Here is a 57,671-nt window from a genome sequence, read left to right on the forward strand (position 1 = left end):
TGTCTTGCTTAGACTGAGGCCACATGACCGGCTGCGCTTTCAACACCTGAAAAATGCCTGGCAGTCCATCAATGCAGATACTTTGCAACGTCTTCACAATCACCTCAGCCGACACGCTTGCCGGGGCTGTGGTAGAGATCAGCGAACATATCGGCCATCGCCTCTTCGCTGGGCTCGTCCTGCATCTGCACACTCACCGCGCGACTGACCAGTTGGTGGCGGCGCGGCAGGTGCAGATCGTCAGGAATGCGCGGCCCATCGGTAAGATAGGCCACTGGCAATTCGTGACTGATGGCCAGGCTCAGGACTTCGCCGAGGCTGGCCGTTTCATCGAGTTTGGTCAGGATGCACCCGGCCAGCCCACAGCGCTTGTAGCTGTGATAGGCGGCCGTGAGCACCTGCTTCTGGCTGGTCGTCGCCAGCACCAGGTAATTTTTCGAGGCAATGCCGCGTCCGGCCAGGGTTTCCAGCTGCATGCGCAGGGCCGGATCGCTGGCCTGCAAGCCAGCAGTATCGATCAGCACCACGCGCTTGCGCAGCAATGGCTCAAGTGCCTGGGCCAGGGACTGCCCGGGATCGACATGGGTCACCGAGACATTGAGGATCCGGCCCAGGGTCTTGAGCTGCTCCTGGGCACCAATGCGGAAACTGTCCATGCTCACCAGCGCCAGATTCTGCGCGCCATACTTGAGCACATAACGCGCCGCTAGCTTGGCCAGGGTGGTGGTCTTGCCCATGCCAGCCGGACCGACCATGGCAATCACACCGCCTTCTTCGATCGGTTCGACTTCCGGCACATCGATTCGCCGCGCCAGGTGCGCCAGCAGCATGCGCCAGGCATGGCGCGGCTCTGCGATTCCAGCAATCTGCTCAAGCAGCTCGCGCGCCAGCGGACCGGACAGACCGATACGCTGCAGGCGACGCCAGAGGTTGGCCTGCTGTGGCTGGTTGCCTTGCAACTGGCTCCAGGCCAGGGAGCCGAGCTGGACTTCCAGCAACTCGCGCAGCCCGGTGAGTTCCGAGCGCATGGCATCGAGCAGGCGCGGATCAACCGGTGCGGCAGCGGCTGCAGGCGGGGCGGCGGGCTCATCGACATGCGCTTCGACCAGTGGCTCGGAAGCCGTCAGGGGCAAGCCGGCAAACAGCTGGCGGTTGCCGTCATCGCTGTCGCTGCGGCTAGTGAGTTCGGCCTGGGCGGTAACAATGCGCGACTGGGTCTTGCGCAGCTCGTCTTCGAGCTCGACATTCGGAACCCGCGGCGCCAGGGCGGACAGCTTGTAGTCCAGCGCAGCCGTCAGCTCGACACCGCCAGCAATCCGTCGGTTGCCGATGATGGCGGCTTCAGCCCCCAGCTCATCTCGAACCAGCTTCATGGCCTGACGCATATCGGCGGCGAAAAAACGCTTAACTTGCATAACCCACTACCTCAGCCGTTGGGGCCTACTGTGGCAACGATGGTGACTTGCTTGTTGTCAGGTATTTCCTGATACGCCAAAACATGCAAATTCGGTACAGCCAGGCGACCGAAACGCGACAGCATCGCCCGTACTGGTCCTGCGACCAGCAGAATCGCCGGCTGCCCTTGCATCTCTTGACGCTGGGCAGCTTCGATCAACGAACGCTGAAGCTTTTCGGCCATGCTCGGCTCAAGAAGAACACCGTCTTCCTGACCTTGCCCGGCCCTTTGCAGACTATTGAGCAAAATCTGTTCCAACCTTGGCTCTAGGGTGATCACAGGCAGCTCGGACTCAACGCCGACAATGCTTTGCACGATAGCGCGACACAATCCGACGCGCACCACCGCCACCAACGCGGCGGTATCTTGACTCTTCACCGCGTTGTTGGCGATAGCCTCGGCAATGCTGCGAATATCACGCACCGGCACCTGCTCGGCAAGCAACGCCTGCAGGACCTTGAGCAGCCCCGACAATGAAATGACGCCCGGCACCAGTTCTTCGGCGAGCTTGGGCGAGGCCTTGGCCAGCACCTGCAGCAGTTGCTGGACTTCCTCGTGACCAATCAGTTCGTGGCAGTGCTTGTGCAGGATCTGGTTCAAGTGAGTGGCTACCACGGTACTGGCATCGACCACGGTGTAGCCCAGCGATTGCGCCTGACTGCGCTGACTGACATCGATCCACACTGCCTCAAGACCGAACGCCGGGTCGCGGGCGGCAATACCGTTGAGGGTACCAAAGACCTGCCCAGGGTTGATCGCCAGCTCGCGATCGGGATAGATCTCGGCCTCGGCCAGGATCACCCCCATCAGGGTCAGGCGATAGGCGCTGGGAGCCAAGTCCAGGTTGTCGCGGATATGCACCGTGGGCATGAGAAAGCCCAGGTCCTGGGAGAGCTTCTTGCGCACCCCCTTGATCCGCGCCAGCAACTGCCCGCCCTGGTTGCGGTCCACCAGCGGAATCAGCCGATAACCGACCTCCAGGCCGATCATGTCGATGGGTGTGACGTCGTCCCAGCCAAGCTCTTTGGTTTCCATGGCGCGTTGCGGCGAGGGCAACAGGTCCTGCTGGCGCTGAACTTCTTCCTGGGCCTTGACCTTGGCCTGATTCTGCTTGCGCCAGACCAGGTAAGCAGCGCCAGCGGCCAGCAGACCCAGGCTCAGGAAGGCAATGTGCGGCATGCCCGGCACCAGACCCATGACGATCATCACGCCCGCCGACACTGCCAGCGCTTTGGGCGAATCGAACATCTGCCGATTGATCTGCTTGCCCATGTCCTCGGAACCGGAGGCACGGGTCACCATGATGGCCGCAGCGGTGGACAACAGCAGTGATGGCAATTGCGCCACCAAACCGTCACCGATGGTCAGCAGTGCATAGACCTTGCCGGCGTCGCCGAAGGTCATGCCGTGCTGGAACATACCGACCAGCATACCGCCGATCAGGTTGATGAAGAGGATCAGCAGGCCGGCGATGGCGTCACCGCGGACGAACTTGCTGGCACCGTCCATCGAACCGTAGAACTCGGCCTCCTGGGCCACTTCGGAGCGCCGCGCCTTGGCCTGGGCCTGATCGATCAGGCCGGCGTTGAGGTCGGCGTCGATGGCCATCTGCTTGCCCGGCATGGCATCGAGGGTGAAGCGAGCACTCACCTCGGAAATACGCCCGGCCCCCTTGGTCACCACCACGAAGTTGATGATCATCAGGATCGCGAACACCACGATACCAACCACGTAGTTACCGCCGATTACCACCTCACCAAAGGCCTGAATCACCTTACCGGCGGCAGCATGACCTTCGTGACCATGGAGCATGACCACCCGCGTGGAAGCCACGTTGAGCGCCAGACGCAAGAGCGTCGCCACCAGCAGGATGGTCGGGAATGCGGCGAAATCCAGGGGGCGCAGGGCGTAGACGCAGACCAGCAGGACCACGATCGACAAGGCAATGTTGAAGGTAAAGAACACGTCGAGCAGGAACGGCGCGATCGGCAACATCATCATTGCCAACATCACTAGCAGCAACAGCGGCACACCCAGATTGCCCCGGCCTAACCCGGCCAGGTTGTTGCGGGCACTGCTGATTAACTGAGAGCGATCCACCGGTATTCCTCGTCTAGCTCAAGCAAAACTTTGACGCGTTTCTGACGCGCGCAGCGCTGCCTTTGCAAGAAGCCTTCCAACTTTGAGGAATGAGGTGTTATCGACTGTCCCGCAAGGTAAACGCAGATCAGGAATCGCGGCGCAGGTCCGGCGGAATCGGCAGATCCTTGAGTGGCTCCGGCGGCTTGCCCTTGCCTGCCCGGTACTGGCGGATCTGGAAGACATAGGCCAGCACCTGGGCCACCGCCAGGTACAACCCGGCTGGAATCTCTTCCTCAAGCTCCGTGGAGTAGTAGATCGAACGCGCCAGGGCCGGGGATTCGAGCACCTGGATCTTGTGCTCATTGCCGATCTCACGAATCTTCAAGGCGATGAAATCAGTCCCCTTGGCCAACAGCAAGGGCGCCGCACCCTTCTCCGGATCGTACTTGAGCGCCACGGCATAATGAGTCGGGTTGGTGATGATGACATCCGCCTCGGGGATCGCCGCCATCATCCGCCGCTGCGAGGCTTCGCGCTGGAGCTGGCGGATACGCTGCTTGACCTCCGGCTTACCTTCACTGTCCTTGTACTCGTCGCGCACTTCCTGCTTGGTCATCAGGAGTTTCTTGTGCGCCTGCCAGAGCTGGATGGGCACATCCGCCGCGGCAATCAGCAGCAAGCCTGCCGCCATCCACAAAGCACTCCAGCCCACCACCTGCAGGCAGTGGATGATGGCCTGATCCAACGGCTCATTGGCAATCGCCAGCAGGTCGTCACGGTCCGCCGACAGCACGGCCAGGGCAACAATCAGAATCATGAAGAACTTGGCGAATGCCTTGAGCAACTCGGACAAGGCGTTGACCGAGAACATCCGTTTAATCCCGGACAGCGGGTTCATTCGACTGAACTTGGGTTGCAACAGGCTACCGGAGAACAGAAACCCACCCAAGGCCACCGGCCCGATGATTGATGCCACCAGCAATACCAGCAACACCGGCTGGACGGTGAGCAACGCGGACTTACCGGCAGCCATGAGGAAAATGCCCATGAACCGCTCATCGGTGATCACTTCACGCGACAGAATGAAGTTACTGCGCATCAGCTCCATCAAGGCCTGAGCCATGCCACCGCCAAAAGCCAGGAGCGCGCCAGCTCCGGCCAGGGTCACCGCTACCGTATTGAGTTCCTTGGAGCGCGCGATCTCACCCTTTTCCCGCGCGTCTTTCTTGCGTTTGTCAGTGGGGTCTTCTGTTTTGTCCTGACCGCTTTCGCTCTCTGCCATGCTCAGCGCGCCCGTGCCAGTTCACGCATCCATTGCAAGGCCTCGGAGGCCAGCGCCTGGTAATGCGCAAGGATGTCAGCCAGACCGATCCAGAAGATGCCAAGCCCCAGCACCAACGTCAGCGGAAAGCCGATAGAAAAGATGTTCAGCTGTGGCGCCGCGCGGGTCATCACGCCAAAGGCGATGTTGACCACCAGCAACGCAGTGATGGCCGGCAGCACCAGCAACAGCGCCGCGCCCAACACCCAACTCAGGCGTCCGGCCAGATCCCAGAAATGATTGACCAGCAAGCCACTGCCCACCGGTAACGTCGTGAAGCTCTCGGTCAGCACCTCAAACACCACCAGATGACCGTTGATGGCCAGAAACAACAAGGTCGCCAGCATGGTCAGGAACTGGCCAATCACCGCGACGTTGACGCCGTTGGCCGGGTCGACCATGGAGGCGAACGCCATACCCATCTGGATCGCGACAATCTGCCCGGCAATCACGAACACCTGGAAAAACAGCTGTAGCGACAGGCCGAGCAGGGCACCGATGACGATCTGCTCGGCGATCAGCAGCAGTGCACTGAGGTCCAGCGCATTGACCTCAGGCATAGGTGGCAACCCGGGCACGATCACCACCGTAATCGCCAGGGCGAAATACAGACGGATGCGCGCCGGCAACAGGGTGGTGCCAAACACTGGCATGGTCATCAGCACCGCGGTCACGCGAAACAGCGGCAGGATGAAACTGGCCACCCACGTACCTATCTGCGCATCAGTCAGCTCGAGCATGGACAGATCAGCCGATCAGCTGCGGGATGCTGCCATACAACGACAGTATGTACTCCATGAACTTCTGCACCAGCCACGGCCCAGCCACGATCAGCGTCACCAGCATCACCAACAGGCGCGGCAGGAAGCTCAGGGTCTGTTCGTTGATCTGCGTGGCCGCCTGGAACATCGCCACCATCAACCCCACCAGCAGGCTCGGCACCACCAGGATGGCGACCATCAGGGTAGTCAGCCACAGCGCATCACGAAACAGGTCGACGGCAACTTCAGGGGTCATGGCGTACTTCTCCTTGAGGCGTCAGACGCCGCCGAAACTGCCGGCCAGGGTGCCCATGATCAGCGCCCAGCCATCGACCAGCACGAACAGCATGATCTTGAACGGCAACGAGATGATCAGTGGCGAAAGCATCATCATACCCATGGCCATCAGCACACTGGCCACCACCAGGTCGATGATCAGGAAGGGGATGAAGATCATGAAACCGATCTGGAAGGCGGTTTTCAGCTCCGAGGTGACGAAGGCAGGCACCAGAATGGTCAGCGGCGCCTGATCGGGGCTGGCGATGTCGGTGCGCTTGGACAGGCGCATGAACAGGTCCAGGTCACTCTGACGGGTCTGGGCCAGCATGAAGTCCTTGAGCGGCACCTGCGCCTTGGCAATAGCGTCCTGAGCCACCATCTGTTCATTCAGGTAGGGTTGCAGGGCGTCCTTGTTCACCCGGTCGAACACCGGCGCCATGATGAACATGGTCAGGAACAGCGCCATGCCGGTTAGAATCTGGTTCGACGGCGTCTGCTGCAGACCCAGCGCCTGGCGCAGGATCGAGAAGACAATAATGATGCGGGTAAAGCTGGTCATCAGGATGACGAACGCCGGAATGAAACTCAGCGCCGTCATGATCAGCAGGATCTGCAGGCTGACCGAATACTCCTGCTGGCCTTCCGCGCCACTGGACAGGGTGATGGCCGGGATCGACAACGGATCGGCGGCCAGGGCCAGCGGCGCTGCCAACAGCAACAGCAGCGTCAACATCATGCGCAACGCGCCCATTACGACCTACCCTTCTGATCCTTGCCCATCAGCTCCATCAGGCGCTGGGCGAATTCTGGTGTGGCCTGGCGCGCACCGACAGGCACTTCGACCGGCTCGGCCAGGACGTGCAGCGCCTCGATGCTGCCAGGCGAATGACCGATAAGGATTTGTTCCTTGCCGACTTGTATCAGCAACAGGCGATCCCTGGGGCCCAAGGTGCGACTGCCGAGGATTTCGATGACCTGACTCGCGCCTGGCGCGGCGTTCTGTACCCGGCGCAACAACCAGGCGAGGAAAAAGATCAGCCCCAGCACCAGCAGCAGCCCCAGCACCAACTGAGTCAGCTGGCCAACGGCGCTGCCGCCACTGCCTGGCGTCACCACCGCGGCAGCCGGCTGCACCGTGGCCAAGGCCACGTCCATGTACAGTGCGCCGAGCAACAGCAGGCCGCGGTGCAAGAGCCGACTCACTCAGCGCAGCTTCTTGATGCGTTCGCTCGGACTGATCACGTCCGTCAGGCGAATGCCGAACTTTTCGTTGACCACCACCACTTCACCGTGGGCGATCAGCGTGCCATTGACCAGCACATCAAGCGGCTCACCGGCCAGACGATCAAGCTCGATCACCGAACCCTGGTTGAGCTGCAGCAGGTTGCGGATGTTGATCTCGGTGCTGCCCACTTCCATGGAGATGCTCACCGGAATATCCAGGATCACATCCAGGTTCGGCCCGTCCAGGCTCACCGGCTCATTGCTGCGCGGCGAGCTGCCGAACTCTTCCATGGGCAAGCGATTGGAGGACGCCCCGCCGCTGCCGACGTCCGCCGCCAGCAAAGCGTCAATGTCGGCCTGGCCGGCGTCGCCAGTTTCTTCCAGGGCAGCCGCCCACTCATCGGCCAGAGCTTGCTCCTCCGGAGAGGTGATGTCGTTTTCGTTAGCCATTTTGTCCTCGACGGGCAATCAATTCGGAGTTGGAACAACCGGCGCCGCTTAGCGGCGCTCGATCGGATCGATAATCTGCAGGGCCAGGGTGCCTTTGTGCGAGCCCAGCTTGGCCTTGAACGACGGCACGCCGTTAGCCCGCAGGATCAGCTCATCAGGCAGCTCGACCGGAATCACATCACCCGGCTGCATGTGCAGGATGTCGCGCAGCTTCAACTGGCGCCGGGCAACCGTGGCGCTCAGCGGCACGCTGACATCCAGCACATCTTCGCGCAGGGCCTTGATCCAGCGCTCGTCCTGGTCGTCCAGGTCGGACTGGAAGCCGGCGTCGAGCATTTCGCGCACCGGCTCGATCATCGAGTACGGCATGGTCACGTGCAGGTCGCCGCCACCACCATCGAGCTCGATGTGGAACGTCGAGACCACCACCGCCTCACTCGGCCCGACAATGTTGGCCATGGCCGGGTTGACCTCCGAGTTGATGTACTCGAAGTTGACCGGCATGATCGCCTGCCAGGCTTCCTTGAGATCGACGAAAGCCTGGTCCAGCACCATGCGTACTACACGCAGTTCGGTCGGGGTGAACTCACGCCCTTCGATCTTGGCGTGACGACCGTCACCACCAAAGAAGTTATCCACCAGCTTGAACACCAGCTTGGCGTCGAGAATGAACAGGGAAGTACCGCGCAGCGGCTTGATCTTCACCAGGTTCAGACTGGTCGGCACATACAGCGAATGCACGTACTCACCGAACTTCATCACCTGCACACCGCCGACCGCGACGTCAGCGGAGCGACGCAACAGGTTGAACATGCTGATACGGGTGTAACGGGCGAACCGCTCGTTGATCATTTCCAGGGTCGGCATGCGTCCGCGAACGATGCGATCCTGGCTGGTCAGGTCATAGCTTTTGACGCTGCCAGGTTCGGCGTTGTTCTCGGTTTGTACCAACCCATCGTCGACACCATGCAACAGGGCATCGATTTCATCCTGGGACAGCAGGTCCTGCACGGCCATCGGTGGCTCCTACTGCAATACGAAATTGGTGAACAGCAACTGGTCGATGACCGGTTTGCCGACTTCCTTCTGGGCGACTTCCTGAATGCTGGCGGTCGCCTTCTGCCGCAACATCTCCTGGCCAACAGGGCTTGCCAAGGTGTCGAAACCCTGCCCGGAAAACAGCATCACCAGGTTGTTGCGAATCACCGGCATGTGCACTTTCAAGGCATCCAGCGCTGCCTGATCGCGCCCCTGCAGGGTGATGCTCACCTGCATGTAGCGCTGACGACCGTTCTGGTTGAAGTTGACCACGAAGGCTGGCGCCAGTGGCTCGTAGATGGCCGCAGGCTTGAGGTTGCCGACCTGCGCCGGGTCTGCCGCCGGCTTGTCCGCAGACTTGTTCAGGACGAACCAGGTGGCACCTACCGACAAGCCTATGGCCAGCAGCAATGCCAGCACCAGCAGCAGGATCAGCTTGAGTTTGCCTTTAGCGGCGGGGTCTTTCTCTGCGTCGCTCTTCGCCATGCCAATATTCCGTCATTCATCGGAGAATTCAGTCACATAGCGTGGGGAGAGCAAGTGTTATGCCAGATCCGGCAAAAGGCTGAAGCAGACTAACCTGTAGGAGCGGATTCATCCGCGAAGGGGCGCGTAGCGGCCCAAAAAAATGGGACTGCTACGCAGTCCTTCGCGGATGAATCCGCTCCTACAAGGGGTGGTCGATCAGGCGTAGTAGTCAACCGCGCTGGAGCCGATCACGGTTTGCTGCTCGACCGGCGAGGCATTCGCAATCACCTCATCCTCTTCACCCGCCGCATTGCGCCGCGCCGCCACACCGCTCAAACGCGGCGAGTCAGGATTGCCCTGCTGTTGCTGCTGGCCACGCGATTGATCAGCGACATTGACATCTGGCTGTCCGAGCCCTTGCTGGGCGAACATTTCCTTGAGGCGGTGAACCTGGTTTTCCAGCGCTTCGCGCACGCCGACATGACCACTGGTGAAGGTGATCTGCGCCTGCTGCTCAGGCGCCAGGTTGACGCGGATATCGAGGCGGCCCAATTCTGCCGGTTCCAACTGGATGTCCGCCGATTTGAGGCTCTGGCTGGACAGGTACATCACCCGGTTGACCAAGCCTTCAGTCCAGCCACCCTGGTTCATGGCCAACGGTTGGTGCAAAGGCGCCGCTGCCACCGGCACGGTATTGGCGGTTTTCGCCGTGGCCGCCTGCGTCAGGGCACTCAGGCGCTCGGCAAAGTTATCCACCCGAGTGTCGCTGGAGGCACTCTTGAGGTCCTTGAGACCATCATCGAGCAAACCGGAAAACGCTTTCTCGCCCGCCTCACCCTGCTCGGCATCAGCCCCTGGCTTGTCGAGCAGTGCCGCCAGGGTATTGACGGCTGGCTGCGCTGGCGCCGCTTCAGACTGCGCTGTCGTCGGTTTGCTGGCAGCATGGGCCGAAGTGGTTCCCTGGGCCTGCGCGCTCTGTTCCAGCGCCATGCGCAAGGCCGGCAGATCGGCCAGTGGATCGGCCAGTGGATCGGCCAGTGGATCGGCCTGCGGATCGAACTCAGGCTCTGGCGCGGGCGCAGCTGCCGGCGCGGCCTGGGCCTGCAACTGCGCAGCCTGGACCACCGGTGCCACCGCTTCGGCCTGGGCCTGGATCAATTGGGCGCCAGGCTGCGCATCGGTCACCTGACCGGCCACCAGATTGGGATCGAGTAGCGTCGGATCTGCCGATTCACTGCCAGCGGGAAGCGTACTGTCCTGATCCTCAGGCAAGGTCTTGCCGCTGTCGGCAAGCTTCGGCTGCTCGGCGGCAGCGCCCTTGCCGTCGGCAACGTCTTTCTGAGCTGGGACACTCTTGTCGCGATTCAAGGCATCGGCGGCCGTCGACGACGACTGTTGTCGGGACTGCTGCGCGTACACACTGGAAAAGCCCGAGGCCTTGTGGTTTGCCGCCTGTAGCGGCTTGTCCGGCTGGCCAGCGGCAGCGCGCGAAGGTTTTGTCGCGGCACCGACTTGCAGCATTGGATTGGAAGCGACCGGCATGTAGGAATCTCCGCGACATAGGGTCTTGAAGGTTAATTAGCGAAATTTCTGCAAGAGTCGCGCCAAGTTCAAGGACGGCCCTTCAGCCAATCGATACGCGCTGGCGCTCGTCGCCATACAGCTGCCGCACCATCGCGTACTCGTGGTCGATCTGATTGATCAGATCTTCGATCCCCTGCAGCGGCCCGTGGGCGACCCGGTCTTCCAACTGCCGGCACAACTCGGCCAACGCTACGGCGCCCATGTTGCTGCTACTGCCCTTGAAGCTGTGCGCGGCATGCGCCAGTTCATCGGCGCTCTTCGCTTCATGCAGCTGGCTAAGACGTTTTTCGGAGTCATCAAGAAAGGTATCCAGCAAGTACAGGTAGCCATCTTCCATGACCTCCTGCAAGTCACTGAGCACCTCGCGATCGATATGAATTTCGGACACTTGCTCACTCCTTGATCAAGTTGGATTATGCCAGAGCCTCCCAAGCGAACTCCACGCATACGCGGCGCCCCTCGTCAGCCCACTCGGCACGCCGACTCAGCCGGCGTACAAGGTTCAGTCCGCGCCCACACAAGCCTTGCTCGAACAGTGGACGCGCAAGCACTTTACTCACATTGAAGCCCTTGCCGCTATCTTCGACCTCAATGATCAGACGCCCACCCAGGCCTTGCGGTTCAACTCGCAGCCCTACGCGAATATAGCCGCTGCAAAGCGCCTGCAAGCGCTCGTTGCGCTGGCGGTAGTATTCGCCGAACCCGTGAGCATCTCGCTTGAGCCCGGAATCAAGCCCCAACACCCCATGCTCCAGGGCATTGGAATACAGCTCACTCAAGACGCCGTGCAACGCCCCGCTCTGGGCACGTAAAGCATGAATCTCCTGCAGCAATTGCAATAGATACGGCAATGGATTGAAGCGTTTGAGTGTTTCGGCACGAAACTCGAACTGCAACGACCAGTCCAGCGGCGTGGATTGCCCACTGTCAGAATAGATCACCGGAGGCGGCGACAATGCATCTGGCTCGACGACACGAATCTCCAGCAGACTCACATCATCACGGCAGCGCCCATGAAACGCCTCCAGCGCCTGCAGCACCTCCTCGAACAAAAGCTCCGGCTGGCGATTAGCGCTGAGCACCCGGCGCAGCCGTTCGACCCCGAACAACTGGTCGCTGTCGTCACTGGTGTCGACCACCCCGTCAGACAGCAGGAACAGGCGATCGCCCAAGGCCAGGGGCAATACCTGGGTCGAATCGTCGAACCGCTCCGGCAGCAGTACGCCCAGCGGCAAGTGTCGGGATACCAACGGCAAAGGATCACCGCCGTCAGCAGACAGCAGATATCCATCCGGCATGCCACCGTTCCAGACCTCGACCATACGCCGCTGGAAACTCAGGTTGAGCAACAGGGCGCAGCAGAACATATCCACAGGCAGGATGCGCTTGAGCTTGGCGTTCATCTCGCACAGGATCTGCGCCAGGCCATAGCCCTTGGCCGTCATCCCATAGAAAACCTCGGCCAGCGGCATCGCCCCTACGGCTGCCGGCAAGCCATGTCCGGTGAAGTCGCCCAGCAGCACATGCATATCCCCGGACGGAGTAAAAGCCGCGAGCAGCAGATCACCGTTGAACAGCGCGTAGGGCGATTGCAGGTAGCGGATATTAGGTGCGCTCAGGCAGCCGGCATGGGCCACCTTGTCGAACACCGCCTTGGCCACCCGCTGCTCATTGAGCAGATGGTGGTGATGGCGGGCGATCTGGTCACGCTGCTCCAGCACCGTGGCCTGCAAGCGGCGCAGGCGATCCATGGCCTTGATCTTGGCGGCCAGGATCACCGGACGGTAGGGTTTTGCCAGAAAATCGTCCCCCCCCCGCCTCCAGACACTTCACCAGCGCTTGCTCCTCACTCAGAGAAGTCAGGAAGATGATCGGCACCAGCGCCTCACCAGCCAGCGCCTTGATTTGCCGCGCCGCCTCGAAACCGTCCATCACCGGCATCAACGCATCGAGCAGGACCAGGTGCGGACGCCGCTGAACAAACAGCGCCACCGCCTGTTCGCCGTTTTCAGCGGTGAGCACCGCGTGGCCCTGCTTGCTGACGATCCGCGCCAGCAACAGACGGTCCGCCGCGCCATCTTCGGCGATGAGCACGGTCAAGCGAGATTCAGGCATGGCCTGGATCAACTGATGTCGAACAGCTTGTCGAAGTTGGAGATGGCGAGAATCTTGCGCACATCTGCGCTGGCGTTGACCACCCGAATGTCCGAGTCGTCACCGCCTACGTGATCGCGCAGCATCAACAGCATGCCTAGCGCCGAGCTATCGAGGTAGGTGGCCTCCTTGAGATCGACCTCCACCGAGTCCGGCTTCTTGGGCTTGCGCTCATACGCCTCGCGAAACTCCTGATGCTTGCCAAAGTCAAAACGTCCCTTGACCTTGATCGTCAGCTTCCCATCCTGGGATAACACGGATTCAACTGCCATGTAGGCGATTCCTTCGATAATGACGAATGCAGACATCAGGAAGGTTTAGCACTCCAACCGCCTAGCGGCAACCCTTCCCAACCAAAGTCTGCATCAATTGCGATCATGACGCGGCAGGCGCTGGGACAATTCGTCGAGCAGTTTCTGCTCGCGCTTGTCTTCGATCATCCGCGCCTCGTCGATATAACGCTGGACCAGCTTGCGCAGGCCTTCGACCCGGGCATAGGCCTGTTGCCAGGTGCCGCGGGCGTTGTTGAGGTTGTTCTGGTGCCAGGCCAGACTCTGACGCTGCTGAGTCATGGCGCTCTCCAGTTGCCCGAGAAAGCGCTGGTAGTTAACCAGCCAACTGCCGGACACCCCCTGCCCACCGCGGTCGATCCATTGCAGTTGGTAGTCTTCACGAAAGCGCTCGAGCTCGGCGAGCTTGACCTGCGCCATGCTCACCTGCTGCTGGAACTGCCCGAGGCGCTGAGCTGCCTGACGCTCGGCGTTTTCGGCCATTTCCACTACCGGTGTCAGACGTGCCGCACGACTGGGCTGGGCCATGGCTTATCAGCCGCCCGCGTCAGGCTTAGGCTGGGCGAACACGCTGGCCAGGTGCTCGCGACTCTGCTGCATGCCAACATTGTCGTTCAGCCCCTGGCGCAGGAAATGCACCAGCTTGGGTTGCAGGGCGATAGCCAGATCAGTCTCGGCATCACCACCGGCCACGTAGGCACCGACGCTGATCAGGTCGCGACTCTGCGACAGCCGCGACCACAACTGCTTGAACTGCTGCGCCTCGCGCATCTGCTCAGGGCTGACCACCTGGGGCATGACCCGACTGATAGACGCTTCGATATCAATAGCCGGGTAGTGTCCTTCTTCAGCCAGGCGCCGGGACAGCACGATATGCCCGTCGAGCACACCGCGCGCCGAGTCGGCAATCGGATCCTGCTGATCGTCGCCTTCGGACAGCACAGTGTAGAACGCGGTAATCGAGCCACCGCCCGCCTCACCATTACCGGCACGCTCCACCAGCTTGGGCAGCTTGGCAAACACCGATGGCGGATAGCCCTTGGTCGCTGGCGGCTCACCGATGGCCAGGGCAATCTCCCGCTGGGCCTGGGCGAAACGGGTCAGCGAATCCATCAACAACAGGACATTTTTGCCCTTGTCGCGAAAGTACTCGGCAATACGCGTGCAATACATGGCTGCGCGCAGGCGCATCAGCGGCGCATCGTCAGCCGGCGATGCCACGACCACCGAGCGCTTGAGGCCTTCGGTGCCAAGAATGTGCTCGATGAACTCCTTGACTTCACGTCCCCGTTCGCCGATCAAGCCAACCACGATGATGTCGGCCTCGGTGAAGCGGGTCATCATGCCCAGCAACACACTCTTCCCCACCCCGGTACCGGCGAACAGGCCCAGGCGCTGGCCGCGACCCACGGTCAACAGGCCGTTGATACTGCGGATGCCGACATCCAGCGGCTGGCTGATCGGGTCTCGATTGAGCGGGTTGATGGTCGGACCATCCATGGGCACCCAGTCTTCGGCCTTCATCCCGCCCTTGCCATCCAGCGCCCGCCCGGCACCGTCGAGAACACGACCGAGCATGCTCATGCCCATGGGCAGGCGACCATTGTCGGCTAGCGGTACGACCCGCGCACCTGGCGCGATCCCGGCGACACTGCCGACCGGCATGAGGAACACCTTGCTGCCAGCGAAGCCCATGACTTCCGCCTCGACCCGTACAGGATGGTAGCTGTCGTCGTTGATCACCACGCAGCGGCTACCGATCGCGGCACGCAGGCCTTCGGCCTCCAGGGTCAAACCGACCATGCGTAACAGGCGACCCTCGACTACGGGTTGGGCAGGCAGCTTTACGGTGTCGGCATAAGTGCCCAGGCGCTTAGCGAAACTGGTGCGTTCAAGGCGCATTGGCGTCGCCCAGATCGACCATCAAATCAGGCGCCGCAGGATGCAGACCCTGGTCGTGCAATTGATCGAACAGTTGCGCCAGGGCCTTCTCGATACGGGTTTCCATAGTCGCATCGATGCGGCTATGGTCCGTTTCGATGCGACAACCACCCGCCAGCAGCGCCTCGTCTTCAAGCAATTTCCAGCGTTCTTCGTGACGCTCGCGCAAGGCCTTGGCCTGCTCGAAGTCCTGCGGATTGATATGAATACGGATATTCTCGGCACCCATGGGTAGCAGTTTCAGGGCTTCGCGCAACACCTGGCCGATCTGCCTGGAATCACTGCGCAGCTCGCGACCGATGACTTCACGGGCCATATGCGCGACTAGGGTGACCAGGGCTTTCTCGATCTGGCTGTCCTGCTCGGCAATCGGCTCCAACAGGTTATCCATCAGTTGCTCAAGGCTGGCCAACTTGACAGCCAGGGCTGCTTCGGCCTCCTGACGGACCTTGAGCTGGGTGCTGTGGAAGCCTTCGCGCTCACCGGTGGCAAAGCCTTCGTTGTAGGCCTCCTGACGAATGCTTTCGAGCTCTTCGAGGGTCAGCGGCTGGACTTCTTCCAGCGGTACTTCCTCGACTTCCTCCTGAACCACTTCAGGCTCGGGTTCGGGCTCCGGTTCCGGCTCAGGATCGAAACTGGGTAGCGCCCAGCGATCGAAGCCCTCGACGTTGTTAGCGCGAATCAGCTCACTCAGGTGCTCGTTGGTCGACATGATTGCACGCACTCAAAAAATCGCGGGACAAGCCCGCTCCCACAGAGGTTTTACTGATCCTGTGGGAGCGGCTTTAGATCATCTCTTCGCCGCCTTTGCCACCGAGCACAATCTCTCCGGCTTCGGCCATGCGGCGGGCGATGGTGAGGATTTCCTTTTGCGCCGTCTCGACATCGCTGACCCGCACCGGCCCCTTGGCCTCCAGGTCGTCGCGCAGCAGTTCCGAGGCACGCTTGGACATATTCTTGAAGATCTTGTCCTTGACCTTCTCGTCAGCACCCTTGAGCGAAACCACCAGCACGTCGGAGGAGACTTCGCGCAACAGTGCCTGGATACCGCGATCGTCGACATCGGCGAGGTTGTTGAAGACGAACATCAGGTCTTCGATCTGCTCGGAGAGTTCGCCATCGATGTCGCGGATCGCGTCCATCAGCTGACCTTCCACGGAGCTGTCGAGGAAGTTCATGATGTCGGCGGCACGCTTGATACCACCCAGGGTGGTGCGTGCAGCATTGGAGTTGCCGGAGAACTGCTTCTCGAGGATCTGGTTGAGTTCCTTGAGCGCCGCCGGCTGCACGGTATTGAGCGACGAGACGCGCAGAATGATGTCCAGGCGCACCTTGTGGTCGAAGTTACCCAGCACTTCACCGGCCTGGTCGGGATCCAGGTAGGCCACCACAATCGCCTGGATCTGCGGGTGCTCGTAGCGGATGACGTCAGCCACGGCACGCGGCTCCATCCACTTGAGGCTGTCCAGGCCACTGGTGTTGCCACCGAGCAGGATGCGGTCGATCAGGCCGTTGGCCTTGTCTTCGCCCAGGGCCTGGGTAAGCATCTTGCGGATGTAGCCGTCGGAGCCGACACCCAGGCTGGTCTGATCGCCGACGATTTCGACAAACTCGCTCATCACCTGCTCGACCTGTTCGCGGTGGACATTGCCCATCTGCGCCATGGCCACGCCAACCCGCTGCACTTCCTTGGGCCCCATGTGCCGCAGCACTTGGGCGGCATCGGTTTCACCCAGGGACAAAAGCAGGATCGCAGCCTTGTCGACCCGGGTCAGTTTCGCGGTAAGGGCTCGGTTATCACTCATCGGCGTTGATCCACTCTTTCACGACCTGGGCCACACGACCCGGGTCTTCGGCCACCAGGCTCTTGATTGCATTGAGCTGTGCATCGTAGCCCTCGCTCGGGCTCGGCAGCAGAATGCTTTGCGGACCACCCAGGCTCACGCGGTCGTTGGCCAATTCGCCATCCAGACCGAGCATACCGCCCAGCTCCATGTCGCCATCGGCACCGGCGCCTTGCTTGCCATTGCCGGTGATGTTGTTGAGTACCGGGCGCAGAACACCGAACACCAGCACCAGGATGAACAGCACACCCATGACCTGTTTGATGATGTCCCAGAACCAGGGCTGCGAGTAGAACGGAATCTCGGCGATCACCTCACCGCGGTCGGCGGCGAACGGCACGTTGATCACGCTGACGCTGTCGCCACGACTGGCGTCGAAGCCCACCGCATCCTGTACCAGGCGAGTGAAGCGCGCCAGGTCTTCAGCACCCCAGGGCGCACGGGTGCTGTCACCGGTGGCCGGATCGATCTTGACCTGGTCGTCGACCACTACCGCGACCGACAGCCGGTTCAGACGACCCTGCTGCTGGCGGGTATGGCTGATGGAGCGATCCAGCTCGAAGTTCTTGGTCGACTGCAGGCGCTTGTCCGCAGGATAAGGCGCAAGCATCGGCTGGCCAGTGGCCGGGTCCATGATCTGCTGACCATTGGCATCGAGCAGCGGCTGACCTGGCTGGATCGCCGCAGTAGCAGGCTGTGCGCCACCGGTGGTTTGCGGCGCAGAAGCAGGGCCAGGCGGCTGGTTGCTCAAAGCACCCGGCACGCCTTGAGGACCCATGCTGCTGGAACGCTGTTCATTGACCGACTGCTCGCTACGCAGCGCCGGCTGATCGGGGTTGAACTGCTCGGAAGTGGATTCGACAGCACTGAAATCGACATCGGCCGACACCTCGGCCTTGTAGCGGTCGTTGCCCAGCACCGGCTGCAGGATGTTGTGCACGCGCTGGGTGAGCATGCCTTCCATGCGGCGGCTGTAGTCGAACTGTTTGCCGGCCATGGTCAGTTCAGAGTTGTTGATCTGCTCGGACAGCAGGTTGCCCTTCTGGTCTACCACAGTGACCTGAGACTTGTCCAATTCCGGCACACTGGTTGCCACCAGGTTGACAATGGCCATCACCTGACCGGCTTCCAGTGCACGCCCCGGATACAGCTCGACCAGCACCGAAGCACTCGGCCGCCGCTCGTCACGCACGAACACCGAACTCTTCGGAATCGCCAGGTGCACGCGCGCGGCCTTGACGTTGTTCAGGCTGGAAACGGTCCGCGCCAGTTCGCCTTCAAGGCCACGACGATAACGGGTGGCCTCCATGAACTGACTGGTACCCAGGCCTTGTTCCTTGTCGAGAATCTCGAAGCCGACATTGCCATCGCTCGGCGCCACACCGGCAGCGGCCAGCTTCAGGCGGGCACGGGAAAGGTCGTCGGCCTTGACCAGCAAGGCGCCCGAGTTGGGCTCGACGTTGTAGGGAATGTCAGCAGCGGCCAAAGTATCCATGACCTGTTTGGTATCCATGCCGGCCAGGCTACCGTACAGCGGCCGGTAGTCCGGTTGCTGCGACCAGAGCACCACGGCAAAGCCGATCGCCACACTCGCGGCAAGCCCCACCAACAGACCCACCTGGCGCAGCATGGGCATCTGCGAGATGTTTTCCAGGAACGACATACCGAACAACGGCGGCTTGGGCGCTGATGCGCTGCTTTTGGCGGGCACGTTATCGACGACTGCTTCGGCCATGACTCAATCTCGCCCTTATACCGGCATCTGCATGATGTCTTGATAGGCCTGGACCACCTTGTTACGCACCTGGGTCAAGGCTTGAAACGATACCGAGGCTTTCTGCGAGGCGATCATCACGTCGGTCAGATCCACGCCGCTCTTGCCGATTTCGAAGGCATTGGCCAGCTGTGTGGAGGCCTGCTGGGTGTCGCTGACCTTGTTGATGGCCTGGCCCAGCATGTCGGCAAAATTGCTCGAACCGAGCTCAGGCGCGGCTGCCGCTTTGGGCATCGACATGGCGTCCATTTGCATGGCCCGCATGTCCAACATCAATCGATTAAATTCAACACCTTGGCTCATGGACTTCTCTCTCCGACGGCCCGCATTTTTTTGACACTCACGCAGCGGATAGGCAGGACATAGCAACAAAAGTGCCAGCTCTGCGTACAAGCCAAACAAAAAAGCGAGTATTCACACCCTTCAACTGGCGTACAGGCTGGCTTCGACGTCCATCCCGGCATCACGCATCTGCGCCAGCTTGTAGCGCAGGGTCCGTGGGCTGATGCCCAGGCGCTCAGCCGCCTCCTTGCGGCGCCCGCGCTCGGAACGCAGGGTGTCGATGATCATCTGGAACTCGTGGCGGCGCACGTCATCACCCAGACCGCCCACTGCTTCGACCACAGGCTGAACCGATGGCACTTGTGCCGGGGCTGCAGTGAACATCGGCATGGCACCGGCCAGACAAAAATCCGCCGCTTCGATCACCCCACCCTGCTGAAGGATCAGCGCTCGCTGCAAGGCGTTATCCAGCTCACGCACGTTGCCCGGCCAGGCGTAACCCTGCAGGCAGGTCCTGGCCTCAGGCGACAGGCGCACCGGCGCATGTTTCATTTTATTGACGTGCCGCGCCAGCAAGCGCTCGGCCAGCGGCAGAATATCGGCGCTGCGTTCGCGCAGCGGTCGCCACGCCAAGGGGAACACCGACAGGCGATAGAACAGGTCTTCACGAAAACGCCCCGCCGCCACTTCGCCCGCCAGATCACGGTTGGTGGTCGCCACCACACGGATATCCAGGGCAATCGGCTTGCGCCCACCGACCCGCTCCACTTCCCGCTCCTGCAAGACACGCAGCAACTTGGCTTGCAGCCCCAAGGGCATTTCCGAGATCTCGTCGAGCAGCAAGGTGCCGCCGTCGGCCTGCTCGAACTTGCCGGCCTGGGCGGCAATGGCACCGGTGAAAGAGCCCTTCTCGTGACCGAACAGGGTCGCTTCGAGCATGTTGTCCGGGATCGCGGCGCAGTTGATCGCCACGAACGGCTGGCTGGCACGGGTTGATTGCTGATGGATAAACCGCGCCAGGACTTCCTTGCCAGTACCCGACTCGCCGGAGATCAACACCGTGGAGTCGCTACGCGCCACGCGCGCGGCCAGCTCCAGCAATTGCGCACTGACAGGTTCGCAAGCAACAGGGCCTTCATCCGCACCACCCGCGACCACCCCGAGGGCATGACGCGCCACCAGCTCAAGCAACGCCCGCGGCTCGAATGGCTTGACCAGATAGTCCACCGCCCCCTGGCGCATGGCTTCGACCGCGCGCTCGACAGCAGCATGGGCAGTCATCAGCAAGACCGGCAAATGCGCCTGACGAGCGCGCAACAGGGCCAGCAACTGATGCCCATCCATACCCGGCATATTGACGTCGCTGACCACCAGATTGAAGGCTCCTGCCGCCACAACCTCCAGCGCCTCTTCGGCCGAGCCGACGGCGCAATAATCAAAACCACCCAGTTCCAGGGTATCCGCCAAGGCCTGACGCAGTGCCCGATCGTCCTCGACCAGCAGCACCTTGATTGCCTTCATTGCTCATTCTCCATTTTCAGCGCATCAATCAACGGCAGCGTCACCAACGCGCACGTGCCACGCCCCGGCCGTGAACGTATCTGCAAGGTGCCCTGATGCGCCCGCGCCACCGCCTTGACCACCGCCAGGCCGAGGCCGGTACCGGTGGCTTTGGTGGTGAGGAACGGCTCCCCCAGACGCGCCAGCAAAGCGCTGTCGATCCCCGCGCCGGCGTCACTGACACACAGGCGCAGCATCTGCCCACGGCGGTACAGGTGGACCTTCAGGCGTGCAGGCGTGCTGCTGGCCTGCAGGGCATTTTCAAGCAGATTGAGCAAGGCGCCGACCAAGGTGTCGCGATTGCACAGCAACTCCCCGAGATGACTGTCGCACTGCCAGCGCACCGCCTGCCCCTGAACGTGGGCCTGAGCTGCCTGCTGCAGCGACTGAAACAGCGCCTTGGGCGTCACCCGATCGGTCAACGGCAGCTCGCCGCGGGCGAACACCAGCATGTCACGCACCTGATGCTCCAGCTCATGCAGGCGCTCCTTGAGACTGCCGGCGAAGCGCTGCTGGGTCTCCAGCGGCAGGCTCTGCTCGGCCAGGTGGCTGGCGTAAAGCAAGGCAGCCGACAAGGGCGTGCGAATCTGATGAGCCAGGGAGGCGACCATCCGGCCCAGGGACGACAAACGCTCATGGCGCGCCAACTCCCCCTGCAAGTGACGGGTTTCGGTCAGGTCATTGAGCAGCACCAACTGCCCGGGCTCGGCATCCAGCGAGCGAGTGGCAATCGACAGGAGCCGGCCATCGCGCAGCGACACCTCGTGGCCGTCGTCCTCGCGCGGGGCGAAACTGCGCGCGATCACCTGACGCCATAGTTCGCCCACCAGCGGCGCCCCGAGCAAATCGCAGGCAGCAGGATTGGCCTCGCGCACACGCCCCAGGCCATCGATGACGATGACCCCGCCCGGCAGCAGGTCAAGCAGGTTCTGCAGGCGGTTGGCCAGGCGCTCCTTCTCGGCCAGCTCGGCCATGCGCTGGGCACTGACCACCGCCAGCTCGCCCTTGAGTTCAGTGACCCGGGCCTCGAGCAGGTTATAGGACTCACTCAACTGACTGGACACCTGGTCGAACAGGCCTAGGCGGCTTTCCTGCTCGGCGGCGTTCTGCCCCTTCGAATTGGGGACACAGGAGATGGGGGCGGCCTGGGGCATCGTGCTCTCTCGCGTGACTGACCGTCATAAAACGGTATGTTGCCTGCGATATAGCAATAGCCGTGCCGGATAGCCTGAGACCTTGTGTCATACGGAACGAAACAGAGCAGCAAAGGCCGATGAGACGGGCGCTACAGCCCTTTGAAAGGTAGGGATATCAGCCATGACGGAGCATCCTTGCTCTCTACCATGGCAAGACAGGCGTCAATCCTCCGCCTGCTCATCTCCATCACGACGGCTCATGCCGTACTTGCGCATCTTTTCCACCAAGGTCGTGCGACGGATGCGCAAGCGCTCGGCGGCACGCGCCACGATACCATTGGCATCATCCAGCGCCTGCTGGATCAAACCCTGCTCCAGGCCGCCAAGGTAGTCCTTGAGATCCAGGCCTTCAGGCGGCAGCATGGCGTGGGTGGCGAAGCCCGGGGAGCTACCGTTGATTGCCACACGCTCTTCCAGGTCCGAGCGCAGGCTGTCGACCAGATGCTCGTCTTCATCATCGACGTAGCGGAATTTCTTCGGCAGCTCCGACACGCCAATAACACCGTAGGGATGCATGATCGCCATACGCTCGACCAGGTTGGCCAGCTCGCGGACGTTGCCCGGCCAGCCGTGGCGGCACAGGGACATGATCGCCGCCGAGTTGAAGCGGATCGAGCCACGCTTTTCGTGCTCCATGCGCGAAATCAGCTCGTTCATCAGCAGCGGGATGTCCTCGACGCGCTCTCGCAGCGGGGCCATCTCGATGGGGAAAACGTTGAGGCGGTAGTACAGGTCTTCGCGAAAGGTGCCCGCTTCGATCATGTTTTCGAGGTTCTTGTGGGTCGCGGCGATGATGCGCACATCGATACCCTGGGTCTTGTTGCTGCCAACCCGCTCGAAAGTCCGCTCCTGCAGCACGCGCAGCAGCTTGACCTGCATCGGCAGCGGCATGTCGCCGATCTCGTCGAGGAACAGGGTACCGCCGTTGGCCAGCTCGAAGCGCCCGGCACGACTGGTGATGGCGCCGGTAAAGGCCCCCTTCTCGTGACCGAACAGTTCGCTTTCCAGCAGCTCGGCCGGGATCGCACCACAATTGACCGGCACGAAAGGCGCCTCACGGCGTTTGGAGTGGTAATGCAGGTTACGCGCAACCACTTCCTTGCCGGTACCCGACTCGCCGAGGATCAACACGCTGGCATCGGTATCCGCCACTTGCTGCATCATCTGCCGCACATGCTGGATGGCGCGACTGGTGCCCACCAGGCTGCGAAACAGGTTCGGCTCACGCTGGCGGCCCCGCTCGCGGGCCTGGTCGTACATCTCGCGATAGACCTGGGCACGGTGCAGCGAATCGAGCAGCTTGCTGTAGCTCGGCGGCATCTCAAGACTGGAAAGAATGCGACGGCGCAGTTCTTCCGGAAGCTCAGCAGAAGAAACTTCACCTAAAAGCAGAACCGGAAGGAACTCATCCCACGCAGCCACTGTCTTAAGCAAGCCCATCAGATTTGCCGGAGCGTTCACGGTCCCGATCAGGACACAGAGTACTTCACGACTGGATGACAACGACTCAACCACCTGCTGCCAGTCATGGCTTGAGCAGGTCAGATTTTCTTCGCCAAGAAAATTCAACACCACCGCCAAGTCGCGGCGGCGGACGCTATCGTCATCGATCAGCAGAATTTTGGTTTCACGCCACATGCAATAGCAACTTCCCTAGTCATCTCGGCGCCCTATTGAGGGCAAGCTCGACATCATTCCGACTGAACGGTCAGTGTTCGGACGTCTGAAATTTGAAAACAGCTACTAGTTAAGTCAAAAAACCGCGCAGAGTCAAATTTATGGCGCTCTGTTTCTGGTTTTGCCCAGTTTCAGCTGAACAAATGGTATACCTTTGCCGCGTTTTTGGCTTGCCGGATCTGCGTCATCTCATCGACTATTGTTTGACGCTCGTCACTTGCAACCTCAATTAGTTGCCGGTAAACCCCGAGCAACTCCTCCAGACTGCTACGCAACACCTGTTCGTTGACCGATGCTTCGGCCAGCACATCATCGACGCACAACCGACAGCTGACGTCGAGCTCGCTGATCGCCTCCCAGTCGCGACTGGCCAGGGCACCCAGCAAGGCTTCACGGGTTTGTTCGATACGTTCGAGCACGACACTCATCACAACCTCCTAGACCTCGGCGGATTGATCGCCGATGGCGTCCCAGCCTTCCTTGACGGTAATCAGCAACCGCGCCACCTCGTTGAGGATCTCCGGGTCGTTCTGCACGTTGGCTTCGACCAGGCGCTTGCTCATGTAGGAATACAAGTTATCCAGTTCGGCCAGCGAGTCGGCATGGTTTTCCAGATCCAGGCCTTCGCGCAGACCACCGACGATACCGATGGCCTTGCCGATCAGGATGCCGCGCTGGGCGATGTCATTGCGTGCCATGGCGCCTTTGGCCTGGGCAATACGGTCAAGGCCACCCTGCATCAGCATTTGCACCAGACGATGCGGGCTCGCCTCGGAGGTCTGCGCCACGCCATTGACTTTCTGGTACTGGCGAAGGGCCAACATAGGATTCATGTTCTACCTCGTCACAACTAAATAGGTTTCGTATACCGCTTGTATCGCCTGCGCGTCAAAAAACTTTAGCCATCAAGGCAAAAGCCCGGGACACCTGTGAGGTGTCACCGGGCTTTTGCCGAGCACTAAGAATCAGGAGTTCTTCTTCTGCGCTTCCAGGGCACTGAACAACGAAGAGATGTTGGCAGCCTGAGCCTTGAGCTTACCGACCGCGACATCCATGGCAATGTACTTCTTGGTCAGCGAGGTGGTCAGGCTTTCGATGCGAAAGTCCAAGGCTTGCTGCTGCGAAGCCAGCTGGCGCTGCGAGCGGTTGAGCGCATCGTTGCGTTTGTCGAGCGCCCCGCCAATTTGCAGAAAAGGCTCGGTGGCCTTGTTCATGCGCGCGATCACGCCCTCTTCACTGGTGAATAGCTTCTGTACTTCACTGCCCAGCTTTTTGTCATTCAACGCCGCCTTGAACTTGGTGTCGTTGAACTCAAGGGTACCGTCTTTGGCAGTGTTGATACCCAGCTGGCTCAGGGAAGTCAGGCCGCCGCCGGACTGGGCAACCGCCAGTTCGGAGCGCAACGAGGCCAACAGCGAACGCGTGGTCGGATCGCCAGTCAGCGGCCCCAGCACCGTATTGCCATCAGCATCCTTGCTGGTCGACGTCAGGTTTGCGACCGTCTTGACCAAGGTATTGTAGGCATCGACAAAGGACTGCACATCCTTCTTCAGGCCATCGCTGTTGAGCCCGACCGTGACCGTCGACTTGTCACCTTCGCCCTTGAGCTCCAGGGTCAGGCCGCTGATGGTCTTGTCCAGCTTGTTGGACTTGCTGGTAACCGTCATGCCGTCAATCTTGACCTGGGCATCGATGGCCAGCTCGCCGATGCGGCCCGCCGCATTGCCGGCCATGGCCACACCGCTGCTGATGGTCAGCTCGGGGATACCGCCGACGGAAATGTCCGAACCCGCACCAGTGGTAGTCGAACCGAACACCAGGCGCGAACCACTGCCGTCATTGACGATGTTGGCGGTGATGCCATCCTTGCTCAGGCTGCTGTTGATACTGTCGCGCACCGACTGCAGAGTGGCGTTGGCGCCCACTTCGACATTGTAGGTTTTGCCGCCCTGGGTGATCGCCAGGGTACCGGCAGAAATAGGTGCATCAGCCCCAGTGAACACCTGACTGCCCACCCGGGAGGAGGTCGCGAGCTTGAGCACCTCGACCTGGTAAGTACCGGCCACGGCGGAATTGTTCGCCGTTGCAGTCACCACCTTTTCGTTGCCACTGGTTGCAGCGAAGGCGAGAAACGATGGCGCGTCCTTGTCGTTGAGCTTCTTCAAGGCGGACTGGTAATTCGCCAATGCGCCCTTGAGCGAAGCAACGCCGGAGATCATCGCCGTGTTGTTGGCGGTCTGGCGCTTGATCTGAGAAGCCTTGGCAGACGTGTCAGATTCGACCAGCACCTTGACCACAGCGCCGATGTCCATGCCAGAGCCGGTGCCGATGCTCGCTGTAATTGGGCTTGCCATGAGTAACTCCCTCTCCGTTGCATTGCTCCCTAGCCAATGACTCTAGCGAACATTTGAATCTTAAGGTATCAGACCTTGGCGTCGAACAGCAGGCTGTTCACGTCGCTCAGGCTATGGGCGATTCGTAGCGCCTCTTCCGAGGGAATCTGACGAACCAGCTCACCGGTTTCACTGGCGATCACTTTGACGACAATTCTGCCGGACTCTTCGTCCGTGGAAAATTCGAGATTGCGGCGGTTCGAGGCGATAAATTTCTCGATCTCCTTGACCGCGGACTTCACTTTTTCAGTTTCGGACACATTGTCCCGGGTAGGCGCCTGGGCTTCATTAGCTGCCTGGACTACCTGGGTCGCCGGCTTGTCGGTGGCCTGTTCGGCCGGACGCACGGCCGGATAAGACAAGTTCAGCTTGACGCTCATATCCATGCCTACCACCTCGCAATGCAAAAGGCGGGGGAGCGCAACCAATGCCCTCCCCCGCCGGCAACCATCAGTCGATTACTGAAGCAGCTTCAGAACGGCGGATGGCAGCTGGTTGGCCTGGGCCAGTACCGAAGTCGACGCTTGTTGCAGAGTCTGCTGCTTAGTCAGCTGGGCAGTTTCAGCAGCGAAGTCGGTGTCCTGTACGCGGCCACGAGCAGCTTCGGCGTTTTCGTTGATGTTCTGCAGGTTGTTGATGGTGCTGGTCAGACGGTTTTGTGCAGCACCGAGGTCAGCACGGCTGGTGTTGATCTTCTGCAGAGCGGTGTCGATAGCGGAAACGGCAGCGCTGAAGGTAGCTTCGGCATCGGAGGTGGTGGCACCGGTGATGCTGATGGAGCTGGTAACACCCAGGTCGCTGGCGGTGAACTTGGCGGTCAGGTCGATGGTGATCTGGTTGGCGCCACCGGTGTTGGAACCGACCTGGAAGGTCATGGTGCTGGCCGAACCGTCGAGCAGGTTCTTGCCGTTCAGCTGGGTGCTGTTGGCGATACGGGTCAGTTCCGAAGCCATCGACTGGAACTCTTTGTTCAGCGCGTCACGGTCGTTCGAGCTGTTGGAGTCGTTTCGCGACTGAACAGCCAGTTCACGCATACGCTGCAGAATGTTGGTCTGCTCTTGCATCGCGCCTTCAGCGGTCTGGGCGATCGAGATACCGTCGTTGGCGTTTTTGATCGCCATGGTCTGACCGCGGATCTGCGAAGTCATACGGGTAGCGATCTGCAGGCCGGCTGCGTCGTCTTTGGCGCTGTTGATTTTCAGGCCGGAAGACAGACGGGACATCGAGGTGCTCAGCGCATCGGAAGCACGGTTCAGGTTCTTCTGCACGCCCAGGGAAGTAGTGTTGGTGTTAACGGTTAATGCCATGACGAATTCCTCGTGTTTGGGATACTGCGGCTTCCGGCCCTGGCATCCGCCGGGTGTGGCCTAGAGAACCTTCGTAATAGTTATCGTCGTCTGGCGCGGTTGCTTTAGGGCTTTTTCGAAAATTTTTACTGGCACCCTGCCACCCCAACAAAATCAAGGCTTTGACGCCAAATAAGTAGCACATAGCAAACAGCAGACAGAAAAAAAAAGCGCTGCGAGATCACCCGACAGCGCTTTATATAGAAAGCAGCGGCGCGCTCAATCGGCACGTTCGATGATCGCCGACCCCCAGGACAAGCCGACACCGAAGCCGCTGAGGGCAACACGCTTGTGACTGGAGCCAAGCACATGCTTTTCCAGCAGCAACGGAATGCTCGAGGACACGGTATTACCGGTCTCAACCATATCCTTGACGAACTTATCCGGGTCATCCTCGAAACGGCGAGCCACCGCATCGACGATTGCCGCGCTCCCCTGATGAATGCAGAACAGATCGATGTCGTCAGCGACCAGCCCGCTTTCGCCCAACAGCTCATGCAGGTGCGCGGGCACCTTAAGCAAGGCGAAGTTGAACACCTGGCGACCGTTCATAAAGAACACGCCATCACTGACCTTCAAATGTGGAGCACCGCCACCGTCGGTACCGAACTTGGCTTTACCCAACTGCCAGGAGGCGTCCTCGCCCATCCAGGTCACAGTGGCAGCGTCACCAAACAACATAGTGGTGTTGCGGTCTTCAGGGTCAACGATCTTCGAATAAGGGTCGGCGGTGATAAGCAGGCCATTTTTCAGACCTGCTGCCTCCATGAACCCCTTCATGGCGTAAATGCCATAGACATAACCGGAGCACCCCAGGGAAATGTCGAAAGCCGCGACGTGAGTCGGCAGGCCGAGTTTGTCCTGAACAATGGCAGCTGTATGCGGCAAGCCTTCCTCATCACCGTTCTGAGTGACCACGATCAGCGCGTCGATGGATGCTGGAGACAGGTTCGGATTGGCAGCGAACAGAGCCTTGACCGCTTCGACACACAAGTCGGAAGTTTCCTGGGCCGCATCCTTGCGAGGCAAGAACGTCGAACCGATCTTGCCGAGAATGAACTCTTGGTCCTTGGCGAACTTCGCACCTTGGGCGTAGTTGTCCACACCCTCGACTGGTACGTAACTCGCGATGCTTTTGATGCCAATCATTGTGGCTTCCCGATAGAAATGCGGATTTTCCCGGGCACTGGGACCTGGTTTCAAGGATTGCGAGCCTGCGCAACCCTACCCCCCAGTACCGCCCGACGACTCAATAGACTAATGATGCACGATTCGACTGCCAAGTCACTGTTATGCACCGATTACTCAGCAGGTCTGCTGTGGGCCTCGCTCGGCTCACGGGATTAATTCCGGCAGAAAAAGAGTTGGCCAGTTTTTTGCTGGATGACATCCAAGCCGTCGGTTTCATGACGAAAACGCCGCCGACATCGCACCTGACATTACTACACGGCGCCCTCCTCGCACCGAGTGCCATTATTCAGTCATCACGAGCAGTGCTTCCATGGCCAACCCCATCACCGTCACCAGCCCGTTACTGCCATCCCTGGAAGAGTTCATCCCTTACCTGGAAAAAATCTGGGAAAGCAAGCGGCTGACCAATGCCGGCCCCTTCCATGAGCAACTGGAGCAGGAGTTGGCCGAATACCTGGGCGTCAAGCATATCTCGCTGTTTTCCAACGGCACGCTGGCACTGGTAACCGCACTGCAGGCGCTGCGAATTACCGGTGAAGTCATCACCACGCCCTACTCGTTCGTGGCCACAGCCCATTCGTTGCTGTGGAACAATCTCAAACCGGTGTTCGTCGACATCGACCCGCGGACCAACAACCTGGATCCGCAACGCATCATTGAAGCCATCACTCCGGCGACCACGGCCATCCTGCCGGTGCATTGCTATGGCATTCCCTGCGATGTCGAGGGCATCCAGGAAGTCGCTGACACCTACGGCCTGAAAGTCATCTACGACGCCGCACACGCCTTTGGCGTGCGCCAGAACGGCACCAGCATCCTCAACAATGGCGACCTTTCGATCCTCAGTTTCCATGCCACCAAGGTGTTCAATACCTTTGAAGGCGGGGCCATTGTCTGCCAGGACGAGAAGCTCAAGCGGCGCATCGACTTCCTGAAGAACTTCGGCTTTACCGACGAAGTGACGATCATGGCCACTGGCATCAACGGCAAGATGAACGAAATACAGGCCGCCTTCGGCGTACTGCAACTTCGCCATATCGACAATGCCCTCGAGCGCCGTCGCCTGGTCTACGAACGCTACCGCAGTGCCTTGGAGGGGCTGGATGGCATCAGTATCCTCCAACAACCTGAAGGACTGGATTGGAACTACGCCTATTGCCCTATCCTGGTCGACGGCGAGCGATTCGGCCTCAGTCGCGATGAGCTGTATGAGCGCTATCGCGCCCAGGATATCCTGGTGCGCCGCTATTTTTATCCGCTGATCTGTGAGTTTCCGATGTACCGCGGGCTGCCCAGTTCAGACCTTGGCCAGTTGGCTCATGCCCATCAAGTATCGCGCCAGGTGCTGTGCCTGCCAATTTACCCGGACCTGGAAGCGCAAACCCAGGCGAAAATCATCGAGGTACTGCTCGGAGCCCGAGCGGCATGAACCTGCTCAGCACCTCTGCCAGCATTCATCCCGTAGGCGAAAAGCACAAGCGGATTGCACTCATGCAACCGTACTTGTTGCCGTACCTGGGATACTTTCAACTGATTGCCGCTGCCGATTGCTTCGTCCTCTACGACAACGTGCAGTTCATCAAGAACGGCTGGATCGAGCGCAACCGCTACCTGCTCGACGGCGAGGCAAAGTGGTTTCGGGTCTCACTGAGCAAGGGCAGCCATCAGCAGCAGATCATGGACAGGCGTATCGCCGAGCAGTTCGATCCCGGTGAAATCCTCAACAAACTGGGCTTTGCCTATCGCAAAGCCCCCCATGTTCAGCCACTGCTGAGCTGGCTGGAAGCGCTGCTTGCCGAGCCGGCGTCCAGTATTGCCGAACTCAACGAGCGCATACTCAGGGCCTGCTGCGCCCTTATCGGCCTGCAGACCCCCATCACTCGCGCCAGTGATCTGTCTATCGGCACCGACAGCAAGGCTCAGGAGCGGGTACTGGAGGTGGTACGCGCCTGCGGCGCCAGCCATTACCTGAACCCCATCAATGGCGGACACCTCTACCAGGCCGAAGCATTCCAGCAGGCCGGCATTACCCTTGAACTGCTCAGTGCGACGCTGCCGGGCTACCGGCAAGGACCTGGCAATCACCCCTTCGCTGCCGGCCTTTCAATTCTCGATGCGCTGATGTTCAACGAGCCAGAGACGGTGGGGGCCTGGGCCAAACGCGGAGAAATCGTAAGTGCCTGACGCTATCGGCGGCTACTTCGAGCTGGAGTTGCGCAAGGGCCAGAATCCTTATCCGCAAGCCCTGGGTTTCAATTCGGCCCGTTCCGCCTTCAGGGCTCTACTGGTAGCACGCAGAGTGAGCAAGGTCCATCTTCCTCACTACCTCTGTAATGTCATGCAGGAAGCACTGAATGGAACCAACATCGAACAGCTGCGTTATGGCCTGTCCGATGAACTGCAGTTGCAGAGCCTGCCGACATTGAATCCTGATGAAGCACTGCTTTACGTCGATTATTTCGGCCTGAAGAGCGACTACATCCGCGAAGTGCTTGCTCCACACTACAAACACCAGTTGATCGTCGACAACTCGCAGGCGCTGTTCAGCGAGCCATTACCCGCGACTGCGACACTCTACTCGCCGCGAAAATTCGTCGGCGTTGCCGATGGTGGCTGGCTGGTCAATGCACCGAGCAATTTGCCAACCGCTGCGCCCAGCTACTCCCAGGGGCGTTTTGCTGCGTTGCTCGGTCGCCTGGAAGATGCTCCACAGCAACACTACGCCGCGTTCCAGAGCTGCGAACAGACCCTGCAGCAAGAGGGCGTGAAAGCGATGTCCGCCAGTACCGCGCGACTGCTGGACAGCATCGACTATGCGTGGATCGCGCAACAACGAACGAGCAATCTGGCGCACTTGCGCCAGCGCCTGGACGAACACAATCTCTTCACGGCCTGGCCATCCCGGCCAGTCGCTGGCCTTTGCTATCCGCTACTGCTTGCCTGCGCCGAAGCCACTGCCCGTTTGCGCGCGCACCTGCTGGAACACTCGATTTTCGTGCCCTGTTACTGGCATGAAGTACTCCAGGCTGCTGCGACGCCAGCCATAGAAAGAAGCTGGGCTCAGTGCTTGCTACCGCTACCCATCGACCAGCGATACAGCGTCGATGATATGGATCGCCTTGCCGACACCATCCTTCAACACATGAGGACATCATGAGCATTCGAGGTCAACGCATACTGCTCAGGGCACTGGATCTTGAGGACCTGCCACTGCTGCACCAATGGTCCAATGATGAAGCGTTATGGAGCTTGCTCGGCGGCTGGCATTTCCCGACCTCCCGTGAAGCGCAACGGGAGTGGTTACTGGGTTTGAAAAGCGACCGCCTGAACCAGCGCTTCGGCATCGAAGTTCCGGGACAGGGCCTGATCGGCACAGCGAACCTGGTCGACATCGACTGGAAAAACCGCACGGCCGAACACGGCATGATGATTGGCGACAGCACCCTGCGGGGCAAGGGTTACGGCACAGACGTGATCGCCACGGTGATGCGCTATGCCTTTGACGAATTAGGCCTGAGCCGCTTGTCGACCACGATCATCGAGTACAACGCTGCGTCCCTGGCCACCTATACGCGCAAGACGCCCTGGCTCATCGAAGGCGTGCAGCGTCAGTGGTACTACCGTAAGGGCCAGCGCTGGGACCGTATCCTGCTCGGTGTAACCGCCGAGGAGTACCGCGCCTGGCAGGCTGCCCGAGCGCACAGTCATGAATAATCTCTGGCAAGAACTGCAGGCCAACGGTTATGCCTGCATGCACGACCTGATCGACCAGCCGCTGCTTGCAGCATTGCGCGAAGACCTGGCCAGCGCGATTGAAACCTGTCGCCGCGTTCAGCTGGAAAACGGCATCACTCAACGCACCGAGCAGACAGCCCACCACATCCTGACACCAGAGAGCCACTTCGTAGCCCTGCTCGACCGTTTCTCGCAGTGGGGGATTATCGAAACCCTGCAACACATGCTCGGTGGCGTTCCGATCCTCAACTCCTTCGGCGGTCTGAACAACCTGAACAGCACCAATGCTTATGTGCGCAATGTGCATCGGGATGTGCGTTCCTGGTCTGCCGAGTCGATGCAGATGGCCCAGGCCCTGGTGCTGCTGGACGATTTCACTGTAGACAACGGCGCCACTTTGTTTTTGCCCGGGTCGCACACTGCCTCGCACAAGCCCGACGAGCATGTTTTCGAATCATTGGCCCGCAAGGCGTTGGGTAGTGCCGGCTCGATCTACCTGTTCGACTCACGCATCTGGCATGCCGCGGGCATCAACAACACCGCACTGTCACGCCGTTGCCTGACCCTGACCTTCACCCGCAGCTGTTTCAAACCGCAGTTCGACTACTGCCGCGCACTGGGCGAGGACTTCTGCCGTTCGCAGGCACCTGCGGTGCAACAACTGCTGGGGTGGTACGCCCGTACCCCCTCGACCCTCCACGAGTGGTATCAGCCTGAAGAGCAGCGCTTCTACCGGAAAAACCAGGGATAACGTCATGTCGACACGCGACTACAACAAAGAATTTCAGGACAACGCTCATCGCAGCTACTTCTACGATTTTGACGCACGCCTGCGCCGCTACATGCTCGATAGCTTCGGCCCCTGGCTGGCTGAGGGCGCAACCTTGGAGATGGGCTGTTTCGAGGGTGCGTTCACAGCGCTGTTCGCCGAGCGTTTTTCCGACCTGACGGTAATCGAAGCAGCCAGCGACCTCATCGACGTCACCCGCAACAAGGTCGGCGCCGGCGTCAAATTCGTCTGCAGCACCTTCGAAGAGGCCGAACTCGAACCGCGGTTTTCCAACATTTTCCTGATCCACACCCTGGAGCATCTGGATGATCGCAAGGCAGTGCTTGAACGGGTGCGCACATGGCTTGCTCCAGGTGGCCGGCTGTTCATCGCCGTGCCAAACGCCAATGCGCCATCACGCCAGATTGCAGTGAAGATGGGACTGATCGAACACAACAGCGCGGTGACCGAAGGCGAGCGCCTGCACGGTCATCGGGTGACCTATAGCCTTGACACCCTTGAGCAGGAAGTCCGCAGCGCGGGCTGGAAGGTCGCTCAGCGTGGTGGTGTGTTCTTCAAGCCATTGGCCAACTTCCAGCTGGACAAGGCCCTGGAAAGCCAATTGATCGACGACCGTTTCATGGATGCCTGCCACGCGCTTGGCATGGTCTACCCCGACCTGTGCGCCAGCGTCTACGTCGTTTGCGAGCACCCCGCCAGCCACAAGGCCAAGCCATGATCACCCCGTCCCTGCATGGCAAGCCACGCCACCCCTATTACATCTTCGGCCCAGACTATCGGGAAACATCTTCGGGTATCTGTGTCCTGCACTACCTTTGCCACGCCCTCAACCTGGCTGGCTACGAAGCCTATCTCTCGAACTGCCAGGTCAACCCGAATCTGCGTACCCCGATCCTGACCGATGAAGTTCGCCGGCACCATCAAGCGATCGGCCTGGCCCCTATCGCGGTTTACCCCGAAGTAGTCGACGCCAACCCGTTCGCGGCCCCCATCGTTGCTCGCTACATCCTCAACCGCGAGGGCTTCCTCACAGGCCGGGCAATCGATGCACAGGAGTCGGACCTTTTCTTCTACTACACCCAGGACTTTCGCGGTGACGGCAAGAGCACCAACTTGCTCTTGCTGCCGGTCATCGACTCAGAACTGTTCTCGCCGCCCCTCGAACCCGTACAGCGTAGCGGCAACTACCTCTATCTGAATCGCATCGACAGGGCAAAGGTCGACTATTCGCTGCTGCCTGACGATATCGAAGTCCTGAGCCTGGCCAATCCGAAAACCCTGGCCGAGCTGGCGCAGATCTTTCGCAGCGCAGAAACACTGTACAGCTACGAGATTTCGGCGACCTGCACCGAAGCGATGCTCTGCGGCTGCCCGGTCATCTACATGCCCGGCGGCCACGTCAAGACACAGCCTTTCACTGAACAGTTCGGCGACGCCGGTTCGGCGCTCTATGACGAGCCCGGTGGCCTGGAGCGTGCCCGTGCGACAGTCATGCAGGCACGCATGCGCTGGCTGGATATAGAAAGAGCGTTCTGGCCCCAGCTGGAGCGCTTTCTGGAAATAACCCAACAGGCGGCAAGCCAGCACATCGTCGACAACCGGATACCGTCGCTCAAGGAATGGTTGCAGCATCGCGTGCTGACCCCCATCCAGCAACAGTTGGTCGATCAGCGCCGCCAGCAGTTGCACGGACAGGCCAGCCTGACCCTGCTGGTGCGTGACCCGCTCGGTGATGCCGCCGCCTTGAGCGACACCCTCGAAAGCCTGGCGCTGTGGCAATCGGCGTCGTCCATTCGCTTGCGTACCGTGATCCTGAGTACAAGCCCGGGGCCTGCCAGCCTGAGTGGCAGCCTGCTCTGGCTGACCTGCGAGCCAGGCGCAATTGAGCTGAACGAGATCCTTCAGGCTGACGATAATGAGTGGTTCATGCTACTCACCGCTGGCGATGAAATGCTGCCGGCCGGTACGCTGATGCTCGACCTCGAGCTAGCCAGCGCCGATGGCTGCAGGATGCTCTATTGCGACGGCATGCTCCGCTCAGCGGACGGGCCGAGCGCGGTGCTGCGTCCATGCGCCAACCTCGACTATCTGCTCAGCCTGCCGCTGGCGATGGCCAGCCACTGGTTGGTACGCCGGGAACTGGCGTTGCAGGTGGGTGGATATGACCCACAGCTTCCCCAGGCGCTGGAGCTGGACCTGATCCTGCGACTGATTGAAGTCGCAGGCATGAGCGGCATCGCTCACCTGGACGAACCACTGGTGGTGAGCAACACGCCGACGCTCGCGGACAACCCGGACGAGCACAGGGCCCTGCTGCGTCACCTCGGCAACCGCGGCTATGACAACGCCGAGGTATTGCAGGAGCCACCTCGGCACTACCACATCAAGTACGGCCATGAGCAACAGCCACTGGTGTCGATCCTGATTCCCAGCCGCGATCAATTGCCACTGCTGCAACGCTGCGTGGAAAGCCTGCTGGCGAAAACCAGCTACCCCCACTTCGAGATAATCCTCGTCGATAACGACAGCCAGTCGCCGCAAACCCTGGCCTGGCTCAACGAGATGGCCTCGATCGGAGGCGAGAAGCTGAGGGTGATCCACTATCCCCACCCTTTCAATGCCAGTGCCATCAACAATCTGGCCGCCAGCCAGGCACGCGGCGAATACCTGGTGTTGCTCAACAACGAGACCGCGGTGCTGCGCGAAGACTGGCTGGAGCAGTTGCTCAACCATGCCCAGCGTCCCGAGGTCGGCGTGGTGGGTGCCAAGCTGATCAGCCCTGCAGCTACCATCCAGCACGCCGGCCTGATCAGCGGCCTGCACGGACCGGCAGGCAGCCCTTTCATCGATCAACCGGCCAATGCCAGTGGTTACCTGCAACGCTTGCAGGTCGACCAGAACATCAGCGCGGCCAGCGCCGCATGCCTGATGATCGGCACAGCGCTCTATCATGAAGCGGGCGGTATGGACGCGGAACTGTTCCAGGTGACCTGCAATGACCTGGACTTGTGCCTGAAGGTCGCCAACCTTGGCTACCTGAATGTCTGGACCCCCCATGCAGTCATGCTGCACGAAGGTGGCGCGAGCTGGGCTGAAGCCCAGAAAAACCCGCAGAACAGACAGCGCTTCGCCCTCGACCAACAACAGGCCTATTGCAAATGGCTGTCAGTACTGGCCAATGATCCGGCCTACAACAAGAACCTGTCGTTGCAGGGTAATGGCTTCGAATTCGAAGCCGTTCATGGGCTGACCTGGAAACCGCTGTCCTGGCGCCCGCTGCCGGTGGTGCTGGCCCATCCGCTGCAGGCCGCAGATGCTGCCAGGGAGCGCGTGCTGGAACCCTTTGAACTGATGCGTAGCGCCGGCCTGATCGATGGCTGCCTGAGCAGCAGGGTGTTGAGCCCTGTAGCGCTTGAACGCTTCCAGCCGGATGTGGTGGTGTTCCAACGCCTCACCGACCTGCAGCGCCTGAACCAGATGCAACAGGTGCAGCAATTCTCCGCGGCCTTCAAGGTGCTCGAGGTGGATTGTTTCGTGCCGGCGCTGGCAGGGCTGGAAGCAAGCGATGAACAACTGGGCTGGGACGCATTGCGCCAAGCCGCTAGCCATGTCGATCGGATCATTGTTCCAACCCAGAGGCTAGCCGATACCCTGGAGGGGCTGCACCGGGACATCCGCGTGGTCGAGACGCGTCTTGGCGAACAATGGCGGCATCTGCCGCAGCCTGTGCGACTGGCCGGCAAGCCGCGCATTGGTTGTGCCTTCGAGCACCGCCAGGCAGATAGCCAACACCTGCTTGAAGGACTGATCAGGCAGTTGGCCGAACAAGTGGACTGGGTACTCTGGGGCGACGTGCCAGCATCCTTGCGACCCTTCGCCCGCGAGCTTCACGAAGGCGACCTGCAGACCAAGCCGGCGGTGCTGGCCAGCCTGAACCTGGATATTGCCTTGGCGGTGCTCGGCAACAGCATTTTCGACCAGTGCCGCAGCGCCCTGCAATTGCTGCAGTTGGGCGCCTGTGGTTATACCGTGATCTGCAGTGATGTCGCGGCTTTCCACGGCGACTACAGTGTCACGCGGGCAGGCAATAATGAAGATGACTGGCTAAAAGCCCTTCACCAGCACCTGGACGATCCCGAAATGTCACGCCGGCAAGGCATTGAATTGCGTCAGCAAGTATTCGAGCGAGGCATGCTTGACGCCGCGCACATGCTCACCTGGCGCAATGCCTGGCTACCCGCTTGAGGTAAACCAACGCCCATGAAAAAGCCGGGTTCTTACCCGGCTTTTTCTATTGCATTGAATCTTCAGTTCACCTCGGCCAACCACTCCAACTCAACTGGTTTACCCGCCGCTGGCAGTCTGGAAACATCCACACCATGGCACCGGTCAACGTGCGAGCGGGTGGTGAATGCCGCCGGCCAACGCACGACAAGCGCCTGTACTTGCGCCTCCTCCAGCATCGCTATGCCCGCGTTGAGCATCTGCGCCATCGGCGTCCAGACCACCAGCAGGCCTGCTTCGGCCGCTTTCAGGCACAGGTCGACATCGGCACCGGCAATTGCCTCCAGGCCCGCGCAATGCTCAAACAGCTCCTTGCGCACCATCAGGCATTCCCCTGAGACTGCCTGGCAACTGCGCACCGCCGCCAGCCCCGGGACCGACTCGGCAGCGTGACGCGACACCCCCAACCACGAACCGCGAACCTGCTGACTGGCGAGCAACTCGTAACCGGCATGGGTAATCATGTCGTCACGACCATACATCTGCACGCCGACCACCCCGACCTCAGGCCGCAACGCCTGGTTGAGCAAGGCTTCAATCCAGGCCGGTGACACCACCTGGCTGCGGGCGGACATCAACAGCAGATATTCACCTCGCGCTTGTAGCGCGGCCTGGTTGATCATCTCGGCGCCAGTCAGGCCCTGCTCGCAGGACAGCAATCTGATCCGCCCGCCCAGCCCCTGAATACTGGCGATCCGGGCGGCAACCGACTCGGCGTTGGCCGTGTCACTGACTACAAGCACTTCGTAATGGGTGTAACGCGTGCGCTGGACAATGCTGGCCAGGCACGCCTGAAGCTGTGCAAGATCCTCACCGGCGGGCAGCAGTACGCTGACTTGCGGCGTCGCCGGATGGCGGAAGTCGATCTGGAATGCGCCATCCTCCGCCACATTGACCTGACCACGATACCCGAGGGTGGTCAGATGACGCTTGAGCGTACTCAGCGCATCGGCGCCCATTGTCTCAGGGGCTTGCTGGCCGACGACCAGGTATTCATCCAGATGTGCCATCCCGGCAATACCGTGCTGCTCGCTCAGCCTGAGTAGCAGATCGAACTCCAACGCCTGGGCACAGGTCTCGCTGTAACCGCCCAACTCGAGCAGCGTCTCGCGGCGTACCAACCAATGCCTGGACATCAGATCGGGGCGATTGCGCAGCAGGTCCAGGTTGCAACCCGGACGGACCACGCTGAGCAGTCGACCTTCGCTGTCACGCTGCACTTCGTTGGCGCAGATCGCCTGGCAAGCTTCGGCCCCACCGAGCTCCACCTGCAGACGCAACAATCCACCGGTGGTCAGCATATCGCCAGCCTGCAGGAGCATCAGCCAGTCGCTGGACAGCTGTCGGCTGACCTGGTTGAGGTGAGCGATCAGATTGCCCGGCGTCACTTTGATAAAGTGCAGCGTATCTTTGGCCGTGGTGATCGCCGGCAGTTCGCCCACCTTCAACACCACGATCTTGAAGTCACGCAGGCCGCTGGCCAGCAGACTGTCGAAGGTAGCCTGCAGGGCACTGTCGCTGTTGTCCAGGTCGACAACCAGGAACGCAATCTGCGGCGAACGCTTTTTCGCCAGGTGGGCTAGAACGCGCTGGCGCGCAGCGCTATCCGGCGTCGCAGCGGCAATAGCTGCGATCACCTTGCCAGACGGCGTGGCCTCCAGCAGTGGCTGGATATCGGAACCCTGCAAGTCATTGAGTTGCTCAAGCCAGAACCTCAGCTCCTCGGCCAATACCAAATCATCCTTGCCGTTCAGCGTGTCAACCAGACGCTGGCAAACCTGGCGATTGAACAAGCCCAGCGCGAACGCTTGCCAGTAGCGCTCTTTGAGACTATCCACGGTGTCGTTGGGGTGAACCGCCATCAACGCCTGCTGGCGTACCCAGACACCCTCCAACGCTGAACTGTGGACCCGCCCGGCTGGCCAGCCGTGAACAAGGAACTCCAGCGCACGCAACTGCCCGAACAGGGCGGCGTTGTAGTAGGGCATCTCGACGAACTGACGCGGTTCAAAGGTACGCTCCGGCTCGACCGAAACCTTGGCCCAGTGCGAGCGGAACAACAAGGGAGCATCATGACTGTCGTGGGTTTTACGCACGAAAGCGCTGAGCGCGTCGAACCCCTTGGCGTCAGCGCACAGCTGCCCATGCTCGGCATCCCACTGACGGAGCAGACTGATGGCGCGATTCAGTTGCTCTTCGTGCATGACCTGCGAGCCGCGCTGCGCAGAGTGCTCGGCGATGACGCCAGTCTGCGCCAGAACCTTGACCGCTCCCTGGGCCAACAGCCCGTAGGAAACAGCCACGCTCCAGCCTTCGAACGGCAGGTCCAGGGGCGCGTCACGCACCACGGCCTTCAATGCCTCAACCCGAACCACGGCTCGCCAGGCGTGCAAACCATGCTCGCCATGTAGCTGGATGCGCTCACGGCCACTGTTGGCACTGGCGCTGCCAGGGAGCGCCGAGCCGATCTTGTAGTAACCGACGTCACTGTTACCAGGACGATAACCGAGGGTATACCCCTGAGCCATCAGGTACTGCGGAGCAACACGTAGCGCCTGCACGGCTGCAACGGCCGCATCCACCAGGAGAAAATCGCAGTCCAGTGTCAGTACTGTAAAAGGCGTGTCCACCTGGTCCAGCGTCGCCAGCAACTGCGCCTGCCAGGCATGGGCAGTGGCCCCTTGCATCGATGCCTCGACAGTGGCGTAGCGACCAAATCGCGCCCGATAGTAATGAGCCGCACGCCCAGCGTAGCCAGGTTCGTCCCGCCCCAGCAGGATGACAGTGAGATCATCCAGCAATGCCGCCGCCTCGATAGCTTTTTCGCCCATTAGCGCACCTAATTCTCTCGTTGTTCAGGGTCGGCTAGATTGCCGGCCACATTCGTCAATCGGCCAACCAGGCGTTGGCCCAGTGCTGCAGATTGTCCTGGGTCAATACATAGTCACGCAGGACCGCTTCGCGTAGCTGGTCGCCCTGGCGATAGCTGGCCTGAGGATCGGCCAGGTGCATGCGTATTGCTTCCAGCCACTCCAGCGGGGTGTTACCGGCCACCCGCGTGCATGGCAGATAACCCTGGTAGGCCTTGGTATCAGCACAGATCACCGGGAAACCGCACGCCCCGTACTCGAGCAGGCGCAGGTTACTCTTGCAATCGTTGAACAGGTTTACTTCCAGTGGCGCCAACGCCAGGTCCAGATTCAGGCTTGCCAGCTTCTGCGGATAGATATCCAGCGGCACACCGCCATGGAACTCCTTGATATACGGGCGCAGGGACGGCGGGCACATGCCGAAGAACACCCAGTCAACCTCATTGGCCAGTTCCTTGACCACATCAGCGATCAACTCCAGGTCACCGCGATGGCTGGTGCCGCCGGCCCAGCCGACACGAGGCTTGATCGAAGTCTGGCGGCGGCTTTGCAGATCCAGCCAAAGATGCGGGGCCAGCATGTTCGGCACGACACGGATGTCATGATGCATATCGGACAGAGCGTCGGCCAATGGCTGGGTCGATACCACCAGCCGGTCACACAGGGCGATGCCCCGGGTGACCAGATCTCGCATATTGGTCGGCAGGTTGCGTGCGTGATCGTTCTTCTTTGGCACATCAAGGATGTAATCATCGATTTCGTAGATGCGCCGGGCCCCGGAGTAGCGCTTGATACGCTCGAACACGTCGATCGAACTGCTCATGTAGCGACACTGCAGGATGATCGTGTCGGGCTTATCGCGCTCCAGCTCAATGGTGCCAGGCGTGGAGTAGTGCACCCGCCCTTGGACCCAGCCCGCCTTCTCCAGCTCAATGAACGGTTGCCTCACCCGATAATGACCAACAGCCGAAGTGTTGATGGGTAGCGCCAGGACAAAGGGTACCGCCCGGCTGATGAACGGATCCCAGCCGTTGCGCAAGCCCGGGTCGATGTTGAAGCTGGACATCTTCAGGCTGAGGTTGCGGTTGTAGGCCGGATCATTAGCGACACGGGGCAGCCAGCGATCATAAAAGGCATCCTGGTCGCGCTGTGGTTGAGCGAGCCCAGGCAGATCCTGGGCGGGCAAGCGAGCCACCAGGGCAAACGGCGTCCAGACCACCAGATAGCCGTGATCACGCACTTTCAGGCAGAAATCGGCATCAAACAACGCGTGCTGGTAAGCCTGCTCGTCCATGCCGGCAAGGTCATCGTAGACACTGCGGCGCACCAACAGGCAATCGAGGCTCACAGCACTCCAGTTCTGCACTACGCTCAGGCGGTTCATGTACCCACCGACGCCGACCTTCTGGCCAATGAACGGGCTACCCGCCGGGCCGTGCAAGCCCAACACCAGCCCGGCACCCACCACAGCACCGTCGCTGTTGCACAATTTCGGACCTACTACGCCGACTTCCGGGCGCTGGGCTTGACTCATCAGCTCACTCAACCACTGACCGTCAAAAATCATGCAACTGACGTCGAGTAGCAGTAAGTAGCTGCCTCGGGCATGGGCAGCAGCCCGGTTGAACAGAACAGGCCCCGCCGGGGCATCGACTTCGATGATCCGTAGTTGCTCGCTGCCCAGTCCGCGCATCGCCGTACACCAGCCTTGCAACGCTGCCGGCTCATCGCCGCGGGTGACCACCAGCACTTCGTAATGGCTGTAAGCGGTGTGTTCGAAGATCGACTCCACACAGCGCAACAAGGTTGGCAAATCCTGGCCCGCGGCAATGATGATCGACACCGCTGGCGTATCGGCATGCTGGTAATTGACACGCGACAACAGCGTGCCCTCGGCGCTGCTCAACTCGGCCGCCACCCCCAGGCGCTGCAAGTGCGCCCGCAGGATCCGTGGGGCCTGGGTCACACAGACTGGGTCAATCAACCAGTCAGCGTAGCTGACCTGACACTGCACCAGCAGTTCGCTGACGTGCTCGACCACGTGCAAGCCATGGGTTTCAACCAAGCGCCAGAGCAGATCATGGGGGGCCAATGCACCGAACTCGATGTCAAAACCACCCAATTCGAGCAACCGCGTGCGCTCGAAAGCCAGCATGCGCCCAACGAAGGGATAACTGCGCATCAGGTCAAGGTTGAAATCCGCCTTGAAGATCGGCTGACCTGCCTGCAGGTTGTCGTTGGCCCCCTCATCGGTGTACAGGCACAGTCGGTCCGTGCGCAAGGCCATGCGCTCGGCCATGATCACCAGGGCATGTTCATGCGGGCGATCACCGGCCTGCAGCAGGAAAACCCAGTCGGCACTGTGCTCATGCGCCAGGCGCTCATTGAGCTGCGCGAAGCCGTCACCGCGCAGAGCAAGCAACTGCACTCCTGCTCGCGATGCCGGTGCCTGCGCGTTCGTCAGGACCCAGACTTCATTGGCGGCATACGACTGGGCCGCCAGGCTTTCCAGGGTAGCCTTGAGCGCCTGGGCGTCGCCCTTGGGGTCGAAGACCACCGGGACAATGCGCGGACGGCTCGGCCACTGCTCGATGCGTTTGGGCAGCAGTTGCACCTGCGCCGGCGACAGGGTCCGGCACTCCAGCCATTGTTCGTAGAGTTCGGCGAAGCTCCGGCTCTGGCTACCCACCTGTTGTTCGAAGTTGGCTAACTGTCCGAAATACAACCGCGCCAGTTCGAATTCCTGCCAGTCCTTCTCCTCGCCTTCGCTGTAGCGTTCAATCGGCAAGTAACGAACCCAGCCTGTAGCCGGTGCCGCCTCGTTGGTACGCGACGCGAGCATCTGCACCAACCACTCTGTTTCATTCGGCGCGGCCAGAATCATGCTGGTGTGGTGGCTCAAACGAGCCGGGTGCACACGCTCCAGGCTGAGCATGTCTTTCAGATAGGCCAGGTGACCACGACGCAACAGGCAGATGTACAAGGCCAGGTCCAGGCGCGCGCAGAAGCCCTGCCCGTCCTGAACCAGCTCTGCCAGGTACTCCTGCACCTGAGCGCGGCGGAACAGGGAGTGACTGATGCCACCAAACAAATTCGGTGCCTTGGCGGCGAGGACTTCCAGCAGGTCACCGCCATTGAGCACCGCGCTGACCGGTGCGATCACCCAGTTGTCCGGACGCGATGGCAACAGCGTGTCGTCCGCAGCACAGATCAGTCGATGGCTGACGACCATGCTCACATCCGGGCAATCGACCAGTGTCTGCGCCTGCTGGCGAATACAGCTTTCAATCAGCCAGTCATCATCGCAAAGGAATTTGATGAAGGTGCCTGTGGCGTGCTCGAGGCACATCAGCAGGTTGCGCGCAAAGCCCAGGGTGACAGGGTTGCGCACATAGCGCAGTTCACAGCGCGCCTCTACGGCCAACTCATCGACAATGGCCTTGATCTCGTCCCCCGGACTATCGTCGCAGACGATGACTTCAAGACTGGGGTAGCCCTGGGACATCGCGCTGAACAATGCCCGTCGAAAGAACGCTGGGCTGAAGGCAGGGATGGCGATACTGACGAGAGGCTGTTGGTTCACAATGGAGGACCTGGCGGGGACCCGGGTGACGCCTGGCGTCATCCGGGTCGGTAAAACAATGAAAAACCGTCAGAGACGGTTGAACAGGCTCAGCGAGGAGATCTTGGTGAACGCCAGCTGCGAAGCCTGCAACATGGTCTGCTGCAGGTTGAGGCGGATCAGTACTTCAGCCGGATCGGCATCGCGGATCGAGCCCTGGGTCTTGGTGTTGGCCATTTTCAGGCTTTCGTTGGTTTCAGCCTGGACATCCAGCGCCGCACCGCGGGCACCAATGGAACTGATGGATTCGGCGATCTTGTTGGCACCGCTTTCCAGGTTGCCGATAGCCGAATCCAGTGCGGCCTGGTACTTCTGCCGCGAGGCCAGGTCGTTGTCGACCGGCATTTCCAGCGCCTTGCGGAATCCGGAGAGGGTGTCGAGGATATTCTGGTTCTGGTGGGTATCGACCTTGACCGAAAACTGATCGCCGCTCGCAGGTGGCGAGGAAAAGTTGAAATCGACACCGGCGATGGTGGCGTTGGTGGCCGGTACGCCGGTCAGCACGCCGCTGGCAACCGGACGCGCATCAGGCCCCATGGGCTGGGCATAGAGCTCATAGTTCGTGGCGCTGGTGAACTTGATGATCGCGCCACCACCTGGGAAGGCATCACGATACTTCGCCAGATCGCTGATGCTGGCAGTACTGATCTGCGACAACGAGGGGTTGCCGGGGCTACGCGAGCCGCTAACCTCATCAGGCTTGGAGGACAGGGTGAACGTGTGACCGGCGATTACCGGATCCGGGTTGGCCTTGTCAGCGTCCTGGAGATTGATGTTCAGGCGCATTTCAACACCACGAAAGGTGATGTCGGCAGGCTTGCTCGGATCGAAAGTACCACCGCCGGTGGCTTCGAGGGTCACGTCATTGTTGGCCGCGTCGGTAATCTTGTATTGGGTGCTGCTGGTGAAAGTGATGGTGTATGGCTCACCACCGCGGAAACGGTCGTTGTACTGGGTGCTGCCGGAGACCTGGCCGTTGGACAGGCTGACCCGTCCATCATCTACCAGCGGGAGGGTCAGCGCAGTCTGGCTACGGCTGGTGTTGAGCGCTTGCTCGAACACCTCATAACCGCTTTCGTTGGTGGCCATGCTGAGCATATCGCCAACCTGCAGGCTCAGATTGCTCTGGTCACCCTTATAGGTGTAGGTACCGTCGGCATTGCGCACATAAGGCGGGGTATCGCCACGCGAGCCGGAGAAGATGTACTTACCATTCTCGTCACGGCTGTTCATCAGACTGTAGAGCTGCTCTTCGAGCTGGGCCAACTCCTGGGCATTGGCCTTGCGGTCGGCGTTGGTGTAACCACCGTTACCGGCGGTGATGGCCAGTTCCTTGGCCCGCGCCAGGATGTTGGTGATGCCATTGAGCGTCGACTCGGATGTACCCAGGCTGTTGCGCACATTGGTGATGTTGCCATTGTACTGATCGATCAGGTTGCTCTGCTGCTGCAACTGCAACAGGCGCGCCGCGCCTACCGGATCATCAGCGGCAGTACGCACGCGAATGTTGTCACTGGCCTGCTGACCGGTCTTCACCACGTTGGCAAAGTTGCGCGAATAGTTCGAGGCACTGGTTTGGTAGAACTGGGAAGTAGAAATACGCACGGTCTACCACTCCTTAAAGGGCATTGATCAGCGTGGAGAAGATTTCCTGCGCCGCCTTGATGATCTGCGACGAGGCCGTGTAGTACTGCTGGTACTTGATCAGGTTGCCGGCTTCTTCATCGAGCTGGACACCCGACAGCGAATCGCGCGAAGCCTTGGCCGAGGTGTGCAATGCCGTGGTCGAATCCACATCCATCTGCGCCTGGGCAGTCTTGCCGCCGACTTTCTCCACCAGTTTGCCGTAGGCGTCGGTGAGGCTGATGCCCTTGCCGTTGGCTCCGACTTCAACCGTACCCTTGGTCTGCAGGTCGATTACCGCCTGGCCGTTGCGGTTGTTGTCCGAACCCGCGCCGGTCATGCCGATGGTGTAGTTGTCACCTGCCTTGGGCGAACCGGATACCGTCATCTCGAAGGTGAAGGACTTCTGGTTACCGCTGGCATCGTTGATCGGCGCCCCGGTAGAGTCGACCATCGGCACCGAAAACTGCAGCTTGTTGCTCTGACCCGGAATGATCGTGCCAGAGCCCAGTGGGTCGCCCTTGGCGTCAAGCAGTTTGTAAGTCTGCGGGATGGTTTTTTCATCACCGAACACCAGCTTCACCGGTGTCGAATACTTCAGGCCATTCTGCAGATCCAGGCGCTGGGCCGGATCGTAGATATCCATGACCGAGGTCAGGTCAGGCTGACTGATGATACCGGTGCCCTTGTTGCCCGAACCGCTGGTAGCGGTCAACGGCGATGCCAGCGCCAGGCGCTTGGGGTCAGTGAGTACGGTGTCCACGTTGCTGGCGGCACTGCGGGTCGGGGTGATCTTGAAGCTGTCACCGGCGCTCAGGCCACCGCCATTGAGCTTGAGGGTAAAGCCGTCGATGACCGGCGCCGGGTTGTCAGTGAGATCGAAGCTGCCCATGCTGGTACCTTCCGGCAGCTTCTTGACGCTGTAGCCGGTGGCGCTGGTGAACGTCACCTGATAATCGCTGGCGGTCAGCTTGCCGGTGTCCTTGATGGTCACATCGAGGTTGCCGGAGCCGACGCTGTTGCCGGATTGGGCAATACTGCGCTGGCTGATTTGCTCGGGGCTGTTGATGTTGCCGAACAAGGCTGCGCCAAACTCGCCATTCTTGTCGATACCCTGGGCCAGCTGACGGTTGATCTGATCGGCCATGACCAGGGCCACGCGCCCCAGCTCATTAAGCGACGGATCCAGTACTTCGCTGCGATAGCGCAGCAGGCCGCCGATCTCTCCACCCTTGAGGCTGGAGGTGACGTCCATGACCGTGGTGCCACGGTTGAGCTGGATGCTGACGCGGGTCGGGTCGTTCTTGCTCGGCACGGTCTGCAGGGTGTTGATGGTCTTGCCCATCACCAGCGGCTGGCCGTTCTCCAGGTAGATATCAAGATTGCCTTCACGCTCGACCACTTGGGCACCGACCAGCTCGGACAACTGGCGCACCGCTTCGTTGCGCTGGTCGAGCAGCTCGTTCGGGGTGCCCTGCACCGCCGCCACTCGGGAGATCTGGTCGTTGTACTGGGCAATGGTCGCCGACAGCTTGTTGACCTGTTCGGCCATCGAGGCCAGGTTGCCATTGATGTTGCTGTTCTGTTCGTTGAGCTGGTTGGCGATGGTGTTGAAGCGCTTGCTCAGCGACTGGGCACTGGTCAGCAGCAACTGGCGCGAAGCATCCTCGTTGGGCTTGGCCGCCGCGCTTTGCATGGCGGTGAAGAAACTCTTCAAGGCGCCGGTAATGCCGGTATCGGCCTCGGACAGCAGGTTGTCGATCGGCGCGACCTGCTTGAGGTACGCCGCCGCATCGCTGCTCAGCGAGGTGGTGGTACGCAACTGGTTTTCCAGGTAGGCGTTATATACCCGGCGCACATCGGACAGGGTGGTGCCGGTGCCGATAAACACGTGGCCATACTGCTGGGAGCCATTGGCCCGCTGCACGTTCTGCTGGCGCGAATAACCAGCGACATCGGCATTGGTAATGTTGTTACCCGTGGTGTGCAGGCCCGACTGACTGGCGTTGAGCCCCGACATCCCGATGTTGATCAAACTCGCCATGGTTCAAACCTTATAGTTGCGTAGTAGTGCCAATCGCTGCGTAGCTTTCGTAGGATTTCATTTGCTTGGCGATCTGCGAGATCTTGCTCGCGTAATCCGGATCGGTTGCGTAACCGGCCCGCTGCAGCTCGCGTACAAACTGTTCCGGTTTATCGGCCGCCTCGAGCGCTTCTTTATAGCGGGCGTTGTTCTGCAACAGGCTCACCAAGTCATGGAAACTGTCCTGGTAGGAGTCGTAGGAACGGAACGCCGCCGTCTCCTTGACGAACTGACCATCACGAAACTCGCTGGTGATTGCCCGCGCCTGTTCGCCCTGCCAGTTGCCGGTAGCCTTGATGCCAAACAGGTTATGGCTGCTGCGACCATCGTCCTGACGCATGACCGACTTGCCCCAACCGGTTTCCAGAGCGGCCTGAGCCACCAGGTAGCGGGGGTCGATGCCGATGCGCTTGGCGGCCTGTTCGGCCATCGGCAGCATGGTGGCGACAAAATCGTCCGAAGAACTGAAGGCCCGCTTGGCCGGTGCCAACGGCGGCTGGGCCATGGCGCGACCATAAATGCGCAGGTTGCCCGGCGCAGCAAAGGCTTGCGCCGGCTGCCAGTCACCCTTGACCACAGCGTCGCCGGCAAGGGTCGAGCGCCCGGGGATTGGTGTAGTGTTGGTCGTGGCCGGCACACCGCCAGCCGCCGGCACCAGCCCTGCCAGCAAGCGATCGGTGAGCTTGCCCGGCAACGCCAGACGACGTGAGTTGAGCGCTGCCACATCATTGCGCGTGACGGCAGTTTCCTGCGGCTGCTCGGCCACCCCCACCGCTGTCGCGCCCAGTGGCCGCGGTTGAATATCGAAGCGCGGGAACGGGCTGCTGTTGCTCACAGACGCCACTTTCTGCTTGGACAGCTGACGCATCAGCACCTCCTGCAGACCGATGCCACCACCTTCGCGGGACATGCTCACCGCCAACTGCTGGTCATACATCTGCTGGTACTGCTTGGTGGTCTCAGTGTTGAGCGGATTGTCCTTGGCCAGCACATCGCTGGCCGAACGCATCGATTTGAGCATCTCGTTGAGAAACAGCGACTCGAATTCCTGGGCCACCTTACGCAGATTGGCCTCGTTATCGCGGTCACCGACCTTCAGCGAGCTGAGCCGGTTGAGGTCGGTGTAAGCACCGCTGTCAGCCATGGAGGCCACTGGGTTTTTCGGCATTTCCATGCGCCAGTCCTCAGATCACGATCAGGTCGGCCTGGAGGGCGCCGGCCTGCTTCAGGGCTTCGAGGATCGCCATCAGGTCACTGGGGGCCGCTCCCACCTGGTTCACCGCACGGACGATTTCATCCAGGGTGGTACCCGGGCCGAATTTGAACATCGGCTTGGCTTCCTGCTCGGCGTTGACCCGTGAGCGTGGTACCACGGCGGTCTCGCCATTGGAAAACGGCCCCGGCTGGCTGACGATCGGGTCTTCGGTAATGGTCACGGTCAGGCTGCCGTGGGTAACGGCAGCCGGCGACACCTTGACGTTCTGGCCAATGACGATGGTACCGGTACGCGAGTTGATGATGACCTTGGCCACCGCCTGGCCCGGATCGATCTCCAGGTTTTCGAGGATCGACAGGTAATCGACCCGCTGGCTTGGATCGAGCGGTGCGGTCACCCGCACCGAGCCACCGTCCAGGGCCTGGGCCACACCTGGACCGAGCAGTTCGTTGACCTTGTCGACGATACGCTTGGCGGTGGTGAAGTCCGGCCGATTGAGGTTCAGGGTCAGGCTGTTGCCCTGATTGAAACCACTGGGCACGGCACGCTCTACCGAGGCACCACCGGGGATGCGCCCCGCTGACGGCACGTTGACGGTGATCTTCGAGCCGTCGCGACCTTCGGCGTCAAAGCCGCCGACCACCAGGTTACCCTGGGCGATCGCATAGACGTTGCCGTCGATACCCTTGAGCGGCGTCATCAACAAACTGCCGCCGCGCAGGCTCTTGGAGTTACCAATCGAGGACACGGTGATGTCTACCACCTGCCCCGGCTTGGCGAACGCCGGCAGGTCGGCATGCACCGAGACCGCAGCGACGTTCTTGAGCTGCACATTGCCCGAGCCCTCCGGCACCTTGATGCCGAACTGGGACAGCATGTTGTTGAAGGTCTGCAGGGTAAACGGCGTCTGGGTGGTCTGGTCACCCGTGCCGTTGAGCCCCACCACCAGGCCGTAGCCGATCAGCTGGTTGGCACGCACGCCGGAAATGCTGGCAATGTCCTTCAGGCGTTCGGCCTGCGCGGCAAACGCGGTGGACATCAGGAGCGCGGCGGTGATCAGCTGCTTGAAGTTGAACATGGTCATCCGAACCTAGAAAGGCCAAAGCGGGCTGATGAAGAAACGGTCGAGCCAACCCGGCTGGCTGGCATCGGCAAAGGAGCCGGTTCCCGAATAGGTGATACGCGCATCGGCAACCCGGGTCGAAGGCACGGTGTTGTCGGTGGCAATGTCGTCGGCGCGAATCATGCCGGCGATGCGCACCAGTTCGTCACCCGTGTTGAGGGTCAGCCACTTCTCACCGCGCACGGCAATAATGCCATTGGGCAACACATCGGCAACAGTCACGGTGATCGAGCCCGTCAGGCTGTTGCCCTGCCCGGCCTTGCTGTCGCCCTTGGTCGCACGGTCACCGCTGTAGCCGGCACTCAGGCTCAGGTCACCCTCGCCGAACGGGTTGTTAGTGGTCATGGAGGACCCGAACAACGAGGTCAGGCCGATATCGGCCTTGCTGTTCTTGGCGATCTGCGAGTTGGCGTTCTTGCTTGCCTGGGTACGCTCGTTGAGGGTGATGGTGATGATGTCACCGACCCGGAATGCCTTGCGGTCGCTGTACAGGTTCTGGTCGAAACCGGCCTGGTAGATCGAGCCGTTGTTGGCCGCCGCCGGCAGTGGCGTGCGCGGCAATACCGGCGCGTAGTACGGATCATTGGGCTTGGGCGTCGGCGCAACGCAGCCGGCCAGCACGCTGATCCCACTCAGGGCAAGTACGTAAAACAAACGACTCATGACTCTGACCTCACGGTGTAACACGCACTGTTCAAGCGACCTCGAAGACTTCACTTACAGGTTCTGGGTAACGAACGAAAGCATCTGGTCGGCAGTGGAAATGACCTTGGAGTTCATCTCGTAGGCACGCTGGGTGGTGATCATGTTGACCAACTCTTCCACGGTGCTGACGTTGGAGTTTTCCAGGGTCTGCTGCTGGACCACACCGAAACCGTTCAGGCCCGGCGTGCCGACTTGTGGCGCACCGCTGGCCGCGGTTTCCAGGAACAGGTTGCCACCCACTGCCTGCAGGCCGGCAGGGTTGATGAAGTCGGCAGTCTGGAGGTTGCCGATGACCTGCGCCGCCGGGTTGCCTGCGGTGGTGATCGAAACGGTGCCATCACGGCCTACGGTGAACGTCTGCGCCTCAGGCGGAACGACGATGGCGGGCTCCAGGGCGAAACCGCTGGCGGTGACGATCTGGCCGTCGGAGTTCAGGTGAAAGGTACCGTCACGGGTGTAGGAGACGGTGCCATCGGGCTGCAGGATCTGGAAGAAACCGCGGCCGTCGACGGCCATGTCCAGCGGGTTCTCGGTGGTCTGCAGGCTACCGGCGTTGAAGTTTTTCTGGGTGCCGACAATGCGTACACCGGTACCCAGCTGCAGGCCCGAAGGCAGCTCGCTGTCCTGGGTCGACTGGGCGCCTGCCTGGCGACGGGTCTGGTACAGCAAGTCCTGGAACTCGGCACGATCACGCTTGAAACCGGTGGTCGAGACGTTGGCCAGGTTGTTGGAAATGGTGGTCAGGTTCATGTCCTGAGCGGACAGACCGGTTTTACTGACCCAAAGAGCCGGAAGCATGCTGTTCTCCTCGCGCGCCTGTTTTACGGCGCTACGTCTGTGTAATTAGCCGATTTGCAAAACCCGAGCCATGGCTTCGTCGCCTTCCTTGGCCGTGGTCATCATCTTGATGTGCAGTTCGAATTGACGCGACAGCGCCAGCACCGAGGTCATTTCCTCGACGGCGTTGACGTTACTGGTCTCAAGGAAACCCGACACCAGCTTGACGTTGGCGTCGGCCACCGCCGGCTGGCCATTGCTGGTGTGGATCAAGCCGTCCAGGCCTTTGCTCATGGTCTTGAGGTCGGGGTTGACCATCTTGATCCGGTCGACTTCGGCCATTACCCGCGGCCCCTCGCCCATGGCGCGGATGCTGATGGTGCCGTCTTCACCGACCTCGACTTTCTGCTCCGGCGGCACGGCAATCGGCCCACCGTTGCCCATGATCGGCATGCCGTTACCGGCACGCAGTACACCCAGGGCATCGATGTTCATGCTCGCGGTACGCACATAGGCTTCGCTGCCATCAGGCGCTTGCACGGCGATAAAGCCGTCGCCACCAATGGCTACGTCGAGGTCGCGCCCGGTTTCCAACATCGACCCCGGCGAAAAATCCGTCGCCGGCCGCTCGGTCATGGCATAGGCACGCGCCGGAAAGCTGTCGCCGAATACCGGCATCGAGCGCGCCTGCTCCAGGTCACGCTGAAAACCGGTGGTGGAAATATTCGCCAGGTTGTTGGCATGAGCCTTCTGCGCCAGCGCGTTCTGGCTGGCACCGGTCATGGCCACGTACAGCATCTTGTCCACAGTATTCCTCCCCTGCGCTGGCGAACACTTGCCGTTCGCCGCTGCTTTGCAGTGCATGTAGCAAGTTTCAAACCAACTTTGCAGAAGTGGCTAAAAGCCCCGTCAGGCAAGGGCCTGATCGCCACACAAAAATGCGAGAGGCAGAAACGCCGTCGAAATTACGGCGCCAGCTTGCCGCTAGCGGCAAGACTCAGTAGTCGCGGCACGCCGCGTTGTTGAAGGGACCGGCAAAACGCTTCCAGCCATCGCCCGGAGAAAACTGGGCACAGACCAGACGCCCATCGGCCTGGCTTTCCCAACGGTACCAAGGCGCGGCATCAGCCCTGACCTGAGTCATCAGCAACACCGCGAACACGGCCAGCGCCACTCGTCGCAACATGATCGATACCTTTGAAATAAAAGACCCCTTCCGAGAAAGGGGCCTGTCCACGACTAACGCCTCACACCGCTATCAGGTCATCTGAATGATGGTCTGCATGATGGTGCTCTGGGTGGAGATGGTCTTGGCGTTCGCCTGGTAATTACTCTGCGCCTTGATCAGCTCGACCAGCTCGTTGGTCAGGTTGACGTTGGAAGCTTCCAGCGAGTTGGAGGCGATGGCGCCCAGCGTGCCGGTCTTCGGCGCATCGATACCCGGGATGCCCGAGGCGTAGGTTTCAGTCCAGCGCGTCCCCCCCATCGGCTGCAGGCCCTGTTCGTTGGCGAAGGAGGCAATAGCGACCTGACCAATAGCGCGCGATTGCTGGTTGCTGAAGCTGGCAAACATCACACCGCTGCCGTCGATACTCAAGCTCGACAGGATACCGGTAGCGTAACCGTCCTGACTTTGCGACAAGCGCGTGGTCGGGGTGTTGTAGGAGGTGGTCGCAGTCATGTCGATGGCAATGCCACCGGCACTGGCCGCCGAACCATTGGAACCCCAGACCGGAGGCGTGGCGTTTGGATTAGTAACAGTGGCAGGCACCCAACCGGTCAATTTGAAGACCTTGTTCACCACTTCATAGCCCGAACCTGCCGCACCGGCGGTCATGTTCTTGACGCTACCATCGGAGTTGAACTCGATGTTGCCTACCAGCGGCTGCGGTGGCTCCTGAGCGGGATTGAGCGGGTTGCGACCTTCGATCAGGGTGTACGACCTCCAGGTATTGGTACCAGTCTTGACATAGTACTGGTCCATGACGTGCTCGTTACCCTGGCTGTCATAGATCTTGGTGGCGAACGTCTTGTTCCAAGTGGTGTCGTCCTTCGGATTGAAGGTAGTGGCAGCCGGAATGACCTTGTCCGACGAGTTCAGGTTGATACCCTGATCAATGGTGGTGGTGGTCTTTGGCGCCAGCGCCGAAGTGTCGATCTTCAGATCGGTCAGCACACCATTGATAATCTTGCCATTGGCATCCACACCATAACCACGCAGGCGCAGGCCATCAGCCGTGACCACGTAGTTGTCTTTGTTGGTCTGGAAGGCACCGGCGCGGGTATAGCTGAGCGAACCGTTGTCGCTCAGGACGAAAAAGCCCTGCCCCTGGATGCCCATGTCCAGCACGTTGCCGGTGTTGTTGATTTCACCGTTGGTGAACTGCTGCGATACCGAGGCCAGACGCACGCCATTACCGACGCTCTGGCTGCCGACACCCAGCTTGTTGGCCGAGTAGACGTCGGCGAATTCCGCGCGCGACGACTTGAAGCCGGTGGTGGCGACGTTGGCGATGTTGTTGCCGGTCACATCCAGTTGCTTGTTGGCTGCATAGAGACCGCTAAGGCCGATATTGAATGACATCTTTCACTCCTTGTGCCGCGTTAGCCGGCTCTATATACCGATGGTTTGGACTTTGGACAGTGCAATGCTGCCCAGGCCTGCAAGATTGAGCATCATCTCGCCGCCGGTCTTACTGATCGTGACGCTGCTGACCGTGGCGGGCAGCAGGGTGTACATATCCAGCTGCTTGCCCTCAATGGTGGTCTTGGCGGCAAAGGTGTAGGTACCCGGGTCGACCTTCTCACCCGCGTTATTGGTGCCATCCCAGACGAAGGCGGCATTGCCGGCCTTCTGCTCGCCCAGATCGATGGTCTTGACCACCTTGCCATCCTTGCCGGTGATGGTAACGGTGGCGTTGCTCAGCGACTGCGGCACCACCACCGAACCGTTGAAGCTCTTGGTGGTATCGACCACGGCCTTGTCGGTCTGGGCGATCACCGAGCGACCGACCAGAGATGACGCCTGCAGCGCCTGGGACGACTTGTAATTGCCGGAGATTGCAGTCACCGACTCGTTGAGCGAGGTGATGCCTTCCAGGCTACTGAACTGCGCCAGCTGGGCCACGAACTCGCTGTTGTCCTGAGGATCGAGCGGGTTCTGATTGCGCATCTGGGTAACCAGCAACTGCAGGAACGCATCCTTGCCCAGCGTCTGGTTGCCGGTTTTGCTGTTGGTTGCCGAAGCAACGCCGCTGGTGTTGTTGGTCTCGGAGGTTTTCTTGACCGACGCCTTGAGCACGTCGGTCAGGTTTACACCGGCGGTGGTGTCGTTAACGCTTGCCATTGGCTTCGTCCTTTATCACTGACCGAGGGTCAGGACCTTCTGCATCATGGTCTTGGCCGTATTCATCAGCTCGGCATTGGTCTGGAACGAGCGACTGGCAGAGATCATGTCCGCCATTTCCTCGACCACATTGACGTTCGGGTAATAGACATAACCGTCCTTGTTCGCCGCCGGATGGTTAGGTTCATAGCGCGCCTCGAGGTTGCTCTGATCCTCCACCACCCCCAACACCTGGACGCCCTGACCGGCAGCATCCTGATCCTGGAACAACGACTGGCCGACGCCGCCCTGGGCTTGCTGGAAGGTGGTGGCAAACACCGGGTGACGGGCGCGATAGGTCTGATCGATGCTCGATGAGACCGTCTCGGCGTTGGCAATGTTCGAGGCGACGGTGTTCAGACGCGTGGTCTGGGCACTCATGCCGCTACCGGCAATGTTGAAGACACTGGCGAGGGACATGACTTACTCTCCGCGCAGGGCCGATACCAGCCCTTTGAATTTACTGTTGAGCAGCGTGAAGCTGGCCTGAAAGCCCACGGCGTTTTCCGCATAGCTCGATTGTTCGAGTTGGGCATCGACAGTGTTCTGGTCGATCGACGGCTGCATCGGCGTGCGGTACTGCAGGCTTTCGTCAGCCATGCTCAGGCCTTCGGCCTCGATGTGCCGGTTGTTGGTACGATCCAGCGAGAAATGACCCTTGCTGGTTTTCTCCGCCTGGGCCGCCAGGACCGAAGCGAAGTCCATATCACGCGCCTTGTAGTTCGGCGTGTCGGCGTTGGTGATGTTGTTGGCCAGCACTTCGGCACGCTGAGCGCGAAAGCCCAGTGCCTTTTCGTGGATGCCGAGCGCTTTGTCGAAGCTGATGCTCATGTCGGGGAAACCTTCGAAGGTTTTTCGTTGACTGAGCAAGAGCAAGAGCCATGCCAAAAAACAAAGCCCCGTAAATACGGGGCTTTCAGGGCTTTGCCGGTAGCGGCAACGTCAGAAAAGCGGCAAAGGATTTCCGCCGGATGCCGGCAAAGCGGCAATTTGTGGGTGGGCGTTACTTGGCCTGGTAGATGATCCCTGGGCTGCACTGAACCATCTGGTAATGATCCGGCAGGCCATTGAGCGCTTCGGAGGCCCCAAGAAACAGATAACCGCCCGGCTTGAGCGTGCCGTGAATGCGCAGCAGGATGTCTTTCTTGACCTGGGCCGAGAAGTAGATCAACACGTTGCGGCAGAACACGATGTCGAACTTGCCCAGGCTTGCATAGCTGTCGAGCAAGTTGAACGAGCGGAATTCCACACGACTGCGAATCGGTGCCTTGATCGCCCAACGCCCTGGCGCCTTTACATCGAAGTAGCGTTGCAGCCGCTCCTGGGACAAGCCGCGGGCAATAGCCAGGCTGTCATACTCGCCAGACTTGCAGTTATTGAGCATGGCCCCGGACAGGTCGGTGGCAACAATCTGCGCGCCCATCTTCAGCTGGCCGATGTTGCTGCGCTCGAACTCGTCGATAGCCATGGAGATCGAGTACGGCTCCTGCCCCGAGGAGCAGGCGGCCGACCAGATGCGCAGGCGCTGCCCCGGATTGGCCTTGATCTGCTCGGGCAACACCTTGTTTTTCAACACCTCAAAGGGATAGGTGTCGCGAAACCACAGGGTTTCGTTGGTGGTCATGGCATCCACCACCTGCTCGCGCAAACCGCTGCGCGGTTGGCTCTGGATACGTTGTACCAGTTCAGTCAGGGATTTGATGCCCTGCTGCTCCATCAGCTTGTTGAGACGGCTGGAGACCAGGTACTGCTTATTTTCGCCCAGCAAGATGCCACAGGCTTTTTCCAGGAAGACCCGGAACTGTTCGAAATCCAAATTACCCGTAGACAATGATGCCGCCTCTTAAATCGTGTGAACCGCCAGGGGTTTAAGCCCTGGCCGTTAGTGCGTGGCCTTGATGCGATCGACGACGCGTTGGGCGAGGTCGTCCGGCTTGAACTTGGCCAGGAAGTCATCGGCCCCGACCTTCTTGACCATCGCCTGGTTGAAAACCCCGGACAGCGAAGTATGCAGGATGATATGCAGCTTTTGCATGCGCGGGTCGCTGCGGATCTCGGCTGTCAGGGTGTAGCCGTCCATCTCCGGCATCTCGATATCGGAGATCATCATCAGGAACTCTTCTTCCGGGCGCTTGCCCTCATCCACCAGCTTGCGCAGGTATTCGAGCGCCTGGCGACCGTCATTGAGCGCCACCACTTCCACCCCGACCGTCTGCAGGCAACGACTGACCTGCTTGCGCGCCACCGACGAATCATCGACCGTCAGCACTCGCAGCAGCACCGCCTTGTCCTGCACCTCGGCATCGACCACCCCGGCCGAGATGGACTCGGAAGCCGGCGCCACTTCGGCGAGGATTTTCTCCACGTCGATGATCTCGACCATCTTGTTGTCGACCCGGGTCACCGCTGTCAGGTAGTGATCACGCCCGGTGCCCTTGGGTGGCGGATGGATCTCTTCCCAGTTCATGTTGACGATGCGCTCCACCGAGTGCACCAGAAAACCCTGGGTCTTGGTGTTGTACTCGGTGATGATCACAAAGCTGCTGCTGACATCTTCACTCAGACCGGGCATACCGGTCGCCATCGCCAGATCCAGGATCGGGATGGTTGCCCCACGAATATTCGCGACACCGCGCACTACCGGGTTGGACTTGGGCAGCACGGTCAGGGGTGGACATTGCAGCACCTCCCGCACCTTGAACACGTTGATCCCGTAGAGTTGCTCGCCATTGAGACGAAACAGCAACAGCTCCAGGCGATTCTGCCCCACCAGTTGCGTGCGCTGGTTCACCGAATCCATTACACCAGCCATGCAAGACTCCTTCACCAAACGCTTCGAACTTCGTACCCAGTCTCGGCACGCGCTTTGCTTTTTTAATCGTATGAACACGAAAACGACATTTTTCCGACGCCTGACCGGCCACCTGCCCAGCTTTCTTGCTGCGCTGTGCCTACTCACCCCTGGCGTTCGCCCTCTGGCTGACGCGTTCACCTTGCCTGAACAACTTATCGGCGTCACCCAAGGGTTTCTTGAATTCACCGTAGAAGACTACCTGGCCAGCAGCCAGACCGAAGGGCGCTACGAAATCCAGGTCAACACCCTCGATCCGCGCCTGCGCATGCCACTGTGCGACCGGCAACTGGACG

Annotated in this window: 52 protein-coding genes and 1 pseudogene (1 of these 53 only partly in view); 8 read left to right on the forward strand and 45 right to left on the reverse strand. The window is 60.4% G+C overall.

Annotation, left to right across the window (positions count from 1 at the left end; all coding sequences use genetic code 11):
* Window positions 1-104 precede the first annotated feature (104 nt).
* The 29 genes and pseudogenes from flhF to ACRESH_RS05230 form a co-directional block, all read right to left on the reverse strand.
* The gene (gene flhF / locus ACRESH_RS05090; RefSeq protein ID WP_431740935.1) at window positions 105-1,415 is read right to left on the reverse strand and encodes a flagellar biosynthesis protein FlhF; all 1,311 of its coding nucleotides are present in this window, start codon (window positions 1,413-1,415) and stop codon (window positions 105-107) included.
* Window positions 1,416-1,426: 11 nt separating this feature from the next.
* A complete protein-coding gene (gene flhA, locus ACRESH_RS05095; RefSeq protein ID WP_431740936.1) occupies window positions 1,427-3,556 on the reverse strand; it encodes a flagellar biosynthesis protein FlhA in 2,130 nt (709 codons plus the stop codon).
* A 127-nt stretch (window positions 3,557-3,683) separates the two neighbouring features.
* Window positions 3,684-4,820 carry a flagellar biosynthesis protein FlhB gene (flhB, locus tag ACRESH_RS05100; RefSeq protein ID WP_431740937.1) on the reverse strand — a complete coding sequence of 379 codons (1,137 nt, stop codon included), beginning with the start codon at window positions 4,818-4,820 and terminating at the stop codon, window positions 3,684-3,686.
* Between the two features lie 2 nt (window positions 4,821-4,822).
* On the reverse strand, window positions 4,823-5,599 hold the full coding sequence (fliR, locus tag ACRESH_RS05105) for a flagellar biosynthetic protein FliR (protein WP_431740938.1): 777 nt from the start codon (window positions 5,597-5,599) through the stop codon (window positions 4,823-4,825).
* Between the two features lie 7 nt (window positions 5,600-5,606).
* Window positions 5,607-5,876 (reverse strand): flagellar biosynthesis protein FliQ, encoded by a 270-nt coding sequence (gene fliQ, locus ACRESH_RS05110; RefSeq protein ID WP_431740939.1) that lies wholly within the window; start codon window positions 5,874-5,876, stop codon window positions 5,607-5,609.
* Window positions 5,877-5,897: 21 nt separating this feature from the next.
* The gene (gene fliP, locus ACRESH_RS05115; protein WP_431740940.1) at window positions 5,898-6,650 is read right to left on the reverse strand and encodes a flagellar type III secretion system pore protein FliP; all 753 of its coding nucleotides are present in this window, start codon (window positions 6,648-6,650) and stop codon (window positions 5,898-5,900) included.
* On the reverse strand, window positions 6,650-7,054 hold the full coding sequence (gene fliO / locus ACRESH_RS05120; RefSeq protein WP_431741006.1) for a flagellar biosynthetic protein FliO: 405 nt from the start codon (window positions 7,052-7,054) through the stop codon (window positions 6,650-6,652). Before fliO ends, fliP begins: the two co-directional genes overlap by 1 nt.
* A gap of 48 nt (window positions 7,055-7,102) precedes the next feature.
* On the reverse strand, window positions 7,103-7,573 hold the full coding sequence (fliN, locus tag ACRESH_RS05125; RefSeq protein ID WP_431740941.1) for a flagellar motor switch protein FliN: 471 nt from the start codon (window positions 7,571-7,573) through the stop codon (window positions 7,103-7,105).
* A gap of 48 nt (window positions 7,574-7,621) precedes the next feature.
* Window positions 7,622-8,590: a flagellar motor switch protein FliM gene (gene fliM / locus ACRESH_RS05130; RefSeq protein ID WP_431740942.1), complete on the reverse strand. Its 969-nt coding sequence runs from the start codon at window positions 8,588-8,590 to the stop codon at window positions 7,622-7,624.
* Window positions 8,591-8,599: 9 nt separating this feature from the next.
* On the reverse strand, window positions 8,600-9,097 hold the full coding sequence (fliL, locus tag ACRESH_RS05135; RefSeq protein ID WP_431740943.1) for a flagellar basal body-associated protein FliL: 498 nt from the start codon (window positions 9,095-9,097) through the stop codon (window positions 8,600-8,602).
* 198 nt (window positions 9,098-9,295) lie between these two features.
* Window positions 9,296-10,621 carry a flagellar hook-length control protein FliK gene (locus ACRESH_RS05140; protein WP_431740944.1) on the reverse strand — a complete coding sequence of 442 codons (1,326 nt, stop codon included), beginning with the start codon at window positions 10,619-10,621 and terminating at the stop codon, window positions 9,296-9,298.
* Window positions 10,622-10,703: 82 nt separating this feature from the next.
* Window positions 10,704-11,051, reverse strand: coding sequence for an Hpt domain-containing protein (locus ACRESH_RS05145; RefSeq protein ID WP_431740945.1), 348 nt, complete (start codon window positions 11,049-11,051; stop codon window positions 10,704-10,706).
* Window positions 11,052-11,076: 25 nt separating this feature from the next.
* A pseudogene (locus tag ACRESH_RS05150) lies at window positions 11,077-12,778 on the reverse strand (ATP-binding SpoIIE family protein phosphatase).
* Between the two features lie 8 nt (window positions 12,779-12,786).
* A complete protein-coding gene (locus ACRESH_RS05155) occupies window positions 12,787-13,089 on the reverse strand; it encodes an STAS domain-containing protein (protein WP_431740946.1) in 303 nt (100 codons plus the stop codon).
* A 93-nt stretch (window positions 13,090-13,182) separates the two neighbouring features.
* On the reverse strand, window positions 13,183-13,635 hold the full coding sequence (gene fliJ, locus ACRESH_RS05160; protein WP_431740947.1) for a flagellar export protein FliJ: 453 nt from the start codon (window positions 13,633-13,635) through the stop codon (window positions 13,183-13,185).
* A gap of 6 nt (window positions 13,636-13,641) precedes the next feature.
* Window positions 13,642-15,009 carry a flagellar protein export ATPase FliI gene (fliI, locus tag ACRESH_RS05165; RefSeq protein WP_431740948.1) on the reverse strand — a complete coding sequence of 456 codons (1,368 nt, stop codon included), beginning with the start codon at window positions 15,007-15,009 and terminating at the stop codon, window positions 13,642-13,644.
* Window positions 14,999-15,760, reverse strand: a complete 762-nt coding sequence (gene fliH / locus ACRESH_RS05170; protein ID WP_431740949.1) for a flagellar assembly protein FliH — start codon at window positions 15,758-15,760, stop codon at window positions 14,999-15,001. Before fliH ends, fliI begins: the two co-directional genes overlap by 11 nt.
* Before the next feature lie 73 nt (window positions 15,761-15,833).
* A complete protein-coding gene (gene fliG, locus ACRESH_RS05175; RefSeq protein WP_431740950.1) occupies window positions 15,834-16,853 on the reverse strand; it encodes a flagellar motor switch protein FliG in 1,020 nt (339 codons plus the stop codon).
* Window positions 16,846-18,627: a flagellar basal-body MS-ring/collar protein FliF gene (gene fliF / locus ACRESH_RS05180; RefSeq protein ID WP_431740951.1), complete on the reverse strand. Its 1,782-nt coding sequence runs from the start codon at window positions 18,625-18,627 to the stop codon at window positions 16,846-16,848. The genes fliG and fliF overlap by 8 nt, the downstream gene beginning before the upstream one ends.
* A 15-nt stretch (window positions 18,628-18,642) precedes the next feature.
* Window positions 18,643-18,969 carry a flagellar hook-basal body complex protein FliE gene (fliE, locus tag ACRESH_RS05185; RefSeq protein WP_431740952.1) on the reverse strand — a complete coding sequence of 109 codons (327 nt, stop codon included), beginning with the start codon at window positions 18,967-18,969 and terminating at the stop codon, window positions 18,643-18,645.
* A gap of 120 nt (window positions 18,970-19,089) precedes the next feature.
* Window positions 19,090-20,469 (reverse strand): sigma-54-dependent transcriptional regulator, encoded by a 1,380-nt coding sequence (locus ACRESH_RS05190; RefSeq protein ID WP_431740953.1) that lies wholly within the window; start codon window positions 20,467-20,469, stop codon window positions 19,090-19,092.
* A complete protein-coding gene (locus tag ACRESH_RS05195; RefSeq protein WP_431740954.1) occupies window positions 20,466-21,662 on the reverse strand; it encodes a sensor histidine kinase in 1,197 nt (398 codons plus the stop codon). Before ACRESH_RS05195 ends, ACRESH_RS05190 begins: the two co-directional genes overlap by 4 nt.
* Before the next feature lie 204 nt (window positions 21,663-21,866).
* Window positions 21,867-23,342, reverse strand: a complete 1,476-nt coding sequence (fleQ, locus tag ACRESH_RS05200; protein WP_431740955.1) for a transcriptional regulator FleQ — start codon at window positions 23,340-23,342, stop codon at window positions 21,867-21,869.
* Window positions 23,343-23,512: 170 nt separating this feature from the next.
* Entirely contained in the window at window positions 23,513-23,809 is a 297-nt protein-coding gene (locus ACRESH_RS05205; RefSeq protein WP_431740956.1) for a flagellar protein FliT, read from the reverse strand.
* 9 nt (window positions 23,810-23,818) lie between these two features.
* Window positions 23,819-24,214 (reverse strand): flagellar export chaperone FliS, encoded by a 396-nt coding sequence (gene fliS / locus ACRESH_RS05210; RefSeq protein ID WP_431740957.1) that lies wholly within the window; start codon window positions 24,212-24,214, stop codon window positions 23,819-23,821.
* Between the two features lie 132 nt (window positions 24,215-24,346).
* The gene (fliD, locus tag ACRESH_RS05215; RefSeq protein WP_431740958.1) at window positions 24,347-25,735 is read right to left on the reverse strand and encodes a flagellar filament capping protein FliD; all 1,389 of its coding nucleotides are present in this window, start codon (window positions 25,733-25,735) and stop codon (window positions 24,347-24,349) included.
* Between the two features lie 68 nt (window positions 25,736-25,803).
* Window positions 25,804-26,160, reverse strand: a complete 357-nt coding sequence (locus tag ACRESH_RS05220; RefSeq protein ID WP_431740959.1) for a flagellar protein FlaG — start codon at window positions 26,158-26,160, stop codon at window positions 25,804-25,806.
* A 72-nt stretch (window positions 26,161-26,232) separates the two neighbouring features.
* Window positions 26,233-27,081, reverse strand: coding sequence for a flagellin domain-containing protein (locus tag ACRESH_RS05225; RefSeq protein ID WP_431740960.1), 849 nt, complete (start codon window positions 27,079-27,081; stop codon window positions 26,233-26,235).
* 258 nt (window positions 27,082-27,339) lie between these two features.
* Entirely contained in the window at window positions 27,340-28,269 is a 930-nt protein-coding gene (locus tag ACRESH_RS05230; protein WP_431740961.1) for a ketoacyl-ACP synthase III, read from the reverse strand.
* A gap of 352 nt (window positions 28,270-28,621) precedes the next feature.
* On the opposite strand from ACRESH_RS05230, the gene ACRESH_RS05235 reads away from it, so the two are divergent.
* The 7 genes from ACRESH_RS05235 (at window position 28,622) to ACRESH_RS05265 (ending at window position 37,081) form a co-directional block, all read left to right on the forward strand.
* A complete protein-coding gene (locus ACRESH_RS05235) occupies window positions 28,622-29,740 on the forward strand; it encodes a DegT/DnrJ/EryC1/StrS family aminotransferase (protein ID WP_431740962.1) in 1,119 nt (372 codons plus the stop codon).
* 62 nt (window positions 29,741-29,802) lie between these two features.
* Window positions 29,803-30,495 carry a WbqC family protein gene (locus ACRESH_RS05240; RefSeq protein ID WP_431740963.1) on the forward strand — a complete coding sequence of 231 codons (693 nt, stop codon included), beginning with the start codon at window positions 29,803-29,805 and terminating at the stop codon, window positions 30,493-30,495.
* Window positions 30,488-31,468: a hypothetical protein gene (locus ACRESH_RS05245; RefSeq protein ID WP_431740964.1), complete on the forward strand. Its 981-nt coding sequence runs from the start codon at window positions 30,488-30,490 to the stop codon at window positions 31,466-31,468. The genes ACRESH_RS05240 and ACRESH_RS05245 overlap by 8 nt, the downstream gene beginning before the upstream one ends.
* Entirely contained in the window at window positions 31,465-32,025 is a 561-nt protein-coding gene (locus ACRESH_RS05250) for a GNAT family N-acetyltransferase (RefSeq protein WP_431740965.1), read from the forward strand. Before ACRESH_RS05245 ends, ACRESH_RS05250 begins: the two co-directional genes overlap by 4 nt.
* The gene (locus ACRESH_RS05255) at window positions 32,018-32,797 is read left to right on the forward strand and encodes a phytanoyl-CoA dioxygenase family protein (protein WP_431740966.1); all 780 of its coding nucleotides are present in this window, start codon (window positions 32,018-32,020) and stop codon (window positions 32,795-32,797) included. The genes ACRESH_RS05250 and ACRESH_RS05255 overlap by 8 nt, the downstream gene beginning before the upstream one ends.
* 4 nt (window positions 32,798-32,801) lie before the next feature.
* The gene (locus ACRESH_RS05260) at window positions 32,802-33,554 is read left to right on the forward strand and encodes a class I SAM-dependent methyltransferase (RefSeq protein WP_431740967.1); all 753 of its coding nucleotides are present in this window, start codon (window positions 32,802-32,804) and stop codon (window positions 33,552-33,554) included.
* Window positions 33,551-37,081, forward strand: a complete 3,531-nt coding sequence (locus tag ACRESH_RS05265) for a glycosyltransferase family 2 protein (protein ID WP_431740968.1) — start codon at window positions 33,551-33,553, stop codon at window positions 37,079-37,081. The genes ACRESH_RS05260 and ACRESH_RS05265 overlap by 4 nt, the downstream gene beginning before the upstream one ends.
* Window positions 37,082-37,143: 62 nt before the next feature.
* On the opposite strand, the gene ACRESH_RS05270 is transcribed toward ACRESH_RS05265, so the two are convergent.
* The 16 genes from ACRESH_RS05270 to ACRESH_RS05345 form a co-directional block, all read right to left on the reverse strand.
* Complete coding sequence (locus tag ACRESH_RS05270; protein ID WP_431740969.1) at window positions 37,144-39,951, reverse strand: glycosyltransferase family 2 protein; 2,808 nt, start codon at window positions 39,949-39,951, stop codon at window positions 37,144-37,146.
* Between the two features lie 55 nt (window positions 39,952-40,006).
* On the reverse strand, window positions 40,007-43,573 hold the full coding sequence (locus tag ACRESH_RS05275; protein WP_431740970.1) for a glycosyltransferase: 3,567 nt from the start codon (window positions 43,571-43,573) through the stop codon (window positions 40,007-40,009).
* 69 nt (window positions 43,574-43,642) lie between these two features.
* Window positions 43,643-45,217 (reverse strand): flagellar hook-associated protein 3, encoded by a 1,575-nt coding sequence (locus ACRESH_RS05280; RefSeq protein WP_431740971.1) that lies wholly within the window; start codon window positions 45,215-45,217, stop codon window positions 43,643-43,645.
* Window positions 45,218-45,230: 13 nt separating this feature from the next.
* A complete protein-coding gene (flgK, locus tag ACRESH_RS05285) occupies window positions 45,231-47,279 on the reverse strand; it encodes a flagellar hook-associated protein FlgK (protein ID WP_431740972.1) in 2,049 nt (682 codons plus the stop codon).
* A 10-nt stretch (window positions 47,280-47,289) separates the two neighbouring features.
* Window positions 47,290-48,492 (reverse strand): flagellar assembly peptidoglycan hydrolase FlgJ, encoded by a 1,203-nt coding sequence (gene flgJ / locus ACRESH_RS05290; protein WP_431740973.1) that lies wholly within the window; start codon window positions 48,490-48,492, stop codon window positions 47,290-47,292.
* 10 nt (window positions 48,493-48,502) lie between these two features.
* Window positions 48,503-49,612 carry a flagellar basal body P-ring protein FlgI gene (locus ACRESH_RS05295; protein WP_431740974.1) on the reverse strand — a complete coding sequence of 370 codons (1,110 nt, stop codon included), beginning with the start codon at window positions 49,610-49,612 and terminating at the stop codon, window positions 48,503-48,505.
* 12 nt (window positions 49,613-49,624) lie between these two features.
* Window positions 49,625-50,320, reverse strand: a complete 696-nt coding sequence (gene flgH / locus ACRESH_RS05300; RefSeq protein WP_431740975.1) for a flagellar basal body L-ring protein FlgH — start codon at window positions 50,318-50,320, stop codon at window positions 49,625-49,627.
* A 54-nt stretch (window positions 50,321-50,374) separates the two neighbouring features.
* The gene (flgG, locus tag ACRESH_RS05305; RefSeq protein WP_400172642.1) at window positions 50,375-51,160 is read right to left on the reverse strand and encodes a flagellar basal-body rod protein FlgG; all 786 of its coding nucleotides are present in this window, start codon (window positions 51,158-51,160) and stop codon (window positions 50,375-50,377) included.
* Window positions 51,161-51,205: 45 nt separating this feature from the next.
* Window positions 51,206-51,946, reverse strand: a complete 741-nt coding sequence (locus ACRESH_RS05310) for a flagellar basal body rod protein FlgF (protein WP_431740976.1) — start codon at window positions 51,944-51,946, stop codon at window positions 51,206-51,208.
* Between the two features lie 190 nt (window positions 51,947-52,136).
* The gene (locus tag ACRESH_RS05315; protein ID WP_431740977.1) at window positions 52,137-52,325 is read right to left on the reverse strand and encodes a hypothetical protein; all 189 of its coding nucleotides are present in this window, start codon (window positions 52,323-52,325) and stop codon (window positions 52,137-52,139) included.
* Window positions 52,326-52,397: 72 nt separating this feature from the next.
* A complete protein-coding gene (gene flgE, locus ACRESH_RS05320; RefSeq protein ID WP_431740978.1) occupies window positions 52,398-53,723 on the reverse strand; it encodes a flagellar hook protein FlgE in 1,326 nt (441 codons plus the stop codon).
* A 30-nt stretch (window positions 53,724-53,753) separates the two neighbouring features.
* Window positions 53,754-54,485, reverse strand: coding sequence for a flagellar hook assembly protein FlgD (flgD, locus tag ACRESH_RS05325; RefSeq protein WP_431740979.1), 732 nt, complete (start codon window positions 54,483-54,485; stop codon window positions 53,754-53,756).
* 15 nt (window positions 54,486-54,500) lie between these two features.
* On the reverse strand, window positions 54,501-54,944 hold the full coding sequence (gene flgC / locus ACRESH_RS05330; RefSeq protein WP_400172638.1) for a flagellar basal body rod protein FlgC: 444 nt from the start codon (window positions 54,942-54,944) through the stop codon (window positions 54,501-54,503).
* A gap of 3 nt (window positions 54,945-54,947) precedes the next feature.
* On the reverse strand, window positions 54,948-55,355 hold the full coding sequence (flgB, locus tag ACRESH_RS05335) for a flagellar basal body rod protein FlgB (RefSeq protein WP_431740980.1): 408 nt from the start codon (window positions 55,353-55,355) through the stop codon (window positions 54,948-54,950).
* Between the two features lie 172 nt (window positions 55,356-55,527).
* Entirely contained in the window at window positions 55,528-56,355 is an 828-nt protein-coding gene (cheR, locus tag ACRESH_RS05340) for a protein-glutamate O-methyltransferase CheR (protein WP_431740981.1), read from the reverse strand.
* Window positions 56,356-56,406: 51 nt separating this feature from the next.
* On the reverse strand, window positions 56,407-57,336 hold the full coding sequence (locus tag ACRESH_RS05345) for a chemotaxis protein CheV (RefSeq protein WP_431740982.1): 930 nt from the start codon (window positions 57,334-57,336) through the stop codon (window positions 56,407-56,409).
* 70 nt (window positions 57,337-57,406) lie between these two features.
* Here ACRESH_RS05345 and flgA point away from each other — a divergent pair, with 70 nt between their 5' ends.
* Window positions 57,407-57,671, forward strand: the start of a protein-coding gene (gene flgA / locus ACRESH_RS05350) for a flagellar basal body P-ring formation chaperone FlgA (protein ID WP_431740983.1). Its footprint extends 488 nt past the window's final position; 265 of the gene's 753 nt are visible here — the first part of the coding sequence; its start codon is at window positions 57,407-57,409; its stop codon lies beyond the right edge, outside the window.

This window comes from Pseudomonas sp. (assembly GCF_050739775.1).
Lineage (GTDB): Bacteria > Pseudomonadota > Gammaproteobacteria > Pseudomonadales > Pseudomonadaceae > Aquipseudomonas.

What these genes read in the sequence shown, in the direction of transcription:
- fliM (WP_431740942.1), bottom strand. Translation starts at nt 8,590, where the DNA reads ATGGCCGTGCAGGACCTGCTGTCCCAGGATGAAATCGATGCCCTGTTG.
- ACRESH_RS05255 (WP_431740966.1), top strand. Translation starts at nt 32,018, where the DNA reads ATGAATAATCTCTGGCAAGAACTGCAGGCCAACGGTTATGCCTGCATG.
- ACRESH_RS05345 (WP_431740982.1), bottom strand. Translation starts at nt 57,336, where the DNA reads ATGGCTGGTGTAATGGATTCGGTGAACCAGCGCACGCAACTGGTGGGG.
- fliN (WP_431740941.1), bottom strand. Translation starts at nt 7,573, where the DNA reads ATGGCTAACGAAAACGACATCACCTCTCCGGAGGAGCAAGCTCTGGCC.
- ACRESH_RS05235 (WP_431740962.1), top strand. Translation starts at nt 28,622, where the DNA reads ATGGCCAACCCCATCACCGTCACCAGCCCGTTACTGCCATCCCTGGAA.
- fleQ (WP_431740955.1), bottom strand. Translation starts at nt 23,342, where the DNA reads ATGTGGCGTGAAACCAAAATTCTGCTGATCGATGACGATAGCGTCCGC.
- ACRESH_RS05265 (WP_431740968.1), top strand. Translation starts at nt 33,551, where the DNA reads ATGATCACCCCGTCCCTGCATGGCAAGCCACGCCACCCCTATTACATC.
- fliJ (WP_431740947.1), bottom strand. Translation starts at nt 13,635, where the DNA reads ATGGCCCAGCCCAGTCGTGCGGCACGTCTGACACCGGTAGTGGAAATG.
- ACRESH_RS05205 (WP_431740956.1), bottom strand. Translation starts at nt 23,809, where the DNA reads ATGAGTGTCGTGCTCGAACGTATCGAACAAACCCGTGAAGCCTTGCTG.
- flgG (WP_400172642.1), bottom strand. Translation starts at nt 51,160, where the DNA reads ATGCTTCCGGCTCTTTGGGTCAGTAAAACCGGTCTGTCCGCTCAGGAC.
- flgD (WP_431740979.1), bottom strand. Translation starts at nt 54,485, where the DNA reads ATGGCAAGCGTTAACGACACCACCGCCGGTGTAAACCTGACCGACGTG.
- fliI (WP_431740948.1), bottom strand. Translation starts at nt 15,009, where the DNA reads ATGCGCCTTGAACGCACCAGTTTCGCTAAGCGCCTGGGCACTTATGCC.
- flgJ (WP_431740973.1), bottom strand. Translation starts at nt 48,492, where the DNA reads ATGGAAATGCCGAAAAACCCAGTGGCCTCCATGGCTGACAGCGGTGCT.
- fliR (WP_431740938.1), bottom strand. Translation starts at nt 5,599, where the DNA reads ATGCTCGAGCTGACTGATGCGCAGATAGGTACGTGGGTGGCCAGTTTC.
- ACRESH_RS05295 (WP_431740974.1), bottom strand. Translation starts at nt 49,612, where the DNA reads ATGTTCAACTTCAAGCAGCTGATCACCGCCGCGCTCCTGATGTCCACC.
- fliP (WP_431740940.1), bottom strand. Translation starts at nt 6,650, where the DNA reads ATGGGCGCGTTGCGCATGATGTTGACGCTGCTGTTGCTGTTGGCAGCG.
- fliQ (WP_431740939.1), bottom strand. Translation starts at nt 5,876, where the DNA reads ATGACCCCTGAAGTTGCCGTCGACCTGTTTCGTGATGCGCTGTGGCTG.
- fliL (WP_431740943.1), bottom strand. Translation starts at nt 9,097, where the DNA reads ATGGCGAAGAGCGACGCAGAGAAAGACCCCGCCGCTAAAGGCAAACTC.
- fliH (WP_431740949.1), bottom strand. Translation starts at nt 15,760, where the DNA reads ATGTCGACCAACGAGCACCTGAGTGAGCTGATTCGCGCTAACAACGTC.
- ACRESH_RS05220 (WP_431740959.1), bottom strand. Translation starts at nt 26,160, where the DNA reads ATGGATATGAGCGTCAAGCTGAACTTGTCTTATCCGGCCGTGCGTCCG.
- ACRESH_RS05270 (WP_431740969.1), bottom strand. Translation starts at nt 39,951, where the DNA reads ATGGGCGAAAAAGCTATCGAGGCGGCGGCATTGCTGGATGATCTCACT.
- fliD (WP_431740958.1), bottom strand. Translation starts at nt 25,735, where the DNA reads ATGGCAAGCCCAATTACAGCGAGCATCGGCACCGGCTCTGGCATGGAC.
- fliS (WP_431740957.1), bottom strand. Translation starts at nt 24,214, where the DNA reads ATGAATCCTATGTTGGCCCTTCGCCAGTACCAGAAAGTCAATGGCGTG.
- ACRESH_RS05155 (WP_431740946.1), bottom strand. Translation starts at nt 13,089, where the DNA reads ATGGCAGTTGAATCCGTGTTATCCCAGGATGGGAAGCTGACGATCAAG.
- ACRESH_RS05250 (WP_431740965.1), top strand. Translation starts at nt 31,465, where the DNA reads ATGAGCATTCGAGGTCAACGCATACTGCTCAGGGCACTGGATCTTGAG.
- flgC (WP_400172638.1), bottom strand. Translation starts at nt 54,944, where the DNA reads ATGTCCCTCGCCAGTGTCTTCAACATTGCCGGTAGCGGCATGAGTGCC.
- flhB (WP_431740937.1), bottom strand. Translation starts at nt 4,820, where the DNA reads ATGGCAGAGAGCGAAAGCGGTCAGGACAAAACAGAAGACCCCACTGAC.
- flgE (WP_431740978.1), bottom strand. Translation starts at nt 53,723, where the DNA reads ATGTCATTCAATATCGGCCTTAGCGGTCTCTATGCAGCCAACAAGCAA.
- ACRESH_RS05230 (WP_431740961.1), bottom strand. Translation starts at nt 28,269, where the DNA reads ATGATTGGCATCAAAAGCATCGCGAGTTACGTACCAGTCGAGGGTGTG.
- ACRESH_RS05195 (WP_431740954.1), bottom strand. Translation starts at nt 21,662, where the DNA reads ATGCCCCAGGCCGCCCCCATCTCCTGTGTCCCCAATTCGAAGGGGCAG.
- flgK (WP_431740972.1), bottom strand. Translation starts at nt 47,279, where the DNA reads ATGGCGAGTTTGATCAACATCGGGATGTCGGGGCTCAACGCCAGTCAG.
- fliF (WP_431740951.1), bottom strand. Translation starts at nt 18,627, where the DNA reads ATGGCCGAAGCAGTCGTCGATAACGTGCCCGCCAAAAGCAGCGCATCA.
- ACRESH_RS05140 (WP_431740944.1), bottom strand. Translation starts at nt 10,621, where the DNA reads ATGCCGGTCGCTTCCAATCCAATGCTGCAAGTCGGTGCCGCGACAAAA.
- flhF (WP_431740935.1), bottom strand. Translation starts at nt 1,415, where the DNA reads ATGCAAGTTAAGCGTTTTTTCGCCGCCGATATGCGTCAGGCCATGAAG.
- flgH (WP_431740975.1), bottom strand. Translation starts at nt 50,320, where the DNA reads ATGAGTCGTTTGTTTTACGTACTTGCCCTGAGTGGGATCAGCGTGCTG.
- ACRESH_RS05240 (WP_431740963.1), top strand. Translation starts at nt 29,803, where the DNA reads ATGCAACCGTACTTGTTGCCGTACCTGGGATACTTTCAACTGATTGCC.
- ACRESH_RS05190 (WP_431740953.1), bottom strand. Translation starts at nt 20,469, where the DNA reads ATGAAGGCAATCAAGGTGCTGCTGGTCGAGGACGATCGGGCACTGCGT.
- ACRESH_RS05315 (WP_431740977.1), bottom strand. Translation starts at nt 52,325, where the DNA reads ATGTTGCGACGAGTGGCGCTGGCCGTGTTCGCGGTGTTGCTGATGACT.
- fliO (WP_431741006.1), bottom strand. Translation starts at nt 7,054, where the DNA reads ATGGACGTGGCCTTGGCCACGGTGCAGCCGGCTGCCGCGGTGGTGACG.
- ACRESH_RS05260 (WP_431740967.1), top strand. Translation starts at nt 32,802, where the DNA reads ATGTCGACACGCGACTACAACAAAGAATTTCAGGACAACGCTCATCGC.
- ACRESH_RS05225 (WP_431740960.1), bottom strand. Translation starts at nt 27,081, where the DNA reads ATGGCATTAACCGTTAACACCAACACTACTTCCCTGGGCGTGCAGAAG.
- flgB (WP_431740980.1), bottom strand. Translation starts at nt 55,355, where the DNA reads ATGAGCATCAGCTTCGACAAAGCGCTCGGCATCCACGAAAAGGCACTG.
- fliE (WP_431740952.1), bottom strand. Translation starts at nt 18,969, where the DNA reads ATGAGCCAAGGTGTTGAATTTAATCGATTGATGTTGGACATGCGGGCC.
- fliG (WP_431740950.1), bottom strand. Translation starts at nt 16,853, where the DNA reads ATGAGTGATAACCGAGCCCTTACCGCGAAACTGACCCGGGTCGACAAG.